53 protein-coding genes and 1 tRNA gene (1 of these 54 only partly in view) are annotated in these 56,136 nt (G+C 65.2%); 33 read left to right on the top strand and 21 right to left on the bottom strand.

What is annotated here, in order from left to right:
- The 3 genes from GSQ76_RS11385 to GSQ76_RS11375 all read left to right on the top strand — a co-directional run.
- On the top strand, positions 1-376 hold the 3' end of the coding sequence (locus tag GSQ76_RS11385; protein WP_158744026.1) for a branched-chain amino acid ABC transporter permease. The gene continues 551 nt to the left of window position 1, outside the view; 376 of the gene's 927 nt are visible here — the last part of the coding sequence; the start codon falls outside the window, past its left edge; its stop codon occupies positions 374-376.
- The gene (locus GSQ76_RS11380) at positions 373-1,881 is read left to right on the top strand and encodes an ATP-binding cassette domain-containing protein (protein WP_158744025.1); all 1,509 of its coding nucleotides are present in this window, start codon (positions 373-375) and stop codon (positions 1,879-1,881) included. Before GSQ76_RS11385 ends, GSQ76_RS11380 begins: the two co-directional genes overlap by 4 nt.
- A gap of 79 nt (positions 1,882-1,960) precedes the next feature.
- Positions 1,961-2,191, top strand: coding sequence for a hypothetical protein (locus GSQ76_RS11375; RefSeq protein WP_158744024.1), 231 nt, complete (start codon positions 1,961-1,963; stop codon positions 2,189-2,191).
- 39 nt (positions 2,192-2,230) lie between these two features.
- On the opposite strand, the gene GSQ76_RS11370 is transcribed toward GSQ76_RS11375, so the two are convergent.
- The 4 genes from GSQ76_RS11370 to GSQ76_RS11355 form a co-directional block, all read right to left on the bottom strand.
- The gene (locus GSQ76_RS11370) at positions 2,231-2,422 is read right to left on the bottom strand and encodes a heavy-metal-associated domain-containing protein (RefSeq protein WP_158744023.1); all 192 of its coding nucleotides are present in this window, start codon (positions 2,420-2,422) and stop codon (positions 2,231-2,233) included.
- Between the two features lie 2 nt (positions 2,423-2,424).
- Positions 2,425-3,696 (bottom strand): efflux RND transporter periplasmic adaptor subunit, encoded by a 1,272-nt coding sequence (locus GSQ76_RS11365; RefSeq protein ID WP_158744022.1) that lies wholly within the window; start codon positions 3,694-3,696, stop codon positions 2,425-2,427.
- Positions 3,693-6,878 (bottom strand): efflux RND transporter permease subunit, encoded by a 3,186-nt coding sequence (locus GSQ76_RS11360; protein WP_158744021.1) that lies wholly within the window; start codon positions 6,876-6,878, stop codon positions 3,693-3,695. The genes GSQ76_RS11365 and GSQ76_RS11360 overlap by 4 nt, the downstream gene beginning before the upstream one ends.
- An 83-nt stretch (positions 6,879-6,961) precedes the next feature.
- The gene (locus GSQ76_RS11355; RefSeq protein ID WP_158744020.1) at positions 6,962-8,203 is read right to left on the bottom strand and encodes an MFS transporter; all 1,242 of its coding nucleotides are present in this window, start codon (positions 8,201-8,203) and stop codon (positions 6,962-6,964) included.
- A gap of 71 nt (positions 8,204-8,274) precedes the next feature.
- On the opposite strand from GSQ76_RS11355, the gene GSQ76_RS11350 reads away from it, so the two are divergent.
- The 3 genes from GSQ76_RS11350 (at position 8,275) to GSQ76_RS11340 (ending at position 12,063) form a co-directional block, all read left to right on the top strand.
- On the top strand, positions 8,275-10,326 hold the full coding sequence (locus GSQ76_RS11350; protein ID WP_158744019.1) for an NAD(+) synthase: 2,052 nt from the start codon (positions 8,275-8,277) through the stop codon (positions 10,324-10,326).
- A 21-nt stretch (positions 10,327-10,347) separates the two neighbouring features.
- Positions 10,348-11,622, top strand: coding sequence for a CinA family nicotinamide mononucleotide deamidase-related protein (locus GSQ76_RS11345; RefSeq protein WP_158744018.1), 1,275 nt, complete (start codon positions 10,348-10,350; stop codon positions 11,620-11,622).
- A gap of 177 nt (positions 11,623-11,799) precedes the next feature.
- Positions 11,800-12,063 carry a DUF1496 domain-containing protein gene (locus tag GSQ76_RS11340; protein ID WP_158744017.1) on the top strand — a complete coding sequence of 88 codons (264 nt, stop codon included), beginning with the start codon at positions 11,800-11,802 and terminating at the stop codon, positions 12,061-12,063.
- A 59-nt stretch (positions 12,064-12,122) separates the two neighbouring features.
- Here the strand turns inward: GSQ76_RS11340 and GSQ76_RS11335 are convergent, their stop codons facing one another.
- On the bottom strand, positions 12,123-13,448 hold the full coding sequence (locus GSQ76_RS11335) for an MFS transporter (protein ID WP_158744052.1): 1,326 nt from the start codon (positions 13,446-13,448) through the stop codon (positions 12,123-12,125).
- A 139-nt stretch (positions 13,449-13,587) separates the two neighbouring features.
- Positions 13,588-14,829, bottom strand: a complete 1,242-nt coding sequence (locus GSQ76_RS11330) for an FAD-binding oxidoreductase (protein ID WP_158744016.1) — start codon at positions 14,827-14,829, stop codon at positions 13,588-13,590.
- A 94-nt stretch (positions 14,830-14,923) separates the two neighbouring features.
- Here GSQ76_RS11330 and GSQ76_RS11325 point away from each other — a divergent pair, with 94 nt between their 5' ends.
- Positions 14,924-15,406, top strand: coding sequence for a MaoC family dehydratase (locus tag GSQ76_RS11325; protein ID WP_254070361.1), 483 nt, complete (start codon positions 14,924-14,926; stop codon positions 15,404-15,406).
- Here GSQ76_RS11325 and putA read toward each other — a convergent pair.
- A complete protein-coding gene (gene putA, locus GSQ76_RS11320; protein ID WP_158744015.1) occupies positions 15,403-18,909 on the bottom strand; it encodes a trifunctional transcriptional regulator/proline dehydrogenase/L-glutamate gamma-semialdehyde dehydrogenase in 3,507 nt (1,168 codons plus the stop codon). The genes GSQ76_RS11325 and putA overlap by 4 nt on opposite strands.
- Before the next feature lie 242 nt (positions 18,910-19,151).
- On the opposite strand from putA, the gene GSQ76_RS11315 reads away from it, so the two are divergent.
- Together GSQ76_RS11315 and hpxZ are read left to right on the top strand one after the other, a co-directional pair.
- Positions 19,152-19,457 (top strand): hypothetical protein, encoded by a 306-nt coding sequence (locus GSQ76_RS11315; protein WP_158744014.1) that lies wholly within the window; start codon positions 19,152-19,154, stop codon positions 19,455-19,457.
- 28 nt (positions 19,458-19,485) lie between these two features.
- The gene (gene hpxZ, locus GSQ76_RS11310; RefSeq protein ID WP_254070360.1) at positions 19,486-19,878 is read left to right on the top strand and encodes an oxalurate catabolism protein HpxZ; all 393 of its coding nucleotides are present in this window, start codon (positions 19,486-19,488) and stop codon (positions 19,876-19,878) included.
- Positions 19,879-19,885: 7 nt separating this feature from the next.
- Here hpxZ and GSQ76_RS11305 read toward each other — a convergent pair whose 3' ends face one another.
- Complete coding sequence (locus GSQ76_RS11305) at positions 19,886-20,149, bottom strand: hypothetical protein (protein ID WP_158744013.1); 264 nt, start codon at positions 20,147-20,149, stop codon at positions 19,886-19,888.
- Positions 20,150-20,242: 93 nt separating this feature from the next.
- Here GSQ76_RS11305 and GSQ76_RS11300 point away from each other — a divergent pair, with 93 nt between their 5' ends.
- Positions 20,243-20,428, top strand: a complete 186-nt coding sequence (locus GSQ76_RS11300; RefSeq protein ID WP_158744012.1) for a hypothetical protein — start codon at positions 20,243-20,245, stop codon at positions 20,426-20,428.
- Between the two features lie 183 nt (positions 20,429-20,611).
- Here the strand turns inward: GSQ76_RS11300 and GSQ76_RS11295 are convergent, their stop codons facing one another.
- Positions 20,612-20,839: a hypothetical protein gene (locus tag GSQ76_RS11295; protein WP_158744011.1), complete on the bottom strand. Its 228-nt coding sequence runs from the start codon at positions 20,837-20,839 to the stop codon at positions 20,612-20,614.
- Positions 20,840-21,193: 354 nt separating this feature from the next.
- Here GSQ76_RS11295 and GSQ76_RS11290 point away from each other — a divergent pair, with 354 nt between their 5' ends.
- Positions 21,194-22,534: a leucine-rich repeat-containing protein kinase family protein gene (locus GSQ76_RS11290; RefSeq protein WP_254070364.1), complete on the top strand. Its 1,341-nt coding sequence runs from the start codon at positions 21,194-21,196 to the stop codon at positions 22,532-22,534.
- Between the two features lie 86 nt (positions 22,535-22,620).
- On the opposite strand, the gene GSQ76_RS11285 is transcribed toward GSQ76_RS11290, so the two are convergent.
- Positions 22,621-22,710, bottom strand: a tRNA-Ser gene (locus GSQ76_RS11285).
- Between the two features lie 59 nt (positions 22,711-22,769).
- On the bottom strand, positions 22,770-24,053 hold the full coding sequence (locus tag GSQ76_RS11280) for an Nramp family divalent metal transporter (protein ID WP_216851000.1): 1,284 nt from the start codon (positions 24,051-24,053) through the stop codon (positions 22,770-22,772).
- Positions 24,054-24,297: 244 nt separating this feature from the next.
- Between GSQ76_RS11280 and mntR the strand changes: the two genes are divergently transcribed.
- Together mntR and GSQ76_RS11270 are read left to right on the top strand one after the other, a co-directional pair.
- Positions 24,298-24,741 (top strand): manganese-binding transcriptional regulator MntR, encoded by a 444-nt coding sequence (mntR, locus tag GSQ76_RS11275; protein WP_216850999.1) that lies wholly within the window; start codon positions 24,298-24,300, stop codon positions 24,739-24,741.
- A gap of 112 nt (positions 24,742-24,853) precedes the next feature.
- Positions 24,854-25,453, top strand: a complete 600-nt coding sequence (locus GSQ76_RS11270; RefSeq protein WP_174247324.1) for a fasciclin domain-containing protein — start codon at positions 24,854-24,856, stop codon at positions 25,451-25,453.
- Between the two features lie 51 nt (positions 25,454-25,504).
- Here GSQ76_RS11270 and GSQ76_RS11265 read toward each other — a convergent pair whose 3' ends face one another.
- Together GSQ76_RS11265 and GSQ76_RS11260 are read right to left on the bottom strand one after the other, a co-directional pair.
- Positions 25,505-26,647, bottom strand: a complete 1,143-nt coding sequence (locus GSQ76_RS11265; RefSeq protein WP_158744009.1) for an aminotransferase class V-fold PLP-dependent enzyme — start codon at positions 26,645-26,647, stop codon at positions 25,505-25,507.
- Between the two features lie 8 nt (positions 26,648-26,655).
- A complete protein-coding gene (locus GSQ76_RS11260) occupies positions 26,656-28,029 on the bottom strand; it encodes a formimidoylglutamate deiminase (RefSeq protein ID WP_158744008.1) in 1,374 nt (457 codons plus the stop codon).
- Positions 28,030-28,094: 65 nt separating this feature from the next.
- On the opposite strand from GSQ76_RS11260, the gene hydA reads away from it, so the two are divergent.
- The 17 genes from hydA (at position 28,095) to ureG (ending at position 43,157) form a co-directional block, all read left to right on the top strand.
- The gene (gene hydA / locus GSQ76_RS11255) at positions 28,095-29,537 is read left to right on the top strand and encodes a dihydropyrimidinase (protein ID WP_158744007.1); all 1,443 of its coding nucleotides are present in this window, start codon (positions 28,095-28,097) and stop codon (positions 29,535-29,537) included.
- A gap of 74 nt (positions 29,538-29,611) precedes the next feature.
- Positions 29,612-30,532: an ABC transporter substrate-binding protein gene (locus GSQ76_RS11250; protein ID WP_158744006.1), complete on the top strand. Its 921-nt coding sequence runs from the start codon at positions 29,612-29,614 to the stop codon at positions 30,530-30,532.
- Positions 30,533-30,541: 9 nt separating this feature from the next.
- The gene (locus GSQ76_RS11245) at positions 30,542-31,306 is read left to right on the top strand and encodes an ABC transporter permease (RefSeq protein ID WP_158744005.1); all 765 of its coding nucleotides are present in this window, start codon (positions 30,542-30,544) and stop codon (positions 31,304-31,306) included.
- On the top strand, positions 31,303-32,067 hold the full coding sequence (locus GSQ76_RS11240; protein ID WP_158744004.1) for an ABC transporter ATP-binding protein: 765 nt from the start codon (positions 31,303-31,305) through the stop codon (positions 32,065-32,067). Before GSQ76_RS11245 ends, GSQ76_RS11240 begins: the two co-directional genes overlap by 4 nt.
- Before the next feature lie 235 nt (positions 32,068-32,302).
- Positions 32,303-33,613: an urea ABC transporter substrate-binding protein gene (urtA, locus tag GSQ76_RS11235; RefSeq protein WP_174247323.1), complete on the top strand. Its 1,311-nt coding sequence runs from the start codon at positions 32,303-32,305 to the stop codon at positions 33,611-33,613.
- A gap of 101 nt (positions 33,614-33,714) precedes the next feature.
- Entirely contained in the window at positions 33,715-35,244 is a 1,530-nt protein-coding gene (gene urtB, locus GSQ76_RS11230; protein WP_174247328.1) for an urea ABC transporter permease subunit UrtB, read from the top strand.
- Positions 35,241-36,362 (top strand): urea ABC transporter permease subunit UrtC, encoded by a 1,122-nt coding sequence (gene urtC / locus GSQ76_RS11225; protein ID WP_158744002.1) that lies wholly within the window; start codon positions 35,241-35,243, stop codon positions 36,360-36,362. Before urtB ends, urtC begins: the two co-directional genes overlap by 4 nt.
- Before the next feature lie 5 nt (positions 36,363-36,367).
- A complete protein-coding gene (gene urtD, locus GSQ76_RS11220; RefSeq protein WP_158744045.1) occupies positions 36,368-37,111 on the top strand; it encodes an urea ABC transporter ATP-binding protein UrtD in 744 nt (247 codons plus the stop codon).
- Between the two features lie 3 nt (positions 37,112-37,114).
- Complete coding sequence (gene urtE, locus GSQ76_RS11215; RefSeq protein WP_158744001.1) at positions 37,115-37,810, top strand: urea ABC transporter ATP-binding subunit UrtE; 696 nt, start codon at positions 37,115-37,117, stop codon at positions 37,808-37,810.
- 89 nt (positions 37,811-37,899) lie between these two features.
- On the top strand, positions 37,900-38,286 hold the full coding sequence (locus tag GSQ76_RS11210) for a hypothetical protein (protein WP_158744000.1): 387 nt from the start codon (positions 37,900-37,902) through the stop codon (positions 38,284-38,286).
- Between the two features lie 7 nt (positions 38,287-38,293).
- Complete coding sequence (locus GSQ76_RS11205) at positions 38,294-39,115, top strand: urease accessory protein UreD (protein ID WP_158743999.1); 822 nt, start codon at positions 38,294-38,296, stop codon at positions 39,113-39,115.
- Between the two features lie 4 nt (positions 39,116-39,119).
- The gene (locus GSQ76_RS11200) at positions 39,120-39,422 is read left to right on the top strand and encodes an urease subunit gamma (RefSeq protein ID WP_158743998.1); all 303 of its coding nucleotides are present in this window, start codon (positions 39,120-39,122) and stop codon (positions 39,420-39,422) included.
- Positions 39,419-39,724 carry an urease subunit beta gene (locus GSQ76_RS11195; RefSeq protein WP_158743997.1) on the top strand — a complete coding sequence of 102 codons (306 nt, stop codon included), beginning with the start codon at positions 39,419-39,421 and terminating at the stop codon, positions 39,722-39,724. The genes GSQ76_RS11200 and GSQ76_RS11195 overlap by 4 nt, the downstream gene beginning before the upstream one ends.
- Positions 39,721-41,427, top strand: a complete 1,707-nt coding sequence (gene ureC, locus GSQ76_RS11190; RefSeq protein WP_158743996.1) for an urease subunit alpha — start codon at positions 39,721-39,723, stop codon at positions 41,425-41,427. Before GSQ76_RS11195 ends, ureC begins: the two co-directional genes overlap by 4 nt.
- On the top strand, positions 41,424-41,888 hold the full coding sequence (locus GSQ76_RS11185) for an urease accessory protein UreE (RefSeq protein ID WP_254070358.1): 465 nt from the start codon (positions 41,424-41,426) through the stop codon (positions 41,886-41,888). Before ureC ends, GSQ76_RS11185 begins: the two co-directional genes overlap by 4 nt.
- A complete protein-coding gene (locus GSQ76_RS11180; RefSeq protein ID WP_158743995.1) occupies positions 41,878-42,537 on the top strand; it encodes an urease accessory protein UreF in 660 nt (219 codons plus the stop codon). Before GSQ76_RS11185 ends, GSQ76_RS11180 begins: the two co-directional genes overlap by 11 nt.
- The gene (gene ureG, locus GSQ76_RS11175) at positions 42,534-43,157 is read left to right on the top strand and encodes an urease accessory protein UreG (protein ID WP_158743994.1); all 624 of its coding nucleotides are present in this window, start codon (positions 42,534-42,536) and stop codon (positions 43,155-43,157) included. The genes GSQ76_RS11180 and ureG overlap by 4 nt, the downstream gene beginning before the upstream one ends.
- On the opposite strand, the gene GSQ76_RS11170 is transcribed toward ureG, so the two are convergent.
- From GSQ76_RS11170 to GSQ76_RS11150, 5 genes are read right to left on the bottom strand one after another with little or no spacing between them, the layout of a single operon-like run.
- Positions 43,143-44,048, bottom strand: coding sequence for a fatty acid desaturase (locus GSQ76_RS11170; protein ID WP_158743993.1), 906 nt, complete (start codon positions 44,046-44,048; stop codon positions 43,143-43,145). The two genes, ureG and GSQ76_RS11170, sit on opposite strands and share 15 nt — an antisense overlap.
- Positions 44,045-45,655, bottom strand: a complete 1,611-nt coding sequence (locus tag GSQ76_RS11165; protein ID WP_158743992.1) for an ABC transporter ATP-binding protein — start codon at positions 45,653-45,655, stop codon at positions 44,045-44,047. Before GSQ76_RS11165 ends, GSQ76_RS11170 begins: the two co-directional genes overlap by 4 nt.
- Positions 45,652-46,485: an ABC transporter permease gene (locus tag GSQ76_RS11160; RefSeq protein ID WP_158743991.1), complete on the bottom strand. Its 834-nt coding sequence runs from the start codon at positions 46,483-46,485 to the stop codon at positions 45,652-45,654. Before GSQ76_RS11160 ends, GSQ76_RS11165 begins: the two co-directional genes overlap by 4 nt.
- The gene (locus GSQ76_RS11155; RefSeq protein ID WP_254070357.1) at positions 46,482-47,465 is read right to left on the bottom strand and encodes an ABC transporter permease; all 984 of its coding nucleotides are present in this window, start codon (positions 47,463-47,465) and stop codon (positions 46,482-46,484) included. Before GSQ76_RS11155 ends, GSQ76_RS11160 begins: the two co-directional genes overlap by 4 nt.
- Positions 47,466-47,468: 3 nt before the next feature.
- Positions 47,469-49,067, bottom strand: a complete 1,599-nt coding sequence (locus tag GSQ76_RS11150) for an ABC transporter substrate-binding protein (RefSeq protein WP_158743990.1) — start codon at positions 49,065-49,067, stop codon at positions 47,469-47,471.
- Here GSQ76_RS11150 and GSQ76_RS11145 point away from each other — a divergent pair.
- Positions 49,066-49,932, top strand: coding sequence for a hypothetical protein (locus GSQ76_RS11145; RefSeq protein ID WP_158743989.1), 867 nt, complete (start codon positions 49,066-49,068; stop codon positions 49,930-49,932). The two genes, GSQ76_RS11150 and GSQ76_RS11145, sit on opposite strands and share 2 nt — an antisense overlap.
- A 119-nt stretch (positions 49,933-50,051) precedes the next feature.
- A complete protein-coding gene (locus GSQ76_RS11140; protein WP_158743988.1) occupies positions 50,052-50,522 on the top strand; it encodes an HU family DNA-binding protein in 471 nt (156 codons plus the stop codon).
- Between the two features lie 44 nt (positions 50,523-50,566).
- On the opposite strand, the gene GSQ76_RS11135 is transcribed toward GSQ76_RS11140, so the two are convergent.
- Positions 50,567-50,974, bottom strand: a complete 408-nt coding sequence (locus tag GSQ76_RS11135) for a hypothetical protein (protein WP_158743987.1) — start codon at positions 50,972-50,974, stop codon at positions 50,567-50,569.
- A gap of 147 nt (positions 50,975-51,121) precedes the next feature.
- Positions 51,122-51,784 carry a DUF1028 domain-containing protein gene (locus GSQ76_RS11130; protein WP_158743986.1) on the bottom strand — a complete coding sequence of 221 codons (663 nt, stop codon included), beginning with the start codon at positions 51,782-51,784 and terminating at the stop codon, positions 51,122-51,124.
- Positions 51,785-51,938: 154 nt separating this feature from the next.
- Here GSQ76_RS11130 and GSQ76_RS11125 point away from each other — a divergent pair, with 154 nt between their 5' ends.
- A complete protein-coding gene (locus GSQ76_RS11125; protein ID WP_158743985.1) occupies positions 51,939-53,972 on the top strand; it encodes a prolyl oligopeptidase family protein in 2,034 nt (677 codons plus the stop codon).
- Between the two features lie 38 nt (positions 53,973-54,010).
- Here GSQ76_RS11125 and GSQ76_RS11120 read toward each other — a convergent pair whose 3' ends face one another.
- Positions 54,011-55,828, bottom strand: a complete 1,818-nt coding sequence (locus GSQ76_RS11120) for a class I poly(R)-hydroxyalkanoic acid synthase (RefSeq protein ID WP_158743984.1) — start codon at positions 55,826-55,828, stop codon at positions 54,011-54,013.
- Between the last annotated feature and the right edge of the window lie 308 nt (positions 55,829-56,136).

Genomic DNA, 56,136 nt, shown 5'->3' with positions numbered 1-56,136 from the left:
CTGTGGGCAGGACCCGGTGGAGGCGCAGGCGCTGGGCTTCAACGTAGCCAAGCACAAGCTGGCGGCGTTCTGCGTGTCGGCGTTCTTCAGCGGGCTCGCCGGGGCATTGCTGGTCTTCTACTACGGCACCGCGTCACCGGGCACGGTGATCGACCTTGCCGTGGGTGTGCAGGTGATCATCGCCGCCGTGCTGGGCGGTCGCCGCACCATCCTGGGCGCCATACTGGGCGCCGTGTTCCTGGTCTGCGCCGGCGAGGTGCTGCGGCCACTCGGCCAGCTCAGCACCTTCGTCGTGTCGGCCTTCGCGCTGGTGGTGATCCTGTTCGTCCCCGCCGGGTTCCTCGGCACGCTGCTGCATCGTCGGAGTGAAGCATGAACGTGGATGTCCGTCCGCGTCCGGACCGCTCAACAGTATCCACCGGGCTGCTGCAGGTCTCGGGCCTGACCAAGCGCTTCGGCGGCCTGGTGGCGGTGAAGGACATGAGTTTCTCGATCAAACCCGGTGAGATCCTGGGGCTGATCGGGCCGAACGGGTCCGGCAAATCCACCGTGATGAAGCTGATCATGGGCATCGAACGGCCGAACGCCGGCCGCGTCGTCATCGACGGGGTGGACGTCGCCGGCTGGCCGTCCCACCGCATCGCGCGACAGGGCGTGGGGCTGGTGTTCCAGCACTCCCGCCCGCTGCACCGGCAAACAGTTGGTGAGAACATCAAGCTCGCCCTGCTGCCGGACGCCCTGCTGAAGCTGTTTGCCGACCCGGCGGTCGAGGGCAAGGCCCGCGCCATCGCCGAACGCGTCGGGTTGGGTGCCGTGTTCGATCGCCGCCCGGCAACGCTCCCCTTCGCCGACCTTCGCCGGTTAGAATTGGCCAAGGCCATCGCGCGCAACCCGAAAGTAGTGCTGGTAGATGAGCCCTTTGCCGGATTGACCGCCGGGGAGGTCGCCGCCTTCTCCAAATTGATCGCCGGTTTCCGCGAGGAAGGCCGTGCCGTGCTGCTGGTCGACCACAACGTCAAAAGCGTCGCCGCCTTGGTGGACCGCGTGCTGGCCATGTACCTGGGTGAATTCGTCGCCGAAGGCAGTGCCGAGCACGTGATGGCAAACCCGACCGTGCGCCAGGTCTATCTCGGCGCCGGCAGCATCGAGACCTCGGCCCGTCCGGAGCTGGATCAGAAACCCGGCCCGCCTCTGCTGGAGGTGAAGGATGTCGGCGTCCTGTATGGCAAGGCACAGGCGCTGCAGAGCGTGTCCATCCATGTGCGGGAGGGGGAGTTCGTCTCCGTCGTCGGGCTGAACGGCGCGGGGAAAACCACGCTGTTCAATGCGATTTCCGGCTTGGTGCCCTATAGCGGCAGCATCGTCTGGGGCGGCGATACACTCGCCGGGCGCACCGCCGGCAGCATCGCGCGCGGTGGCATCGTGCAGTGCCCGGAAAGCCGTGAGCTATTCGGCACGATGAGCGTGCGGGAGAATTTGGACCTCGGCGGCGCCCGCCTCTCCAACGGCGATCGGACGGCCAAGCTCGACTGGCTGTTCGAGCTATTCCCGATCCTGAAATCCCGCGCGACCCAGGCCGCCGGCAAGATGAGCGGTGGCGAGCAGCAAATGCTGGCCATTGCCCGCGCCCTGATGATGCAGCCAAAATTGCTGATCCTGGACGAACCTACGCTCGGCCTGGCGCCCGTCATCCTGGAACAACTCAGCCACGCGCTGGAGCGTTTGCGCAACACCACGCCGATCACCGTGCTGCTGGGGGAGCAGAACGTGACGTTCGCCCTGCCGCACGCCGACCGCGTCTACGTGCTGGAACACGCCCGCATCATCTGGGAGGGCGATCCGGCGCGCTTCGCTAGCGAGGCAGGCAAAGCCTATTTGTAGCAACTGCCCCGGCAAACTCCACCATATCGATTGCGTTCGTAACCGTAACCCCAGCGAATGGGGCCAATGGAGTGGGTTTATGAACAACAAGTATATCGGTATCGCCCTGGTCGCATGCGTCGGCCTCGGCGGCTGCGCAAGCACGGGGCCGGGAACCGCCAATGCCAACGGGCCAAACCAGGCGCCAAGCGGCGTCACTTCGTCGAATGGCGGCGGTCAGCGCCAGCTTGGCAGCATCCCAAGCGTCGGGATTGGCAACGGTATGACGACGACCGGCCCGGTCCCGAACAGCAAGGGCGCATCCTACTAGCAGCGTCCCCGGCGCTCCCTTCCGCCAGGTTGGGGGCGCCTAGCGGACCGAATACCCCTCTTCCTCGATCGCCGCGCGGACCGCGCTCGGGTTAGGTTCACCCTGGATCTGCACCTTCGCCGTGGCGAGGTCGACCGCGACCCCCAACACACCAGGCACGGCTGATACAGCGTCCGACACTGCGAGCACGCAATGGGTGCAGGTCATCCCGACAACGTCGATTTCCAGCATATTTAGCTCCGCGGCGCCGGCTTGGCGCTATTTGGCGTCTGCTGTTCGGCAGGGGGTTGCACTTTCACCCGGCCACCGTCTGCAACCGTCAGCGGTGGGCTGAGAACGACCGAATCGCCACCCGCCAGGCCCTTGTTCACTTCTACGCTGGTCCCGAAATCGCGGTAGATGGCGATATCGTGCATATGGACCACGCCCCCGTCGCCGACAACCATACTGCGCAGCCCATCGCCGTTGAATAGCACCGCTTCGGACGGAATGACCACGCCGGGTGATGTCCGCGGGATCGCGATTTCGACCGTCACATACAGTCCAGGGCGCAGCGTGCCATCGGCATTGGGAACGTCGACCTCGGCCTGCATGGTGCGGGACGATTGCGCCAGCGCAACCGCGCTGCGGGCCACCTTGCCAGTGAACACCCGGTTTGGGAGTTCCGGCACGTAGATCTTCGCATCCAATCCATCATGGATGCCGATCGCCCCGCTTTGCGGCACGTTGATCTGCACGCGAACCACGTTGTCATGCGCAATGGTCAGCAGCGTGTTGCCGGCGCCGTTGCTATCCGCACTCACCAGATCGCCAGCGTCGACGTTGCGGCTAGTCACCACACCGTCGAACGGGGCGGTGACGTTCTCGTAATCCTTCAGCTGCTGCAGCCGCTGCATGGTGGCGTATTGCGCCGCCAGATTTGCCTGCGCCACCTTCACCGCCGCCTGCGCCGCCTCCTGGCTTGCCTGCGAACCGGCCAGTCCCAGCCGGGTATTATCGGCGTTCTGGCGGGTCTCCCAGCCCAGATTGGCCAAGGTGGAGGTGCGGCCGTTCGTCACATTCGCCAGACGGGTGCTGGACTTCGCCTGGTCGACCTGCGCGTTGGACTGCGCCAGCGCCGCCTGCGTCTGAACCAGTTGGGCATTTGCCTGCGCCAATTGCTGGTCCAGATCGGGCGCGGAAATTCGGAACAAGAGATCGCCCTTCTTCACCCGGCTGCCGATGTCGACCCTACGCTCCGCGATGTAACCGGTGGCGCGGGCGTAGATCGTCGCCTGGTCGAACGCGCTGACGGTGCCGGGTAGGGTGAACGTCACCGGCCCATCTTCCAGCTTGGCCTTGGCAACCTGGACCGTCGGCACGAAATCATCGGTATTCTGCTGTGTTTGCGACGCCAGCGCAGCACGATCGTACTGCCCCCATGCGCCCCAGCCCAGCAGCGCGACCACGACTACCCCGGCGACCAGTAACGGCCGCCGGGGAATACGACGCGGCTCGTCGGTCATATGTAATCCTCCAACGGCTTGATCTCCTTGCTACGCAGCACGGAGTAGAGAAACGGCACGAACAGCAGGGTCGAGCAGGTGCCAACCGCGACCCCGCCCAGCACCGCACGCGCCAGGGCCGCGTTCTGTTCGCTGCCTTCGCCCAGGCCCAGCGCCATCGGGATCAGCCCCACGAACATCGCCCCCGCCGTCATCAGCACCGGGCGCAACCGGGTCGTCCCAGCCTCGATCGCCGCCTCCGCCGCGCTGCAGCCGGTTTGCTCCCGATGCTCCTTGGCGAACGTCACCAGCAGGATGGAGTTCGCCGACGCAACCCCCACGCTCATGATCGCCCCCATCAGCGACGGGATGGACAGCGTGGTCTGGGTGATGAACAGGCTGGCGCAAATGCCGCAGAACGCCATTGGCAATGCCAGCAACACGACCAGCGGATCGCCCCAAGTTTGATAGTTCAGCGCCATCAATAGGTAGACCGCGATCATCGCCACACCCAGGCCGAGCGCGATATCGGTGAACGCGTCGTCCTTCGACAGGATCTGGCCGCGCACTTCGATCTTGTTGCCCGGCCCCAGCCGCTTCTGCAGATCCTGCACGATGGGCTTGATATCCGACTCGATGCTGCCCAGCGGCCTATCCTGCACATTGGCCATCACGTCGAACGCCGGGGCCGTATTTTCATGGTTCGCCACCGTCTGCTGCGATTGGCGCGTCAACGTTGCCAGGTTGGACAGCAGATTTGGCGCGCTCGCCCCATTATTGGACACCAGCAGCGGCGTGTTTTCGACGTCCGACAGGGAGTCGGTGCGGTATTCCGGCGTCTGCACGGCGAACTGGTAGGGAATGCCGGTCTTCGGATCGGTCCAGAAATTCGGCGTCACCTGGTAGGATGACGCCAGCGAGGTGTTCAGGTTCTGCGCCACCTGTTCCTCCGTAAGGCCCAATTGCAGGGCGCGAATGCGATCGACGTCCACGAAGAACGCCGGTGCATCGACGATCTGCTGCAAATGCACGTCCACAGCGCCCTTCAGACCGCGCACCCGGCGTACGAGTTCCTGTGCGACTTGCAGGTTCTTGACGCTGTCCCGGCCGGTCACCTGGATGTCGATCGGCGCCGGCAGGCCGAAATTCAGCACCTGGGTGATGATATCGGCGGGCTGGAAGTAGAAGATCGCGTTCGGAAATTTGTCGCGGAGTGCCACGCGCAGTCTCCGCATGATCCCGGCCGGCGATGGATGGTCCGGCTTCAGCGAAATCAGGATCTGCCCATCATTCAGCGCCACGGTCGAGCCGTCGGTGAAGGCCAGGTTATAGTTGTTCGCCGGCAGTCCGATGTTGTCCAGGACCAGGTCGGTCGACGGCACTTCCTGGCGAATGGTGTCTTCCACCTGTTGGAATAGCCGCTCCGTTTCCTCGATCCGCAAGCCGGAGCGACCGCGCACATGCAGCGTCAACTGGCCAGCCTGGATTTGCGGGAAGTAATCCTCCCCCACGAATAGGAACAGCGTGCCGCCCACGACAAGCGTGGCCCCGGCGACGGTAAGCGTCATCCACCGGCGATGCACTGCCACCTGCAACAGGGCACTATAGCCCTCGCGAAAATGCTCGAACCCGCGCTCGAACCCGGCGTGGATGCGGCGGAACAGACCGGGCTTGCGATCCTGCCGCTCGTCCGTCTGCTCCTTCTCCGCCTTGCGGCTGTCGTATTCCTTGCGCACCAGCACGTCGATCATGATCGGGACCAGCGTGCGCGATAGCCCGTAGGAGGCGAGCATCGCGAACACCACCGCCAGCGCCTGCGGCGTAAACAGAAATTTTGCTGCCCCGTTCAGGAACAGCACCGACACGAACGCGCAGCAGATCGACAGGGTGGAGATCAACGCCGGCTTGGCGATGCCGCTGGCGCCCTCCACCACGGCCTCCTTGAACTCCGATCCTTCTTCCATCAGTCGGTAGGTATTCTCGATCGCCACCGTCGCGTCGTCGACCAGGATGCCGACCGCCAGCGCCAGCCCGCCCAGCGTCATGATGTTCAGCGTGTTGCCCAGAACCGCCAATACCGCCAGCGAGGTCAGGATCGACAACGGGATCGACACCATCACGATCAGCGTCGACCGCCACGAACCCAGGAACAGCAGGATCATCATGCCCGTCAGCCCGGCAGCGATCCCGCCTTCACGCAATACGTCGTTGATGGCGCCCGATACGAACACCGACTGGTCGAATAGCGGCGTGATCTTCATATCCTTTGGCGCCGCCGCACGAATGCCGGGCAGCAGCCCCTTCACCGCATTCACCACCGACAGGGTGGACGCATTGCCGTTTTTCAGGATCGTCAGCAGCACGCTGCGCCGCCCGTTCTCGCGCACGATATTCTGCTGTACCTGGTTGCCGTCCCGGACGTAGGCAACGTCCTGCACCAGCACCGGCGCGCCATTCACCACCTTGATCGGGATGCGGTTCAACGCCGCGATCGAGTCTGGGATGGCGTTCAACTGCATCGGGTATTGCGTGGCGCCGATCTTGGCCATGCCGCTCGGCTCGGTCAGGTTCTGGCTGCTGATCGCGTTCACAACGTCGGTCGGCGCCAGACCCAATCCCTGCAGGGCGTGCAGATCCAGATCCACCATGACCTGCCGCTGCTTGCCGCCGAACGGCGAGGGGATCGTCGTGCCCGGCGTCGACGTGATCGCCTGACGCACCCGGTATTGGCCGTAATCATATAGCGCCTGCTCGCTCTCCTTGTCCGAGGACAGCGCCAGTTGGATCACCGGCACGGCGGACGCGCTGTAGCGCACGACGATCGGCGGCTGGATCCCGGTCGGCATCACCGCACGGATCGAGTTGGTGGCGGACACGATCTGGGTGATCGCCAGATCGATCGACACATCGGATTGGAAGTAGATCTTTTCGATCGTGACGCCCTGCAGCGTCTGGCTCTCGATATTCTTGATACCATTCACGTTGTTGGACAGGGAGAATTCGGAGTAGGTGGTAACCCGTTGCTCCATCTCCTTCGTGTCCAGCCCGGTATAGGTCCAGATGACGGAGACGACGGGGATATCGACGTTGGGCAGGACGTCCTTCGGCATGGTCACGATCGCGCCGACACCGCAAAGCAGGATCAGCAGCGAGAGCACGTAGATCGTGACGCGGAATTTCAGCGCAAACTTCACAAGCCCCATGGCCGTATCCCGCAGTGCAGCACCGCAGACGTGGGGCCGCTGGGGAAGTTGCCCAGACCGCGTTCACGAAGGGTTGCGGCGGCTTAGGCGCGCCGGGCCAGCACCACGGCCTGGATGGTTGCCATCACCACCAATTGGCCGGCGGCGAACAGGAACGGCACCCAGTATCCACCCGACGCCGTGACGAGAATGGAGAAGATGGACGGCCCGGACACGTAGCCCAGGAACGTCACCAGCACGCTGCTGGTGGTCGCCTCGGTAATCCGCTCGGCGGCGGACAGGCGCGCGACCTCGGCCATGTAGATGCCGTTCCAACTGGCGCCGAAGCACCCCGTGGCGGCAGCCAGCCCCGCGGCAACCCAAAAGGGCGGCAGGTCCGGCAGGCTAGCGAAGCACACGACCAGGCCAGCGGCGATGAAGGCCTGCACGGTTAGGTTATGCGCGGGTCGCCCGGTGCGATCGGCCAGCCAGCCGAGGCCGATGCGGGCAAACACCCCGGCGAACTGCATGCAAGCATAGACCATCCCGGCCGTCGCCAGCGGCAAATGCCGCGATGTCACCAGATAGGTGACCGAAAACGAGAATAGCGACCCCTGCACGATGGCGAACGAGAAGGCGAGCGCGGTCACCGATAGCAGCACCGGGTTCGCCTTCAGCAGCAGGAACGGCGCGGCGACGTTGCGCGGGTTGAACAGCACGCGCAGCCCGATTGGCCGGTCCGGCTCGCGCTCCGTGTCCAGCCGTTCGCGCGCCGGGTTGATGATGGCGGCTGCCGCCAGCCCGATCGCCATCGCCACCAGCAGCGCGGTCGGCCAACCCCAGGCCGCTGCCGCCGGCGCCAGGATCAGCCCGGCAAACGCCCCGCCGGCTGGTGCCCCCGCCTGTTTGATGGAGAAGATCAGCGTGCGATGCTGCGGCGGCGCGGTGGCGGCCAGGATGCGATTGCCCGCGGGTGGGGAGGGGCCGTAGCCGACCCCCATCAGCGTCGCTGCCACCACCAGCACCGGCCACCAGCTGCTGGACGCGATCAGCAGGCCTGTCACGGCCATGATCGCCCCGGTTTGCAGCATCCGCACCGGGCCCAGCCGCGCCAGCACCGGGCCGCCGAACATCAGGAACAGCACGGTCCCGAGGGAGTTCAGCGACGACAGATTGCCCACCCGCTCCGGCGCCAACCCAGCCCCGGCGGTCAGTAGCGGGGCGATGATGGGCAGGCTCTGGTCCAAAAACGACGCGACCGTCTGCATGCCTAGCGTGGTGGCTAGCGCCAGCACCCAGAGCGGCATGGCGCGTGGCGTGGTGGATTTGGCGGGAAGGGTCGACATATCGGCACCGTAGCCGCAGGCTAGGTGCCGGGTGAACCCGGGAAACCGCGGCCACCGATGCAGGAGCCCACATGAGTTCGACCTCGGATTTCCGTTCGCTCTACCGGCACGGCTTCGCGCGGGTGGCGTCCTGCACCACGCGCGTCGCCCTGGGCGACCCGGCGGCCAACGCCGCGACGATCCTGCGCATGGCGCAACGATGCCACGACGATGGCGTGGCGCTGGCGGTGTTTCCGGAATTGGGCATCTCCGGCTACTCCATCGGCGACCTACTCCAGCAGGACATTCTGCTGGACGCGGTGGAGCAGGCAGTGGTGGAAATCGTCCGCGCCTCCACCACGCTGCTGCCGATGCTGCTGGTCGGCGCCCCGGTGCGGCACCAGGCGCGGTTGTATAACGTGGCGCTGGCCATTCATCGCGGTCGCCTGCTGGGCGTCGTGCCCAAGACCTACCTGCCGAACTACCGGGAATTCTACGAGCGGCGGCATTTCGTTTCCGGCGCGGGCGTCGCGGGTCAAACCATCCGCATCGGCGCAATCGACGCACCCTTCGGCACGGATCTGCTGTTCGCCGCCGAAGACCTGCCGGACCTGGTCGTGCATGCCGAGATCTGTGAGGATTTCTGGGTCCCCGTACCCCCCAGTTCCGCCGCCGCACTGGCCGGTGCGCTGGTGCTGGCGAATTTGTCGGCCAGTAACATCACCATCGGCAAAGCCGACACGCGCCGCATGCTGTGCCAATCGCAGTCCGCCCGCTGCCTGTCCGCGTATCTGTATGCCGCCGCCGGCGCCGGGGAATCCACCACCGACGTCGCCTGGGACGGCCAGGCTGGCGTGTTCGAGAACGGTGCCACCCTGGCGGAAACGGAGCGTTTCCCCGAAGACGACCAATGCGCCATCGCCGATATCGACCTGGACATGCTGCGCCAGGAACGCATGCGCATGGGCACGTTCGACGACACCAGCCGGCTGGACGCGCCGCGCAACTGGCGCCGGGTGATGTTCCGGCTGGACGCGCCCACGGGCGATATCGGCCTGCGCCGCCGGTTGGAGCGGTTTCCCTTCGTCCCCGCCGACGCGCAGCGGCTGCAGCAAGATTGCTACGAAGCGTATAACATCCAGGTCTCGGGCCTGACGCAGCGCATCCGTGCCGCGAACATCAAGCGCGTGGTGATCGGCGTGTCCGGCGGGTTGGACTCCACGCAGGCTTTGATCGTCGCCGCGCGTGCGTTCGACCTGCTAAAGCGCCCCCGGACCGACATTCTCGCCTACACGATGCCGGGTTTCGCTACCAGCGACGTCACCAAAAGCAACGCCTGGGCGCTGATGCGGACCTTGGGCGTGGCACACGCCGAACTGGATATCCGTCCGGCCGCCCGGCAGATGCTAAAGGATATGGACCATCCATATTCCCGCGGCGAACCGGTGCACGACGTGACGTTCGAGAACGTGCAGGCCGGCTTGCGCACCGACTACCTCTTCCGCCTGGCCAACCAGCATGACGGCATTGTCATCGGCACCGGCGATCTGTCGGAACTGGCGCTGGGTTGGTGCACCTATGGCGTTGGCGACCAGATGTCGCACTACAACGTCAATGCCGGCATGCCGAAAACCATGATCCAGCATCTGATCCGCTGGATCGTCAGTTCGGAGCAATTCGCGCCCGAGGTGTCCGAAACGCTGCTGGCCATTCTAGGCACCGAAATCTCACCCGAACTGGTCCCTGCCGAGGCGGGCAAGCCGATTCAGAGCACGGAGGCGCTGATCGGCCCGTACGCACTACAGGATTTCAACCTGTTCCACGTCCTGCGCTATGGCATGCGCCCGTCCAAGATTGCGTTCCTGTCGCTGCACGCCTGGGCCGACACCGCGTCCGGCCAATGGCCGCCAGGGTTTCCCGAGGCGCAACGCATGGCGTATGACCTGCCGGAAATCCGCAAATGGCTCCGCGTGTTCCTGCAGCGCTTCTACGGATTCAGCCAGTTCAAGCGTTCCGCCATGCCGAACGGCCCGAAGATCTCCGCCGGCGGTGCGCTATCCCCCCGCGGTGACTGGCGCGCGCCATCCGATGGTAACGCCCGCATCTGGCTGGACGAATTGGACCGTAACGTCCCCGAAGCCTGACGATTAGGAAAATCCCAAGACATGGCCACCATGCGCATCGAGATCATCTGCACCGGCGACGAAGTGCTGACCGGCAAGATCACCAACACGAACTTCAGCTATATGAGCCAGAAGCTGGAAGATTTCGGCCTCTCCGTCCGCTGGGAGACCACCGTCGGCGATGACCGGGAGGACCTGCTCGCCGCCTTCCGTCAAGCCTCCACCCGCGCCGACGCCGTCATCGTCAACGGCGGCCTTGGCCCAACGGTGGATGATCTGTCGCAGGAAATCGCTGCCCAGGCCGCGGGGGTCGAACTGGTGCTGAACGAGGCATGGCTCGTCACCATGGAAAGCTTCTTCACCCGCCGCAGCCGCATCATGCCGCCGAACAACCGCAAACAGGCGATGCTTCCCGCCACGGCGGAGGTGCTGGACAACCCGATCGGCACAGCCTGCGGTTTTGCGCTGGACATTGGCCAGGCGCGCTTCTTCTTCACGCCCGGCGTGCCACGCGAATTGCGCCGCATGGTCGAGGAACAGATCATCCCCCGCCTACTGGCCCGCAGTGGTGAGCCGACGGCTATCTACCTGAAGCGCTTCCACTCCTACGGCTTAGGCGAATCCCACGTCGATGCACTGTTGGCCGGGGTGGAAAACCTGGTGCCGGATGGCAGCGTCAAGCTGGGCTTCCGCGCCCATTACCCGCAACTGGAAACCAAGCTCACCGTGCGCGGCGCCGACCGGACGGAGATCGATCGCAAGTTGGCCCCCGTGCAGGCGGAGGTGCGCAAGCGCCTGGGCAATTTCATCCTGGGCGAGGACGACCAAACTCTGGAAGGCGTGCTGGTCGCCGACCTGCTGCAACGCACCGGCACACTCGCGGTGGTGGAGACCTTCACCGGCGGGCAGGTCGCGGCGCGCATCGCCCCGTTGCCCGGCGGCGAAACCGTCTTTCGCAGCGGCATCGTTGCCCGCGACCTGGCCCAGATCGGCGCCACGCTCGGCCTCCCCACTCTGGCCTCGCCCGTCAGCACCGACATGGCGGAGGCGGTGGCGCAATCCGCCCGCGCGCAATCCGGCGCCACGCACGCCCTGGCCGTGCTGATCGACCTGGACGAGGGCGCCGACCGCATGGATCTCGGTGGCACCATCTGCCTCGGCATCGCCGATGCGGCGGGTGTCGTGTCCCGCCAATCCCGCATTCTCGGCGGCCGGGAATGGGTGCGGCTGGGCGCCGTGGAACTGGCCCTGGATTGCCTACGCCGGCACTTGCAGGGCCTGCCCGTCACCGAGAAGACCGACTTCGAAAAGAGCTGACCCGGCCGGCCCTCATTGCTTTGCCTTCACAAGCATCGGCGGCTGCAATAATCTGGCACCGTGTCGACCGATCATCAGCACACAAGGTGGTCTGATCCGGGATCGCACCGGGCGCAGTTGGGCAAACTGGCGGCTGCGCCGGCCGCCTCGGCGCGACGCACACGGAGGACTGCGCACATGAAGTTCCTAGCCACCCTGTTGATGGTTGTGCTGCCGGATGTGGCGCTTGCCCAGCAGGTGCCCACCGTGCCTGCGCCGCCACTACCGACCCTCCCCGGGCCGCCGCCGACACAGGCTCATCCGTTCGAACCGACAGTGTATTGCCTGTATAACGGCATTCCGTATTCGCGTGGCTCCCGCCTGTACCAGGGCGGATTCGCGATGTCCTGCGACTCAGTTCCCGCAGCGACAAACAGCCTGGTGTGGCAATTGGTGCGGTAAGCAAAGCGGCAAGCGCAGCCTCGACACTGCGGCACCGGGTGCTGCCAGCTAGGTGAATCCTACGTCGCGGCGGGGGCGCGGGGTTTGCGCAACAGCCGCGACGCGCTCATTAACGCAGCAATGACGGCGGCCATCGCGGCAAGCCCCAGGCAGGTCCGGGTGGCGCCGCTGCCGATAAAGCCGAAGATCAATGCGACCGACATCGCGCCCACCGTCTGCCCCAGCAGCCGCGTCATCGAGATCATGCCGCTGGCCCCGCCTGCGCGGGTACGGGGTGCGGCCAGCAGCATGGCGCGGTTGTTCGGCGGCTGCAGAAACCCGAACCCGGCGCCCGCCAGAACGATGCGCCAGATGATGTCGAGATTGCTCGGGTCTGGCGGCAGCAGCGTCAGCAGCAGGAACCCGATCGCATTCACCAGCATTCCCATGCTGGATAGCACGCCCGCGGAATAGCGATCCGACAACCGGCCTACCAGCGGCGCCACCAGCACGATCGCCAATGGCCATGGCGTGATCAGCAACCCCGTCGCGACGGCGGTGCGGTGAAACCCCTCCTGCAGCATGAATGGCATGGAGATGATGAACAGGTTCGAGCCGATGAAGCTCAAAAACCCCACCAGTACTGCGACCCGGAACTCTGGCAGGGCCAGCAAATCGATCGGAAACAAGGGGTCCGTCGTACCCAATTGCCGGCGCACCAGCAGCGCCAGGCTGATAACCCCGACCAGGAAGATCACCACCGTCGCGATGGCGTCGCTACCATGCGCCACGCGGTCGCCGCCAACGATGAGGGCGCCAAAGGCCAGTGCGTTCAGCCCGGCGCTTTGCGCGTCGAACGGTTTGTTGGTGCGTGGGGTCACCGGCAGCGACGTGCTGGCGAACGCCAATGCCGCCCCACCCAGCGGCAGGTTGATCAGGAACAGCCAGGGCCAATTCGCGACCGACAGCACCGCCGATGCCACCGTTGGCCCCAGTGCGGTGCCGAGCGCGATAATCATGGCGTTCAGCGCGATGCCTTTGCCCAACATGCGCGACGGATAGATGAACCGCAGCAGCGCCGCATTCACGCTCATGATGCAGGAACCGCCCAGCCCCTGGAACGCCCGCGCCGCCGCCAGCACCGGCAGATTGGTCGCCAGCGCGCAGGCCAACGAGGCGACGACGAACACCACCAGACCGATGCGGCACATGCGCGCGTAGCCAATCCGCTCCCCCAGCGAGGCCAGCGGCAGCAACGCGATGACGTTGGCAAGCTGGTAGGCGTTGATGACCCAGATGGAGTTGGAGGTGGTGGTGTGGATATCCGCCGCGATGCTGGGCAGCGCCACGTTGGCCACCGCGTAATCCAGCACCGACAGCAGGATCGACAGCCCCACCGCGAACATCGCGCGGGTCCGGGCGGGGCCCTGAAGACCATCGTGAACGGGTGGCGGAGTGGAATTGGTCACTGGAAACTGTTCACTGGCATGGAAGTCTTCCGAGGCGGCGCGCAGACCCGGTGATATATTAGAACCCGTTGCGGCACTAGGCGAAGCGGGTGATCCCGTAGGGCGCCATGTCGATCGGCGCCGGGCGATCCTGCACCAGGTCTGCCACCAGGCGCCCGGTCGTCGCCGCCTGCGTCAGGCCCAGATGGCCGTGGCCGAACGCGTAGACCACCCGGCGATGGGCCGCCGAGGCGCCGATCACTGGCAGGCTGTCCGGCGTGGTCGGGCGGTGCCCCGCCCAGTCCGTGCCGCCCTCGTTCCGCAGGCCGGGCAGATACAGCGTCGCCAGCGTCACCAGTGCGGCAGAGCGTTTGTAGTTGGCGACCGCATTCAACCCGCCGAACTCCGCCGCGCCGCCGATCCGCAGGCCGCAGCTCAATGGGGAGGCGACGAAGCTGCGCTCGGCAAAGATCAACTGCCGCCCGAGCGTGATGCCGGGCTGCGGGATGGTGCGGTTGTAGCCGCGCTCGCTCTCCAGCAGCACCTTGTCGCCAAGCTGCCGGGCGAGCGTGGCGGACCACGCCCCGGTGGCCACCACCAGCGCCTCCGCCACGAATATGCGGCCATCGGCGCAGCGTACCGACGGCTGGTCGCCGCCCACGACCGTCTGCACCGCACCCGTGACGATGGTGGCGCCTTGTGCCAGCAGCCACCCACGCAGCCCGTCCACGATGCGCTTCGGGTCGGTGACGTTGGACCATTGCGGGGCAAACACGCCGATCTGCGCGATTGGTCCCAGCGCCGGCTCCATCTCCAGCATCTCGGCGCGGGTCAGGGTTTGGGTGGCGACGCCATATGCCCGCTTGGCGGCCCATTCCCCGGCAGCCTGACGGAACCCGGCCTCGCTCTCGTAGATGCTGAGCGCGCCGCGCTGATGGATTTCGCCGGCCAGCCCGGTGGCCGCCAGCATCGGGTGAAGATCCTCGTACACCCGGCCATTCAGCGCCGCCAACGCCTGGGTGATCCGCGCCAGTTCAGACCCGCTGGCAGAGCGGATGAACCGCATGCCCCACCCCACCAGGCGTGGCGCATGCGCCGGCCGGATGGCAAGCGGCCCCAGCGGATCCAGCAGCCAGCGCGGGATCTTCCAACCCACACCGGGTGCGGCGGCGGGCACCACGTCGGTGACGGCGATCCCCCCGGCATTGCCGAATGACGCCTTGTCGCCCGCCGGGTCGCGGTCGACGATGGTGACCTGGGCGCCCTCGCGCAGCAGGTGATAGGCGATTGCCAGGCCGATCACCCCGGCCCCCACGACCAATACGGACTTCGCGGCCAAGGCGACCCTCCTTCGATGGATCGCGTATGGCGGGGTGGATGCCCGGCGTCAAACCGGTCTGCTAGACTGGCGTCAAACACAGGGAACGCCGCACGTGACCGCACCCTTCGACCCGGCGGAGCACCGCCGTTACGACACGCGCTGGTTCGAGGATTTCGCCCTTGGCGAGCGCTTCGTCATCCCCAGCCGCACCATGACGGAGGCGCTGTTCCTCGCCTTCCAGGCCGCCAGTGGCGACAACCACCCGGTGCATTACGACGTGGAATACTGCCGCCGCCACGGCATGCCGCACATGCTGGCCCACGGCTTCCAGGTGCTGATCCAGACCGCCGCCGGCGCCGGCACCTTCCCCTTCATGGTGGAGGGCAGCCTGGTCGCCTTCCTGGAGCAATCGTCGCAGTTCCGTGCCCCCGTCTTCGTCGGCGATACGCTGTATCCCACGCTGACGCTGGATGAACGAACCCCCAACCGCACCACCGGCGTCGTCGGCCTCGCCAGCACGGTGCACAACCAGAAGGGCGTGCTGGTGCTGGAGGGTCGGCAGCGCTACCTCGTTCGGCAGCGTCCGGCGGACTAGCCGATCATCATCAGGTTGGCATTGCCGCCCGCGGCCGTCGTGTTGGTGCTGACGCTGCGTTCCTGCACCAGCCATTCCAGCGGATAAGCGCCGTCTGGCCCTGCTACATGGATCTGCGCGATCGGGCCGGGGCGGCCTGCGACATCCCGCGCCAGGGCCAGCAACGTCGCCGCGTCCCCCTGGAAGAGAACCGCCTGGAAGTTCGCTGCCTGCCACTCTGCTTGCTCGACGACCCCCGCAACCGGCGAGCTCAGCAGACCCGGCGATACGACGGCGCGGTTGCCGGTGGCGCGCACGGCGTCGATTTGGCGCAACAACGCCTCCTGCGTGTCGGCGAGGCAAAGCACCGTGCCGCGTGGCTGCGTCCGATACAAATTGGCCTCGCCAACCGGGCCCGGCAGCATGTTTGCCACCTCAGACGGCACCCACCCGCCGGGCCGACCTGCCAGTAGCCGCCGGAGGTAGAGCGGGCCGCCCGCCTTCGGCCCGGTGCCGGACAGACCATGGCCGCCAAAAGGCTGCACCCCCACGACGGCGCCGATCAGGTTGCGGTTGACGTAGATATTGCCCGCAGTGGCCCGCGCCACCACACGCGCAATGGTCTCATCGATGCGGGTGTGGATGCCGAAGGTGAGGCCGTAGCCAGTGGCGTTGATGGCGTCGATCATCCCATCCAACCCATCGCGCCGGAATCGCAGCACATGCAGCACCGGGCCGAACACTTCTCGTTGCAACGTCGCCAGGCTGTCGAGTTCGATGATGGTCGGCGCGACGAACGTGCCGTACTCGCAACCCAGCGGCAGCGGCGCCTGGTGCACCGGCCGCCCGGCCGCCCGCATCGTGGCGATATGCGCCAGAATGCCGTTCCGCGCCTCTGCATCGATCACCGGGCCGATATCGGTGGACAGGCGGTCCGGATTGCCAACCGACAACTCCGCCAGCGCCCCTTTCAGCATCGCCAGCGTGCGATCGGCGATGTCGTCCTGCAGGCACAACACGCGCAGCGCGCTGCATCGCTGCCCGGCGCTGTCGAACGCGGACACCAACACGTCCGCCACCACCTGTTCCGCCAGAGCGGAGCTGTCGACGATCAACCCGTTCTGCCCGCCGGTTTCGGCGACCAGCGGCACCGGCGCGCCATTCGGGTTCAGCCGCAGCGCTAGCTGTTGCTGGATGTGCCGCGCCACGTCGGTAGACCCGGTGAACAGCACGCCGCGCACGCGGGCATCCGCCACCAGCGCCGCGCCGAGTTCGCCCTGGCCCGGCAGCAACTGCAACACATCGTTCGGCACCCCCGCCCCGTGCAACAGCGCGACCGCCTGGGCCGCGACCAGCGGCGTCTGCTCCGCCGGTTTGGCCAGGACGGTGTTGCCCGCCGCCAACGCCGCCGCCACCTGGCCGGTGAAGATCGCCAGCGGGAAATTCCACGGGCTGATGCAGACCACCGGCCCCAGCGCGCGATGGGTTGCATTGTCGAACCCGTCGCGAACTTGCGCGGCATAGTAGCGCAGGAAATCCACCGCCTCCCGCACCTCGGAAATGCCATTGGACAGGGACTTGCCGGCCTCCCGCGCCAACAGGCCGAGCAAGGAGGGCATTGCCGCCTGCATCGCGTCGGCAGCCCGCATCAGGATGGCGGCGCGCCGGTCCGGTGGCATGGTCTGCCACGCAGCCGCCGCGGCGGCGGCTCGCCCGATCGCGACCCATGCTTGCTGCGGCGTCACCTCCGCGACATAGCCGACCAGGTCGCGATGGTCTGCTGGGTTGCGGATTTCCGTCGAGGCATTGGGCCCGGCGGTCCACGGATGGCTGGCGGACTCCGACAGCGGTGCCACCAGCCGGCGCAGTTGATCCTCGTCCGTCAGATCCATCCCGGCTGAATTTGGCCGCTCCGGCATGAACAGATCGCGCGGCAGGCGAATTCGCGGATGCGGCGCCCCGACTGGGTGTGACGACGCCGCCAACGCCACGGGGTCGGCAGACAGTTCAGCCACTGAAAAGGACTGGTCCTGGATGCGGTTGACGAAGGAGGAGTTGGCGCCGTTTTCCAACAGTCGCCGTACCAAGTACGCCAGCAGCGTTTCATGCGTGCCAACAGGCGCATAGATGCGCGCCGGACGGTTCAGCCGATTATGCCCGACAACCTCGTCGTATAGCGGCTCACCCATGCCGTGCAGGCATTGGAATTCATAGTCACCCGGCGTGAATGCCTCGCCCGCCATGCTGTGGATCGCCGCGACGGTGTAGGCATTATGGGTTGCGAATTGCGGGAACACCGCATCGGGCGCCGCGAGTAATTTCTTGGCACAGGCCAAGTAAGATACATCCGTATGCAACTTGCGCGTGAAGACCGGAAAATCCGCCAGTCCGTCCAACTGCGCGCGCTTGATCTCGCTATCCCAATACGCGCCCTTCACCAGCCGGATCATCAGCCGATGCCCGCTGCGGCGCGCCAGGTCGATCACCCAGTCCAAGACGAAAGGCGCGCGCTTCTGATACGCCTGCACGACGAAGCCGATGCCGTTCCAGCCGGACAATTCCGGGTCCAGACACAATGCCTCCAGCAGATCCAGCGATGGTTCCAGCCGGTCCGCTTCCTCCGCATCGATGTTGAGGCCGATGTCGTTGCGCCGCGCCAGTAGGGTGAGCGCCTGCAGACGGGGCAGCAATTCCGTCATCACGCGATCGCGTTGTAACCGAGTGTACCGCGGGTGCAAGGCCGACAGCTTCACCGAAATCCCCGGTCCGTCATACACGCCGCGCCCGGCGGCTTCCTTGCCGATGGCGTGGATCGCGGCTTCGTAGTCGTGGTAGTATCGCGCCGCGTCCGCTGCGGTCGTCGCCGCCTCGCCCAACATGTCGTAGGAATACTGGTAGCCCTTCGCCTCCAACCGGCGGCTGTTTACCAGCGCCTCGTCGATGGTTTGGCCGGTAACGAATTGCTCCCCCATCATCCGCATCGCCATGTCCACGCCACGGCGGATCACCGGTTCGCCGCCGCGTGCGATCAGCCGGTTCAGCGCTGCGGCCAGCCCGGTTTCGTCGACCGAACCGACCAGCCGCCCCGTCACCACCAGCCCCCATGTCGCGGCGTTGACGAACAGGGAAGGGGATCGGCCGACATGCGCACGCCAGTCGCCATCGGCGATCTTATCCCGGATCAGCGCATCGCGGGTTGCCATGTCTGGGATGCGCAGCAATGCCTCGGCCAGGCACATCAGCGCGATGCCTTCCTGGCTGGAAAGATCGTATTCGCGCACCAGGCCTTGCACGGCGCCCTTGGTTCCCTTGCCGCGCAAGGCCTCGATCAATCGACGCGCGGTCGCCTGGGATTGTTGCACGACATTCGCAGGTTGTGTTGCGGCCGCAACAAGTGCGGCGACACATTCAGGTTCCGGCGCGCGAGTATGCGCAGTGATCGCGGCCCGTAATGGTGTCGGCGACACAATTTCGCCGGCAGATTGATCAAATAGACCTCGTTTTGCGCTTGCGGCTAGGGTCATGTCACCAATCTACCTTGTCGTAGCGGTTAAAACGAACGGTTTGCGTCTGGGTGGCAATCGTGAATGATTTCCGGTATCGGCTTAAGCATTAAGACTGGGATCGCCGTCATGTTGGAAACCTGTCCTTTCGAGCCACGCGCCACAAACGCGAAATTAGCCCGATCCCGTCCTTGGTGCGAGCGCACCGATCTGATTTCCCAGACAGCCCGCCCCACCGGGTTGAGCGGGGCGATCTGACGGGCATGGTTCTCCCTTTTCGTGACTCGGAAGAGCGTGATGATCTTCGCTGGAAGATCGCCAATGTGAACAGTGTGGGTCGCCTGCTGGATGCAGTTCACCGCGACCCAGCCCTAGCGGAATATCGCGGGCCGGTTGTCGGCGTCGCCCCCCCGAAGCTTCCCTCGGTTGCCGAGATCGAGCAGGCGCGTAACGTGCTGGAGCGCGCGGCAGCATGTCTGGTGCACCATTACGGCCAGCGGCGACGTCCGGATGATCCAGACCTGCTGGGGCGTACGGCCGGCGATATGCGCCGTGACGACTTTTTCTAATGCCCCGGGGACGATGATGGACGCAGCCTTGAACTTACCCGAAATCGTCGCCGAAGTGTCCAAGCTGTTCGAACGGTACGAGCAGGCCCTCATCGACCGTGACGTCGACGTGTTGGACGCCACGTTTTGGAACAGCCCCTGCACGATCCGCTACGCCCTGCAGGAAAACGGCTACGGGTTCGACGCCATTCACGCACATCGCGTCGCCGTGCGCCCCGGCGGCAAGGGTACGAAGGAACGGCGTATTCGGCTGGAAATCCTGACGATTGGGCGGGACCTCGCTACCGTAAACCTGGAGTTCAAGGTGCGTGACCGTGACCAGGTCGGGCGGCAAAGCCAAACCTGGGTGCGGTTTGATGACGTAGGCTGGAAGGTGGTGTCGGCCCATGTCTCGGTCATGCCGCCTGGCGCTGGGGCTTGATCCCGCGCTACAGGCGGCGCGCCAACGTGTGCATTGCCCCGATCCATCGCGCCTTGAATACGGCGGCCTCGTTCTTGTCGCCGAAATGCAGGTCGAAACATGGGCCGCCGGGTTGTTCAGGCGCGCCCTTCTTCTTTGGCCTTGGCTGCCACGCATAGGTGCTGGCATTCTCGTCCAACCACCCTAAAACGTCGGCAAGGTTGGAGAGGTCCTCCCGCTCGGGCGCATGACGCTCCAGCGCGGTGTAAGGCGTTTGGGCGATCTTCGACATACCTGGCAGTATCGGTGATTTGGCCGCAATGCCAGACATTTCACGCCAGGGGAGGACGACATCAAGTTTGCAGCCATCGCGGCTCTGCTGGCCATGCTCGCAGTGTGCCCGGCGACGACCAACGCGAACATTGACGAACCCGGCAAGACATACGGCTTCGTCAATCTCGGCAAGCGCAACATTAGCCTTCCGGGCGCCCACATCCGCAGCAAAGCCGATCCGGCCTGCTGGGTGAACGACGCCACACCCGCCCGGTTTTGCGCGCGCTACGGCGCGTGAGGCTGCCGGTTACTTAGGGGAGTCCAAACTCCGGCCGCATTCTCGTCCCGGCCGTCGCGAGCACAACGTTTCCCTATGTAAGGTCCGGCCACGAGCAATCTGAACGCAGGTGAGAAGGCTTCCCCTAATACCTGCAGCCAGGCCGGTTGATCCTGCTGGCAGAACCCGCCTAGACGCGCTCGGTCACATGGTGGCCGCCGAACCTCTATCGTCATGGTCCATCTGCAGCGCCTCGTACACGCTGAGCCAATATTGCTCCGCCTCGGTATCGCCTACGGCGCGGGTATCAAGCGCGTTCTGCATCGCTGTTGCTTCTGCAGCAGCGCCGAGCGTGAAGATCAACCGCTGGGCCATTCGTGCCGGGAGATCTTTGGGGACCATGATAGCAACAACCACATCTTTTTTAGACATAGAACTGAAAATTATCTCATGCCTTTAACTCTCGCACATACGTTGCCATATTGTCACGGTCGGTGTTAATTCTCTGGCAATTAGTTGTAAATTGTTACGTTTGGCGGTATTCAATCTGCAGTAGCTTACCCGGAACGATTATGAGCAGTTATCGCATCCGTCCGACCGAATTAGACTTGGCATTGGAGAGTGATCCCCGGGCTAGGGCTGCGCATCAGGCTTTGTTGAACGCCGCGTGCGCCGACGAAGTGGGCACGGGCGTGGATGCGCAGGCCGAGCCGCCGGGTGATGGCCACGCGGTGAACGCAGAGGCTTAATTCCCGGCGAGCGACGCCAACAGGGCGTCGCAGCGTGATGCGAGTGCAGCACCTGCGCAGCGAACCCGCTAGACTGGGCGGCATGGAAAACGCTGTTTCGATCGACACCACGTTGGACGCGCTGCGGCAGGGCACGCTGGCCGGCGTGCGAACGCTGACCCTGAGGGCGGGGCTAACCGAATTTCCACCTGAGATATTCGGCTTGGCCGATACGTTGGAAATGCTGGATCTGAGCGGCAACGCATTGACCAGCCTACCCGCCGATTTGGGCCGTCTTCGCCGTCTTCGCGTGCTCTTCTGCTCCGGCAATCGCTTCGATCGCCTGCCACCGAGCCTCGGGGACTGTCTGGCGCTTACGCAGATCGGATTTCGTGGCGTGGGCCTGCGAGAGGTGCCAACCGAAGCGCTCCCGCCGGCGCTGCGTTGGCTGACCCTGACGGATAATTGGATCGAGCATCTGCCAGACGCCCTGGGCCGGCGGCCGGCGCTGCAAAAGCTGATGTTGGCCGGTAACCGGCTTCGAAATTTGCCGGAAAGCCTTGGCGGGGCGGCGAGCCTCGAATTGCTGCGGCTGTCGGCCAACGCGTTCGACGCACTACCGGGCTGGTTGCCCGATCTCCCGAATTTGGCTTGGCTGGCCTGGGCCGGCAATCCATTCGACCGCGCTGCCGCCCGCGCCCCCACGACCATCGCCTGGGATGCACTGGAGCTAGGCGCCATGCTGGGCGAGGGCGCGTCCGGCCAGGTGCACCAGGCATATTGGCCAGCGGCTGGGCATGATGTGGCGCTCAAGCTGTTCAAGGGCACGATGACCAGCGACGGCTTGCCGGAGCGTGAAATGGCGGCTCTGTTGGCCGCCGATGCGCATCCGAATCTGAGCAGTGCCCTGGGCCAGGTGACGGATCATCCGCAGCAACTGAGTGGCCTGGTGATGAAGAAGCTACCGCCGCATTGGCGCCCGCTGGCTGGCCCACCCAGCCTCGAATCCTGCACCCGCGACGTCTACGATGAGGCCACACCGCTCGATCCAGACGCCGCTCTGCGGATCATCCGTGGGGTCGGTTCGGCAACGGCGCATCTGCACGCCCGCGGCGTCTCGCACGGTGACCTGTATGCCCATAACATTCTATGGGACGGCACGGCCGGCGACAGCGTACTGACCGATTTCGGTGCCGCGTCATTCATGCCACCGGGCCAAGCCGCTTCCCTACAGCGCATTGAGATGCGCGCATGGGGATTGCTGCTCGGCGAGTTGCTCGATCGGTGTGAGGCGACTGGGGGGATGGCCCGTGGGCTGCGCGCCGTGCAGCACGCTTGCCTGCAACCCAACCCATCCGCCAGGCCGGCCATGGCCGACGCGCTCTCCAGCCTGCAATAACCATCGCTGTGGACAGCATGCATCGGGTTGTGCCGAAAACAACTTCAGTAATGCTGTAACCGCAGGCCTAGTACGGAATGCTCATCTGGCGGAGGGGGTGGGATTCGAACCCACGGTACGCTTACACGCACAACAGTTTTCGAGACTGCCCCGATCGGCCACTCCGGCACCCCTCCTGCGGGCGAACCTCTAGCGCCAGTGCTACAATTTTGCAAAGGCGGGAATGAACCACCCGCTACCCGGCGGCCAACCCAGGGATCGGCACCCCGAAAAACTGCAGCACCAGCAGCAGGTTCAGCGCCACCACCAGCACGGTTGACACCGCCGCGGCCGTGCGCACCGCCGGGCCGCTGGTGAAATGGCCCATGATGTCGGGGCGGCGGACCAGCAGCAGAAGCGCCACCATCGGCAAAGGCAGAAGCAGGCTCAACACCACCTGGCTCAGCACCAGGGCCTCCGTCGCGTTCACGCCCCAGGCGACCACGGCGAAAGCGGGCAGCATCGTCACCAGGCGACGCACCCAGATCGGGATTCGGAAGCCGACGAAGCCCTGCATGATCACCTGGCCGGCCATTGTGCCCACGGCCGAACTCGACATGCCGGAGGCGATCAGCGACAGCATGAACACGGCAGCCGCCCCCACGCCGAATAGCGGCACCAGGGTGTGGTACGCCGTCTCAATCTCCGCTACGTCGGCGTGCCCTTGGTGGAAGGCGGTGGCGGCCATCATCACCATCGCCACGTTCACCAACCCGGCGATCGTCAGCGCAACGACCACCTCGATATTGGAATAGCGCACCAGTAGGCGCCGTTCGCCGTCGTCCCTTGCTGGGGCGCGGTCCTGCGTGAGGCTGGAATGCAGGTAGATGGCGTGGGGCATGACAGTGGCGCCGATGATGCCGATCGACAGCATCAGCGCATCGCCGTCCTGCAGCCGGGGCACCACGCTACCGACCAGCGCGGCGTGCCAGTCCGGCGGCGCCAGGAACAGTTCCACCAGGTAGCTGAGGCTGATCACGCCGACCAATGCGCCGATAATTAGCTCGATCGGGCGAAAGCCGCCGCGTTGAAAGGCGAGAATGCCGAAGGTGATGACTGCGGTAATCGCCATGCCCCAGATCAGCGGCAGGCCGAACAGCAGCGCCAGGCCGATCGCACCGCCCAGGAATTCCGCCAGATCGGTCGCCATCGCGGCGACTTCGCTGCCGATCCACATGCCCATCACCACCGGACGCGGGAAATGCAGGCGGCACAGTTCCGCCAGGTTTCGGTTGGTGACGATGCCCAGCTTGGCCGACAGGCTTTGGAACAGCATCGCGACGATGTTTGCCAGCACCACCACCCATAGCAGCGAGTAGTTGTAGCGCGCCCCGGCCTGGATGTTCGTCGCGAAATTGCCCGGATCCATATACGCGACCGAGCAGATGAACGCCGGACCGGCCAGCGGTAACATCGCTAGCGGCCCGCGGCGGCGACCGGCCAAGGCGTCGCGAATGGCGACCGTTGCACGGTCGCTCATCGAGTGGGTTGCCCGCGCCTCGCTCAATCCTACCCCCGTCGTTCGGTATGGCTGTTGGTCATGGCTTAGAAGTGTAGCCATAGCTACGAGGTCTTGCCTTGGCTCACAAGTGGCAAGTTGACCAGGCTTTGCGACCAAGGCATCACAGCACGGTGCATCACGCGCTGCCTGCCTGTGGTTTGCCCCGGGCGTCCGGTCGGCTGAGGCGCGCGCCGGGACACCGGGTGCGGGCGAAGGTGGCGGTATGCCCGTGACGATGAAGCGTGACATGCCGCAGGAGCCGGCGCAGGCGCACCGGTTCGACCGCGCCCGCCAGGCCCGGTCGGCAATCCTGCTGGAGGATTATGCCGAGTTGATCGCCGACCTGCTGGCCTCGGGCGGGGAGGCCCGAACGGTGGATATTGCTCGGCGCATGGGTGTCGCGCATGCCACCGCCATCAAGACCATCGCCCGGCTGAAGCGTGAGGGCCTGGCCACCGCGTTGCCATATCGGGGCGTGTTCCTAACGGAGGCCGGGCAGGCCTTGGCCGATCGCGTGCGGGCCCGGCATCGCGTGGTGGTGCGGTTGTTGGTGGCGCTTGGCGTGTCGATGGAGGACGCCGAGGCCGATGCCGAGGGGATCGAGCATCACGTCTCCGACGGCACGCTTGCCGCGTTCGACCGGTTCCTGCGATCGAAAGACGCATAGGCTGCGAGAAGGTTAAAACTTTAGTGGGTGGCCGCGCATCTGCTTCGGTTGTCGGCCCGTAAGATCACCACAGGCTCCGCAAGGGCGCGGGATCTCCAAGGGAAACACCAAGATGCAACTGATTCGCTCGACGGCGCTGCTGCTGGCGGCGCTTGCCGTATCGACCGCGTTGACGCCGGTGATGGCGGCGACGGCAACCTCCTCGTCGAAGACGCCCATCATGGCGCCTGGCCCGGTGACCGTTGGTGGCGCACCAATGTATCCGACCAAGAACATCATCGAGAACGCCGTCAACTCGAAGGACCACACGACACTGGTCGCGGCGGTGAAGGCGGCCGGGCTGGTGGATACGCTGTCCGGCCCCGGCCCGTTCACCGTGTTCGCGCCAACCAATGCGGCGTTCGACAAGCTGCCGCCGGGCACGGTGGATACGCTGCTGAAGCCGGAAAACAAGGCGATGTTGGTGGCGGTGTTGACCTACCACGTCGTTCCGGGCCGGTTGACCGCGATGGACCTGATGAAGATGATCAAGGCCGGGCATGGCAAGGCGATGCTGAAGACCGTGCAGGGTGAGCCGCTGACCGTCAGCATGGAAGGCTCGAAGATCTACATCTCAGGCGCCAAGAGCGGCGTGGCGGAAGTCACCATTCCGAACGTGATGCAGTCCAACGGCGTGATCCACGTCGTCAGCTCGGTGCTCGTGCCGAACTAAGCTACAAGCGGCCCTGGCGGGGAGAACCTCGCCAGGGCCATTTGGATCTCCCTAAGCGAAACTAGCGATCGCGTCGGCGAAGCGGGCGACGTCCTCGTCGTCGTTATACGCATGCGCGCCGATACGGATGTTGCCGCCCCGTTCGGCCACGTGCACGCCGCGTGCTGCCAAGGCTGGCACGACTACCGATGCTTCCAGCCCTGGCGGGGTTCGCAGCCCCAGTATATGAGGCGCCCGCAACGGGCGGGGAATTGCGCGAAACCCGCGTATCTCCGCGTGCTCTGCCATCCCGTCGGTGGTGGCGCGCAGCCGTTCGCCAAGTGGCCCGGTGCCCCATTGATGCAGCAACTCCATCCCGGCCAATCCCATTGGCAGGCTGACGGGATTGTTGCGCTGGCCCATGTCGAACCGGCGGGCAGTGGGGATGGACGCGCCTAAGTGCCCAGCAAACGGGTCGCCACCGTCGATACGGTTCGTGCCGTATTGCTCCAGCGGCGTTCCATTTTGCCGCGCCGGTGCCACGTACATGAAGGCGAGCGTGTAAGGCCCGAGCAGCCACTTATACGTCGGGAACACCAAATAATCTGCCCCCAATCGCGTTACGTCCAACGACAGCACGCCGGCGGCCTGGGTCGCATCGATGATGATCGCGGCACCCTGCTGTCGCAGCGCCGGCGCCAATCGCTCGATGTCGATCAGCGTGCCGTCGGTCCAGACCAGCGGCGTCAACGCCGCGATACCCACCGGTGGTAGGCCGGGTTGCTCGATGCGTTGCAGCAGCGCCGCCGTCCAATCGCCATCGTCCGGCCGCGGCACCAGGTCGATCATGGCCCCCGTCAGTTCCGCCCGGCGCGCCCATTCCAAGGACTGGGAGGGGAACTCACCCTCGATCAGCAAAATTCGGGTGTCGGCGGTGATGTCCAAATTGGCCGCCGCAGTGGCGACGCCGTACGCGGCGGAGTGGATGATCGCCATGTCGTCTGGTGACGCACCAATGAACCCGGCGGCCGCGGTGCGCACCGCCTCCACCCGTTGGGCAATGGCGTCATGGTCCATCAGCCACGGCATGCTTTTTACCGCCACGCCTGCCTCGCCGGCCTCCCGCACGCTGCGGGGCAGGGGCGTGTAGGACCCGTTGTTAAAATAGGCGACGTCCCGCGGGATGTCGAACAGATGGCGCTGCGATGGGAGCATGGTAGATCCTAATTGCCGAGAAGTGTCCGTAAGGTCTGTCGGAATCGATTGGTAATGGCGGTGCGGTCGATATGGCGGCCATCCGCCACCACCTGCTGCCCGTGCATCCAGACGGAACGAACTGCTGGCCGGTTGGCGGCAAAGATCCAGCCATTCAACAGCGCGTCGCCATGCCGTTCCATCAACGCCGGATGGTCTGCATCCAGCGCAACAATGTCAGCCGGCGCACCCACTCGCAGGATGGGCTGCTCGCAGCCCATAGCCCGGGCGCCCCCGCTCAAAGCCGCGTCAAACAAAGCACGGCCCGTGGACACGCCCTCCACCCCCGCCAACACGTTACGGGCGCGCCCGGTCAACCGCTGCGCATATTCCATCTCCCGCAGTTCGTCCGCGGCGCCGATCAGCACGTTGCTGTCGGTCCCGACGCCAATGCGGCCCCCGGCTTGCTGCCACGACACGCCGGGGAACACGCCATCGCCCAAATTGGCCTCCGTCACCGGGCACAATCCTGCCACGGCCCCCGTAGTGGCCAGGCGCGTGACCTCGATCTCCGTCATGTGGGTGGCGTGGATCAAGCACCAGCGCCCGTCGACCGCCGTGTGGTCTAGCAGCCACTCCACCGGGCGTTGGCCGCTCCACGCCAGGCAGTCCTCCACCTCCCTCGTCTGCTCGGCGACGTGGATGTGCAGCGGCGTGCCCGGTGCGATGGCCGCAAGTTCGGCCAGTTCGCCCGGCGTGGCGGCGCGCAGCGAGTGCGGGGCGATCCCCACCACCGCACCCGGCAACGCCGCGACCGCGCTTTGGCTGCCCGCCAGCAGGCGGGCGAACCCGTCCAGATCGTTCAGGAACCGGCGCTGCCCCGGCGACGGATCGGCCCCGCCAAATCCGCCATGGGCGTAGAACACCGGCAGCAACGTCAGCCCGATGCAGGTTTGCGCAGCCGCGGCGGCGATGCGGACGGCCATTTCGGCCGGCTCGGCATAGGTGCTGCCGTCCGGTTGGTGGTGCAAGTAATGAAACTCGCCCACGTGAGTGAACCCGCCCTCCAACATCTCGGCATAGGCCTGCGCGGCCACCGCCTGCACGTCGTCGGGCGTCATGCGGCCCAGAAAGCGGTACATCACCTCCCGCCATGTCCAGAAGCTATCGGCCGCCGGCCCGCGCGTCTCCGTCAGCCCGGCCATGGCGCGTTGGAACGCGTGGCTGTGCAGATTGGGCAGGCCGGGCAGCCCAATCTGGTGGCGCGGCTCGCCAGCGCCCGGCGTCGCATCCGGTTCCACCGCAGTGATCCGTCCCGCGGCCAGATGCAGCCGCACCTGCCGCGCCCACCCGCCGGGCAACAGCGCTTCGTCGAACAGCAATGTGGTTGGCGACGCTATCATGGCTGGACAGTATCGCCCCGGGCTTCTTACGTGCAGGTCTATTCGTCTCGATGAGGAGCACTACCATGCCGGAGTTTGATCTGATCGTTCGCGGCGGCACCGTTGTGACCGCATCCGACCAATTCCTCGCCGATATCGGCATCCGGGCCGGCCGTATCGCCGCGATCGCCGACCGCCTGGAGGGCGGCCCAGAAATCGACGCGACCGGCCTGTTCGTCATGCCCGGCGGTGTCGACAGCCACTGCCATATCGAACAGTTGCAGGACGGCGGCGGCGCGGACGAGGAGACGTTCCTCACCGGCAGCACCGCGGCCTTGGCGGGCGGGACCACCAGCGTCGTCACCTTCTCCACCCAGTTCAAGGGCGGCGGCGTGCTGGCCCCATTGGCGGAATATCGCCGCCGGGCGGCGGCGGGGGCGATGGTGGATTACGCGTTCCACCAGATCATCACCGACGCGACCGAGGCGGTGATCCGCACCGAACTGCCCGAACTGGTGGCCAGCGGCGTGCGCAGCCTCAAGGTGTTCCTCACCTACGATCCGCTGCGCCTGGACGATCGCGAGTATCTGGAGGTGCTGTCCGCCGCCCGCCGGCTCGGCTGCCTGGTGACGGTGCACTGCGAGAATTACGACGCCATCGCATGGCGCTCGAAAGCGCTGCTGGCCGATGGCCGCACCGCGGCGAAATACCACGCCTGGTCCCGCCCCGAAGTGGTCGAGCGGGAGGCGACGCACCGCGCCATCGCCCTGGCCGAGTTGGTGGACACGCCGATCGAGGTATTCCACGTTTCCGGCAGCCAGGCGGCGGAGGAGATCGCCCGGGCGCAGCGCCGTGGCGTAAAGGTGTGGGGCGAGACCTGCCCGCAATATCTGGTGCTGACGGCCGAAGACATGGACCGGCCAGGGTTCGAGGGCGCCAAGTTCATGTGCAGCCCCGCCCCACGCGACGCCGCCGGCACTGCGGCGCTGTGGGAGGCAATCCGCCTGCGCACGCTGGAGGTCATCAGTTCCGACCATAGCGGCTGGTGCTACGACGGCGCGCGCGGCAAGCGGGCCGGGGGAGACGATGCGCCGTTCACCAAGATCCCGAACGGCGTCCCCGGCCTGGCCGCGCGCCTGCCGTTGTTGTGGAGCGAGGGCGTGGCCGGCGGCCACATCACGCCCAGCGACTTCGTTCGGCTGACGGCGACGCAGCCCGCCTGGCTGTTCGGCCTGCAGGCGAAGGGCCGGATCGCGCCGGGTGCCGACGCCGATCTGGTGCTGTGGGACCCGGCGAAGAAAGTCACCATCACCAACGCGCTGATGCAGCAGGCGATCGACTACACCCCGTACGAGGGCAAGGAGGTGACCGGCTGGCCCGTCGCCACCATCCTGCGCGGCCAGGTGGTGATGAAGGACGGCGTCGTGCAGGCGAAGCCCGGCAGCGGTCGCTACATTCCCGTGCCCGCCTATGACGCGATCCGCCCACGCGGCGTGCTGCCGGACGGGTTCGACGCGGCGGCGTTTTAGCCGCCCGCTGGTTGCGGCGTCGTGGCGCGCGTCTTGCTTCGCGCACGGCAACGTCGCCAGGGAGCCGCATCTTGATGAAACGCCGCCTTTTCACCGCCGGGTTGCTGTGTGCCCCGGCGATCGTTCCGCATGCCTCCCTTGGCCAGTCGATGCAGAAGGTGAAGCTCGGATCCGCCTTCACCACCACCACCAACGCGATGTTCCTGATGCCGGATCTGCTGAAGCCTCAGGGGATCGACGCCGAAATCGTCAGCTTCCCCAGCCTGGTGCAGCGCATGCAGGCGGTGGCGACCGGCAGCGTGGATGTGGGCAACGGCGGGCTGTCGGCCACGATGCAGGTCGCGACCAAAGGCTTGCCGATGACGGTGTTGGCCAATGGCTGCGACGGCGGCTGGATGATGATCGCCAAACCCGGCATCACCAGCTTCGCCCAACTGAAAGGCAAAAAGATCGCCGTGCAAAACGGCTCCATCGGATTGGTGAGCCTGAATTGGAAGCTGCGGCAGGAAGGGCTGACGGATAAGGTCGAACTGGTGTTCCTGGACAACCAGGACCAACCCACCCCGCTGGCCCGCGGCGACGTGGACGCGATTTGCTGTTTCGAGCCGTATTCCACCTTCGCCGAGATGAACAAGTTCGGCACACGGCTGTGGGTCCCGTACGATACGCCCATGGGCAAGACCAACCTCGGCTTTGTCGCCAGCACCAGTTATGTGAAGAAGAACCCGGAACTGGTGGGCAAGCTGGTGAAGGCGCACGTGGCGGCGACGGAGAAGATGCGCACCGACCCGTCCATCGCAGTGGAAACCACCATCAAGCAGTTCAACATGGATCGCGATATTGCGGTGGCCAGCACGAAGAACCTGTTCTTCAATGCCGATAGCGGCGCGGCCTTCCAAAGCGGTTTGAAATCACTGGCCCAGATGATGATCGACGACAAGTTGCTGGACAAGGAACCGGACTGGAACGAGTTCATCAACACCAGCTTCATTTAACCCGCCTTCATGCCGCGTTTGTCCCGGCTTGCCGGGCTGCTGCCGATCGTCGCGTTGGTGGCGGCCTGGCAATTGGCCGTGTCCCTGCAGCTTTATCCGCCCGTGTTGCTGCCCGCCCCGGCCAAGGTGGCCGACTCGTTCGTGCGCTGGGGGCCGACCATCCTGGCCAATGCTGGCGCAAGCGTGTTGCGGGTGGTCATCGGCGTAGGGCTGGCCTTCGCCGTGGCAGTGCCGGCCGGGCTGCTGATCGGGCGCTACCCGGCGCTGGACCGGCTGACCGACTGGTCGATCCAGGCCTTCCGATCCGTGCCGCCGATCTCGCTGATCCCCCTGGCGATGCTGTTTTTCGGCATCGGCGACACCCCGGCGATCGTGCTGATCTTTCTGTCGGCGCTATGGCCGCTGTTGCTGAACACGATATTCGGCGTGCGCGGGATCGAGCGGACGCTGCTGAAGGTGGCCCGCGCCGCCCGCGCGAGCGAGGCGCTGGTGCTGCGCGACATCATACTCCCCGCAGCGCTGCCGGCGATCTTCACCGGCCTGCGCCTGGCGATCGGCGGCGGCTGGCTGACGGTGGTAACGGCGGAGATGATCGCCGTGAAATCCGGCCTGGGCTACATGATTCTCAACGCGCAGATGACGTTCCGCACCGAACTGATCTTCGCCGGTATCATCGTCATCGGCGCGATCGGCCTGGTGGCGGACCAATCCGTCAGCCGCCTGCGCGCCCGGGTATGCCGCTGGCAGGAGGGGCTGTTGGCCGAACGGGAATGAGCGGCGGTTTTATCACCTGCGCCGGCGTTGGCAAAACCTACACCGGCAAAGGACGCCCGGTGGAGGCGCTACAGGGCATCAGCCTGGCCTGTGCGGAAGGCGAGTTCGTGTGCCTACTTGGCCTATCCGGCTGCGGCAAGAGCACGTTGCTGCAAATGATCGCCGGGCTGGAACAGCCGACCACCGGACGGATCACGGTGGCGGGTCAGGTGTTGGATGGCCCGTCCAGCGAAACCAGCATCGTGTTCCAGGACCACGGCCTGTTCCCCTGGATGACGGTGCGGGCGAATGTCGAGTTCAACATGAAGGCGCGTCGCGTCCCCCCGGCCGCCCGGCGCGCGCGGGCCGATGACATGTTGGCGCTGACGGGGCTGACCGCCTTTGTCGGCAGCTATCCGCATGAACTGTCGGGCGGCATGCGCCAGCGCGTCGGCATCGCCCGGGCGCTGACCACGCATCCCCGTGCCTTGTTGATGGACGAGCCATTCGGTGCGCTGGACGCGCAGACCCGCGGCCATTTGCAGGCCGAATTGCTGTCCATCTGGGCATCGCAACGAACCACGGTGCTGTTCGTCACCCACAGTATCGAGGAAGCGGTGTTCTTGGCCGACCGCATCCTGGTCTTCACACCACGGCCCGGACGATTGGCGGCGGAGGTCATGGTGGACATGCCGCGCCCACGCCTGCCCACCTCGCCGGAGTTCGCGGCCGTGGCGAAGGGCCTGCGGGCGATGTTGGGCTCGGAGGGCGGAAGCGAGTGAACGCCCTGCTGGTCAACCCAACACGACGGGCGCGGTCATCAGTTGCCGCGCATCTCGGCTTGAGTGCAGCTATTTTTCAGAGCGACATAGCCCGACCGTGTTGCACCTGAATTAAGCACAGCCTGACGAAACACGCGGCAGCCGGGTCCGGATGCAGACATCCAACTCACGTTTTCGCGATGGCACGATCATTGCTCATTCAACCCGACGCTCGGACACCAACGGGGAGATAAGAATGCAGCCCACAGTCACTAGACGGAATTTTGGGGCGATGGCGGTTGCCGCCGCCGCTGCCATGGGAATCGGCCGCGTCGCCAATGCGCAGACCGCCGCCAGCACGATCAAGATCGGCATCCTGCACTCACTGTCCGGCACGATGGCCATCAGCGAGACGACGTTGAAGGACGTCATGCTCATGCTGATCGACGCGCAGAACGCCAAGGGCGGCGTGCTCGGCAAGAAGCTGGAGGCAGTCGTCGTCGACCCGGCGTCCAACTGGCCGCTGTTTGCCGAGAAGGCCCGCCAACTGATCACCGTCGACAAGGTGAGCGCCGTGTTCGGCTGCTGGACCAGCGTGTCGCGCAAGTCGGTCCTGCCAGTGTTCGAGGAACTGGGCAACATCCTGTTCTACCCCGTCCAGTATGAGGGTGAGGAGAGCAGCAAGAACGTGTTCTACACCGGCGCCGCGCCGAATCAGCAGGCGATCCCGGCTGTCGACTACCTGATGTCGGAAAACAAGATCACCCGTTGGGTGCTGGCCGGCACGGACTACGTCTATCCGCGCACCACCAACAAGATCCTGGAAGCCTATCTGAAGTCCAAGGGCGTGAAGTCCGAAGACATCATGATCAACTACACGCCGTTCGGTCATTCCGATTGGCAGACCATCGTGGCCGACATCAAGAAGTTCGGATCCGCCGGCAAGAAGACCGCCGTGGTCTCCACCATCAACGGCGACGCCAACGTGCCGTTCTACAAGGAACTGTCGAACCAGGGCATCAAGGCGACCGACATCCCCGTCGTCGCCTTCTCCGTCGGTGAGGAAGAACTGGCCGGCATCGACACCAAGCCGCTTGTGGGCCACCTGGCCGCCTGGAACTACTTCGAAAGCGTGGATGTCCCGACGAACAAGGCGTTCATCGACCAGTGGCACGCCTACACGAAGAACCCGAAGCGCGTCACCAACGACCCGATGGAAGCCGCCTATATCGGCTTCAACATGTGGGTGAAGGGCGTCGAGAAGGCCGAGAGCTACGACCCGGCGAAGGTCATCCCCGCGATGATCGGCGTGTCCGTGCCGAACCTGACGGGCGGCCTGTCCACCATGATGCCGAACCATCACATCACCAAGCCGGTGCTGATCGGCGAAATCCAGGCGGACGGCCAGTTCAACGTCGTCAGCCAAACGCCGGGCACCATCGTCGCCGAAGCCTGGTCGCCGTACCTTGAAGGCTCGAAGGACCTGATCAGCGATTGGCTGCCGCCGATGTCCTGCGGCAATTACAACGTCAAGCTCGGCAAGTGCGGCGGCGCCGGGAAGACCTGAGCATGGGGGCAAGGCCGGGGGCGCAGCCCCTGGATCCTCGGAGGGGGCGGTTGCCCCCTTCTTCCCTGCTCAAGGGGGTGGGGGTCCTCGTCGCACTGTTCATGATGTGCGTGTCGGCTCGGGCAGAGCCGGATCTATCGCAATTCGCGTCCACGAGTTTTAGCCAGATCCAGCAGGGTGTGGGATCGCTGGCGGCGTCGGGTGATCCGCGTGCCGGGGATATTTTAGCGGCGTTGCAGGCTGGCCGGCTGCTGGTCGGCACCGACAAGCAAATCTACATCAAGACGGATACGGGCACAGTGTCCGCAGCCACCGGGCAGCCAACGGAGGCGCCGGGCGCCCGTCCGCTGCGGGTGAATAATAACGTGCGCGTGGCGGTGGATACCGCGCTCGGCATCGTGCGCCTACTGTCCACCGACCCGGCACAACGCGCCGCCGCGGCGGAGGCCGTGTTCCATTCACGCGACACCTCGGCAATTGCGGTGCTCGACAAGGCCATCGCGCAGGAAACGGTGCCGGGCATCAAGCGCACCATGCAGGAGGCGCGTGCTGCCTCCCTCCTGGGCACGGATGGCAGCAGCGACGCGGACCGGCTCGCCTCCATCGCCATCCTGTCGAACCGCGGGGACATGGAATCCCGCTCGTTCATGAGCAGCATTCCCAACCCGTCACCACCGGTGGCCGCTGCCGCAGGCAAAGCGATCGACAGCATCGACCTTTGGCAGAAGGTCTGGACTGTGGTGCAGGGCGCGTTCTACGGCGTCTCACTCGGTTCCGTGCTGCTGCTGGCCGCGGCTGGGCTGGCCATCACCTTCGGCGTGATGGGCGTCATCAACATGGCGCATGGTGAAATGGTGATGCTGGGCGCCTACACGACGTTCGTGGTGCAGGAGGCAATCCGCAACTACGCGCCGGGCCTGTTCGGCGCCAGCCTGTTCATCGCCGTGCCGATGGCGTTCCTGGTATCGGGCGTGGTGGGTGTCGCGATCGAGCGGTGTTTGATCCGCTTCCTTTATGGCCGTCCACTGGAAACGCTGCTGGCCACTTGGGGCTTGTCGCTGGTGCTGCAGCAGGCCGTGCGCTCGATCTTCGGCGCCGACAACCGCAACGTCGGCAGCCCGGCCTGGATGAGCGGGGCGGAGCAGGTGGGCGGCGTGCTGATCACCAACAACCGGCTGGCGATCATCATCTTCGCCGTGCTGGTGCTGGCCGCTTTGATGGCGGTGCTGCGCTACACCTCGCTGGGTCTGCGAATGCGGGCCGTCACGCAGAACCGCCGTATGGCCGCGGCCATGGGCATTCGCACGCCCTGGGTGGATGCGATGACGTTCGGCCTCGGCTCCGGCATTGCCGGCATGGCGGGTGTGGCGCTGAGCCAGATCGATAACGTCAGCCCGAATCTGGGGCAGGGCTACATCATCGACAGCTTCATGGTGGTGGTGTTCGGCGGCGTCGGCAATTTGTGGGGCACGGCGCTGGGGGCGCTGGTGCTGGGCGTGGTCAACAAATTTCTGGAACCGATTGCCGGCGCCGTGTTGGGCAAGATCGTCGTGTTGGTATTGCTGATCGCGTTCATTCAAAGGCGGCCACGTGGGATGTTCCCGCTTAAAGGCCGGGCGGTGGAGGCATGAAGGCCTCTGCGCTCACCGTCTTCCTCGTCATGGGGATATCGGTGCTGATGGTGGTGCTGAACCTCGGCACCGCGGCCAGTTCACCGGTGCATGTGTCGACGTTCATGGTGTCGCTGGCAGGCAAGTATCTGTCCTACGCGATCCTGGCGCTGTCGGTGGATCTGGTTTGGGGCTTCGTCGGGATACTCACGCTGGGCCACGCCGCGTTCTTCGCGCTGGGTGGCTACGCGATGGGGATGTACCTCATGCGCCAGATCGGCGCACGCGGCGTGTATGCCAACCCCATCCTGCCGGACTTCATGGTGTTCCTGAACTACAAGGAATTGCCGTGGTTCTGGTACGGCTTCAACTGGTTCGGCTTTGCCATGCTGATGGCGGTCGTGGTGCCGGCAATCCTGGCCGCGGTATTCGGCTATCTGGCATTTCGTAGCCGTGTCACCGGCGTGTACCTGTCCATCATCACCCAGGCGCTAACCTACGCGCTACTGCTGGCGTTCTTCCGCAACGACATGGGCTTCGGCGGCAATAATGGGCTGACCGATTTCAAGGAATTGCTGGGCTTCTCGCTCTCCGCGGAAACCACGCGCTGCGGGTTGCTGGTGGTCACAGCGATCGCCCTCTCGCTCCTTTACCTGCTGGCCCGGGCCGTGACGCGATCGCGCTTCGGCAAGGTGATGATCGCGGTGCGCGATGCCGAAAGCCGCACCCGCTTCATCGGCTACCGACCGGAGCAGTATAAACTGGTCGTGTGGGTGCTGTCGGCCGTGATGGCCGCGATTGGCGGGGCGCTATACGTGCCGCAGGTCGGCATCATCAATCCCGGTGAATTCGCGCCCGCCAACTCGATCGAGGCGGTGATCTGGGTCGCCGTCGGTGGCCGCGGTACGCTGGCCGGGCCGATCCTGGGTGCTGTGCTGGTCAATTTCGGCAAGACGATCCTCACCGGCGCGCTGCCCGAGGTTTGGCTGTTTGCCCTGGGTGCGCTGTTCATCGTCGTGACGCTATTCTTGCCGCGTGGCCTGCTGGGACTGATGCCGGTGCGGGAGAAGGGCGACCCACCGCTGCCCGCCGACCCACCGACCCCGGCCGAGTCCGCCGCCAAGGAAGCCGTCTCGTGAGTTCGATGAGCAACGGGACATTGCTGTACCTCGACAACGTCTCCGTCACGTTCGACGGGTTTCGCGCGCTGAACGCCCTATCGCTGGTGCTGACCCCTGGCGAGATGCGCGCGGTGATCGGGCCGAACGGCGCCGGCAAAACGACGATGATGGACGTCATCACCGGCAAGACCCGGCCAAACACCGGCGACGTGCTGTTCGGCGGCTCGACAGACCTGACCCGGCTGGACGAGCCGGCCATTGCCGGGCTGGGGATCGGCCGTAAATTCCAGAAGCCGACCGTGTTCGAGCCGCACACCGTCTGGGACAATCTGCTGCTGGCGCTGGCGGGCGATCGGGGCCCGCGCTTTACCTTGTTTGCCAAGGAAACCGCGGAGGAGCGGCGTAAGATCGAATCCATCCTGGAGACCACTCGCCTGACCGACCAACGCAACCGTCGCTCCGGCGACCTGAGCCACGGGCAGAAGCAGTGGCTGGAAATCGGAATGTTGCTGGCGCAGGAGCCGCAATTGCTGCTGGTGGACGAACCGGTCGCCGGCATGACCGACTCTGAAACCGAGCAGACCGCCGTGCTGCTGCGGGAGATCAACAAGACCCGCAGCGTCGTGGTGGTGGAGCACGATATGGGCTTCGTCCGCGCGCTGGGGGTGAAGGTGACGGTGCTGCACGAAGGCAGCGTGCTCAGCGAGGGCAGCATCGACCATGTGAGCGAAGACCCGCGCGTCGTGGAGGTCTATCTTGGGCGTTGAGCCATGCTGAGCGTCGAAGGCGTCAACCTGCATTACGGCGCCGCCATCGCGCTGCGCAACGTCTCGCTACAAGCGGTGCCCGGCGCCGTTACGTGCGTCATGGGCCGCAACGGTGTGGGCAAGACCAGCCTGTTGCGGGCCATCACCGGCGCCCATCCCGTCAGCGCGGGCAAGGTGATGTGGGAGGGCCAGGACATCACGCGCATGCCTACCTTCGAACGCGCGCGCCGCGGCATCGCCTGGGTGCCGCAGGGCAGGGACGTGTTCCCACTGCTGACGGTGCGGGAAAACCTGGAAACCGGCTTCGCCGTGCTACCCCGGCGCGAACGCCGGGTGCCGGACGAGATGTTCGAACTGTTCCCCATCCTGAAGACCATGCTGCGGCGCCGCGGTGGCGATCTGTCGGGCGGCCAGCAACAGCAACTCGCCATCGCACGCGCTTTGGTCATGAAGCCCCGCCTGTTGATCATGGACGAGCCGACCGAGGGCATTCAGCCCAGCATCATCAAGGATATCGGGCGCGTCATCACCCTGCTGCGCACGCGGGGCGAGATGGCCATCATTCTGGTGGAGCAATATTACGACTTTGCCCGCGAACTGGCGCAGAGCATGTCGATCATGGATCGCGGCGACATCGTGCTGAGCGGCCCGGCAGGCACTCTGGACGAAGATGACGTGCGCCGCCGTCTCTCCGTCTAAGACGGAACCCACGATAGAGACGTTCCTGCCCTGAAACTGCCCCGTTCGGCTGTTACATTCCGTCATCTATTGGACAGGGAGTGGCGGCAATGACAATTCGCGCGGTTTCGCTGGCCGGTATCGTAATGGTGGCGCTGATGAGCGTCGTGGCGACCGGCTGTGATGCCCAGGGATATGGCTATGATCGCGGGCCGGGCTACGGTTACGGGTATGGCGGTCGTCCGCCGCCGCGCCAGTATGAGGAACGTCGTGAGGCCGATGACCGGCGGGGTGACTCTCAACTGCGGCAGCGGCAGGAACGCTATAACCAGTCGATCAGCAATCTGCAGCAGCAGCACAACCAGGGCGTCGTCGCGCTGCAGCAGCAATTCAACAAGGGGCAGATCAATCGCCAGCAACTGGATTCGGGCGTGAACCAGCTTGGTCGTCAATACGGCAACAGTGTCGCCCAGCAGCAGCGCGAATTGACGCGATGATGCCCGCGTGACCGCGGCTGCGGCAACGCTGCAGCGGTCGCTTGGCGCCTTGCGGATCGCGGTGAAGGACCGGGATGGCGACACCGTGCTGGACCGGTTTCGCCAGGAGGGCTGCCTGAAGGCGCGCTGGCCCCGGCCGGAACGCGGCGGCTGGACGAGTGCCGTCACGCTCAACAGTGCGGGCGGGGTGGCGCAAGGGGATCGGTTGGACACCGCCATTCGCGCCGGGCCGGGCACTCGTCTGACGGTGGCCAGCCAGGCGGCGGAGCGGTTCTATCGCTCCCCGGGTGGCGACCCGGCGCATGTGCGCACGGCGTTGACGGTGGAGGCGGGGGCGGCGCTGGAATGGCTGCCGCAGGAAACCATCCTGTTCGACGGCTGCGCGCTGGACCGCAGGCTGGCCGTCGACCTTGCGCCGGATGCCTGGTTCCTGGGCGTCGAAACCCTGGTGTTCGGCCGTGCATTGATGGGCGAAACCCTGCGTCACGCGATGCTGAGCGATACCATCCAGGTCCGCCAGGGCGGCGCGCTGCTGTTGCATGATGCCATCAGACTGCATGGCCCCGTGCAAGACTTGCTCGATCGCCCGGCGATCGCGGCTGGCGGCCACGTTGCGGCGACGCTGATCTACGCGTCGCCAGACGCGGCGGACCGGCTGGATGCCTTGCGCGCCGCGCTGGAACCCTGGCAGGCCGGTGCCTCCGTCATGCAGAGTTTGCTGATTGCCCGCATCATTGCGAACGATGGGGCCTGTGCACGGGCCGCGATCGTGGCAGGATTGGCCACGTTGCGCGGCGACCGCCCGCTGCCCCGAGTTTGGAGCTGCTGACCCGATGAACCTGACCCCGCGCGAGAAGGACAAGCTGCTGATCGCCATGGCGGCCGAGGTAGCGCGCAAACGCCTGGCCCGTGGCGTAAAGCTGAACCATCCGGAGGCCGTGGCCCTGATCAGCGATTTCGTGGTGGAGGGCGCCCGCGACGGCCGCACCGTCGCCGACCTGATGGAGCACGGCGCCCACGTGCTGACGCGGGACCAGGTGATGGAGGGCATTGCCGAGATGATTGCCGACGTTCAGGTGGAAGCAACGTTCCCCGACGGCACCAAGCTCGTCACCGTGCACGAGCCGATCCGATGATCCCGGGCGAGATCATCACGCTGGATGGCGATATCGAGCTGAATGCCGGCCAGCCCCGCACCACCGTCACCGTCGCCAACACCGGTGATCGCCCGATCCAGGTGGGCAGCCATTACCATTTCGCCGAAACTAACAAGGCGCTGGATTTCGACCGGGCCAAGGCGCGCGGCCAGCGGCTGGACATCGCCGCCGGCACCGCCGTCCGCTTCGAGCCAGGGCAGGCGCGAGAGGTGACGCTCGTGCCATTCCGTGGCGCTCGTGAGGTTTACGGCTTCCGCGGCGACATCATGGGTGCGCTATGACCCGCATCACCCGGCGTGCCTACGCCGACATGTACGGCCCCACGACCGGCGACCGAGTGCGCCTGGCCGATACGGAGTTGTTCATCGAGGTCGAGCGTGACCTGACCCTGTATGGGGAGGAAGTGAAGTTCGGCGGCGGCAAGGTCATCCGTGACGGCATGGGCCAGTCTCAGCGCAGCCAGGCGGAGGGCGCGGTCGACACCGTTATCACCAACGCGCTGATCCTGGACCATTGGGGCATCGTGAAGGCCGACGTCGCCATCACCAACGGCCGCATCGCCGCCATCGGCAAGGCCGGCAATCCGGACGTGCAGCCCGGCATCACCATCATCATTGGCCCAGGTACGGAGGTAATCGCCTGCGAAGGCAAGATCCTGACCGCCGGCGGGGTGGACGCGCATATCCATTTCATCTGTCCGCAGCAGGTGGAGGAGGCAGTGGCCTCCGGCATCACCACCATGTGCGGCGGCGGCACTGGGCCGGCCAGCGGCACGTCGGCCACCACATGCACGCCGGGCCCATGGTACCTCGCGCGTATGTTGCAGGCGGCAGAGGGGCTGCCGGTGAACCTGGCTTTCTCGGCGAAGGGCAATGCCTCCCGCCCGGCGGCGCTGGAGGAAATGCTGCGGGCCGGCGCGTCCTCGATGAAACTGCACGAGGATTGGGGCACCACCCCGGCGGCGATCGATTGCTGCCTGTCGGTTGCGGACCGGTTCGACGTTCCCGTGATGATCCACACCGACACGCTGAACGAGAGTGGCTTCGTGGAGGACACGATCGCTGCGTTCAAGGGCCGCACCATCCACGCCTTCCATACCGAGGGCGCCGGCGGCGGCCATGCGCCGGATATCCTGCGCGTCGCCGGGCTGCCGAACGTGCTGCCATCGTCCACCAACCCGACGCGCCCCTACACGTCCAACACCCTGGACGAGCATTTGGACATGCTGATGGTCTGCCACCATCTGGACCCGAACATTCCGGAGGACGTGGCCTTCGCCGAAAGCCGCATCCGGCGCGAAACAATTGCGGCCGAGGACATCCTGCACGACATGGGTGCGATCAGCATGATCAGCTCGGACAGTCAGGCGATGGGCCGGGTTGGCGAGGTGATCATCCGCACCTGGCAAACCGCGCATAAAATGAAGCTGCAGCGCGGCGCGTTGCCCGGCGATGGCGCGGCCGATAATGCGCGGGCGAAGCGCTACGTCGCCAAATACACCATCAACCCCGCCATCGCGCAGGGGCTGAGCCACGAAGTCGGCAGCATCGAAGCTGGGAAACTGGCCGATCTGGTGTTGTGGTCCCCGGCGTTCTTCGGCGTGAAGCCGGACCTGGTGATCAAGGGTGGAATGATCGTCTGCGCCCCGATGGGGGACCCGAACGCCTCCATCCCGACCCCGCAGCCAGTGCATTACCGTCCGATGTTCGGCACGCTCGGCGGCGCGTTGGCGGCAACCTGCATCACCTTCCTGTCGGGCGCGGCGATGGAGGCAGATCTGGCCCACACGCTGGGGCTGCGTCGGATGCTGTCCACAGTGAAGGACACGCGCGGCGGGATCGGCAAACACTCCATGATCCACAACGACGCGATGCCGAATATCGAGGTCGATCCGGAAACCTACGAGGTGCGCGCCGATGGCGTGTTGCTGACCTGCGCCCCGGCGACCGAGTTGCCGATGGCGCAGCGGTACTTCCTGTTTTGACCCTGCACGCCACCGCCGTCCTTCCCGCCGGAACCTGGGCCGGTCGCGAGATCGCCGACCGCGTTCTGATCGATTTCGACCGCCGCCACCGCCGCCGCATATTGCTATCCACCGCCGCCGGGGCGGAGTTGCTGCTGGATCTTCCGCAGGCCGTGCGCCTGCGCGACGGCGACGGGCTGGAATTGGCGGATGGCCGGGTCGTCCAGGTCATTGCCCAGGCAGAACCGCTGCTGGAAATCCACGCGCATGGCCCAGCCGAATTGGTGCGCATCGCCTGGCATCTCGGGAACCGGCATTTGCCGGTGCAATTATTGGGTGATCGCATTCGTATCCGGGCCGACCACGTGATCGCCGACATGATTCACGGCCTGGGCGGCCACGCCCACGCGATCGACGCCCCGTTCGACCCCGAAGGTGGCGCCTATTCGGGCGGCGGTCACCATCACCACCATGACGACTAGCACCACTCTACCGCTGCTGCTCACTTGGTTGTCGCCCGCCTTCCCGACCGGCGCCTACGCCTACAGCCACGGCCTGGAATGGGCGATCGAGGCGCGGGATGTAACGGACGAGGCCACCGCCGCCGCTTGGTTGGCCGATGTGCTGGCGCATGGCGCCGGACGCACGGACGCCATTCTGCTGCGCCATGCTCATCGAGCGACGACGGCTGACACACTGGCCGAAATCGCCGAACTAGCCGCTGCTGCGCAGCCATGTGCCGAGCGTCGACTGGAGACATTGGCGCAAGGCACCGCCTTCGCCCTGGCGGGAAAGGTATGGGGTGCGCCGTTGCTGGCCGCCCAGGCCGGGCAGGTTGCCTATCCGGTCGCGGTAGGGTCGCTGGCCGCGGCACACGGCGTGGCGGAGGATGACGCCACCACCGGGCTGCTGCACGCCTTCGCCGCCAATTTGGTATCCGCGGCAGTGCGATTGGTGCCGTTGGGACAAACCGCCGGGCTGCGCATTCTCGCTGGGCTGGCGCCGCTGATCACCGCCATCGCCCACGACACGGCCACCGCCGGCCTGGATGATATCGGCGGGGCGTGCTTCCGCTCCGACATCGCCGCCATGCGGCACGAGACGCAATATACGAGGCTATTTCGCACATGAGCAGTACACACGGGCCATTACGGGTTGGCGTCGGCGGGCCGGTCGGCACGGGGAAGACGGCGCTGATGGACAAGCTCTGCCGCGCTTTGTCACCGCACTACAACATCGCCGCCATCACCAACGACATCTATACGAAGGAGGACGCCCAGTTCCTCACCCGAGCCGGGTCACTTCCGCCGGAGCGGATTTTGGGCATCGAAACCGGCGGCTGCCCACACACCGCAATCCGTGAGGATGCCAGCATCAACCTGGCTGGCGTCGCCGATTTGTGCGCGCGGTTTCCGAAGCTGGACGTGATCCTGATCGAAAGCGGCGGCGACAATTTGGCCGCCACGTTCAGCCCGGAACTGGCCGACATCACCATCTACGTCATCGACGTATCCGCCGGCGACAAGATCCCCCGCAAGGGCGGACCCGGCATCACCCGCAGCGACCTGCTGGTGATCAACAAGATCGACCTGGCCCCGCATGTCGGCGCCAGCCTGGAGGTGATGGACCGCGACAGTCGCAAGATGCGCGGCGATCGCCCGTTCGTGTTCACCAACATCCGCGCCGGCGACGGTGTGGATGCCATCACCGCGTTCGTCGAGAAATCCGGCGGCCTGTCACGCGCGGCCTAGGATACCCTTCAAGTAGGCCGCGTGCCAGCGCGCATACCCGTCCTGGATCACCCCCAGCCGGCTGCGCACTGCGACGTGGGCATCCGGCAGGCGGTGGAACGGGATGGAGGGGTAGAGGTGATGCTCCGCGTGATAGCTCATGTTCCACATCAGCAGATGGATCATGCGGTTGGTGAGCGTGGTGCGGGTGTTGACTAGCCCGTTCGGGGTTTCGTCGCAGCCGGTATGCTCCGTTAGCAAGTAAAGCCGCAGGAACACCTGGCCCATCGCCTGTGGGATGAGCCAGAACACGAACGGCACCCACCAACCGAATAGCCACGCCGACCCAACGGCGAGCACGGCGACCAGCGCACTCATCCAGCGTACGCTGGCGATCACGCGGGGGGCAGAGGTGGTGGGAATATACGGATAGGCGGACAGATCACCGCGCCAGCAATCCCGCAGCACAACGGCCCGGGCGCGCCAGTAATTCACCGCCAACACCCGCATCAGGTAGCCATCCAGGCTGGCGGGCGGCCGCGGGCTCAGTTCCGGATCGCGCTCCGGGTCCTGGGTGAAGCGGTGATGCGCCAGGTGGAACACGGTGTAGAAATGCCAGTTCAGCGTGGACGGGCAGGCCGCCAGCCAGCCGACCACCGCATTTGCCCGGCGGCTGCGAAATGCCGTCAGATGCATCGTCTCGTGGATCGGCGCGAACAGCGTCGACTGCGACAACCCCAGCAGGATGATCGCCGGCACCACCGTCCACGGACCGGAGAACGCGACCAGCGTGCCCGCGATGCCTATGAACGCCAGGTGCAGCCCGATCTGGATCGCGCCCTGCACATCGGATCGAACGGATAGCGCGCGAACCTCGGCACCGGATAAGACGCGTGGGGTCGACGTGTTCATGTCGTGGCTCCCGTGGGTTGGTCGGGCGGAGTCCAGCCGCGGCCGGGCACGCTGTCCAGCAACGCCCGCGTGTACTCGTGCGCCGGGTTGGCGAAGACTGTGGCGGTCGAGCCCTGTTCGACAATCTGCCCACGCCGCATCACCGCCACACGATCGCAAATCTGCGCCGCAACCCGCAGGTCATGTGTAATGAACAGCATCGTCAGGCCCAGCCGGACCCGCAGATCCTCCAGCAGGGCCAGGATTTGCGCCTGCACCGACACGTCCAGAGCGGAGACGGGTTCGTCCGCAATCAGCAATTCCGGCTGCATCGCCAGCGCGCGCGCAATGCCGATGCGTTGGCGTTGGCCGCCGCTGAACTCGTGCGGGAAGCGGTCCGCCGCCCCAGGGTCCAACTGCACCAGCGCCAGCAGATCCTTGGCCCGGGCCTTCGCCTCTGCCGCCGGGGTGCCGTGGGCGAGCGGCCCCTCGATCAGGATATCGCCCACCTTGCGCCTTGGGTTCAGCGAGGCGAACGGGTCCTGGAACACCATCTGGATGCGTTTGCGGTAGGGCTTCCAATCGGCGCGGGACAGCGGGCGCAGGTCGGTGTCGCCGAAGCGGATCGCACCTTCATCCGCCACGACCAGTCGCACGACGCAGCGCGCCAGCGTGCTTTTGCCCGACCCGCTTTCGCCCACCAACCCCAGCGTTTCGCCGCGGCGGATTTGCAGTGACGCCGCTTGCACAGCGGCCACCGTGCGCCCGGCGCGAAACACACCGCGGGAATGGTAGGTTTTACCCACGCTCACCAGTTCCAGTACCGGCTTGCCCACCGCATCGGGCCGCGCCTGCGGCGGCCGGTGCGGAATAGCGGCGATCAGCGCCTGTGTGTAGGGATGTTGCGGCTGGTTCAACACGTCCGCTGCTGCACCCTGCTCTACGATCCGGCCGCGCTGCATCACCGCGACGCGGTCGGCGATTTCCGCCACCACGCCAAAATCATGCGTGATGAACAGCACGCCAGTGCCCCGGCGTGACTGGATTTCCCGGATCAATGCCAGGATCTGCTTCTGCGTCGTCACGTCCAGGGCAGTCGTCGGCTCGTCCGCGATCAGGATCGCGGGCTCCAACGCCAATGCCGCCGCGATCATCACCCGTTGCCGCTGCCCGCCGGACAAAGCGTGCGGATAGGATCGGGCGATGCGCGCCGGGTCGGGAAGGCCCACTGCCTCCAGCAACTCCTGCACCCGGCGGCCGACGGGGCGGTTATGCACCTGCATCACCTCCGCCACCTGGTCATGCACGCGCATCAGGGGGTTCAGCGCGGTCATTGGTTCCTGGAACACGGTGCCGATGCGGGCGCCGCGCAGCGCGCGCATGTCGGCCTGGGAAGCGCCGCGCAAATCCCGCCCTTCGAACACGATTTTGCCGGCGGTTACGCCCAGCCCGCGCGGTAGCAGCCCTGTCAATGCGGCGGCGGAGACGGATTTTCCCGACCCGCTTTCCCCTACGATGCACAGAATTTCGCCCGCGTTCAGGCTGAACGATACGTCTTCCACCGCGTTCGGCCGGTCCGCACCCGGCGGCAGCGAAACTGTCAGCCCATCGATGCTGAGCAATGTCATCGCCGCCGCGCCAGGCGTGGGTTCAGCGCGTCGTTCAGGCCTTCACCGACCAGGTTCAGCGCCAGCACCGTCAGGAAGATCGCCAGGCCGGGGAAGACGCTCATCCACCAGGCCAGGCGGATGACGCTGCGCCCGGCGCCGATCATGAAGCCCCAGGACATTAGGTTCGGATCGCCCAGCCCCAGGAAGGACAGGGCGGATTCCAGCAGGATCGCGCTGGCGACCATCAGGCTGGCCAGCACGATGATGGGCGACAGCGCGTTCGGCAAAATCTCCCGGAAGATGATGGCGGTGCGCGATCGGCCCAGCACTTCCGCCGCCTGCACGAACTCGCGCGTGCGCAGCGTCAGGAACTCAGCGCGCACCACGCGGGTGACGGGCGGCCAGGATACCAGCGCGATGGCGGCGACGATGGAGGATAGGCTGGGGGTGAAGATTGCCACCAGCACCACCGCCAGAATGAAGGACGGGACGGTCTGGAAGAACTCCGTCACGCGCATGATGATGTCATCCACCAGGCCACTGGCATACCCGGCGACGGCACCCAACACGACGCCCAGCAGCAACGCCGCCGCCGTAGAGACCGCGCCGATCAGGAGGGAGACGCTGGCGCCGTAGGCGATATCCGCCGCCACATCACGCCCCAGCGAGTCCGAGCCGAGCAGAAACCCCTCGTCACCCGGCGGCGCGAACGGCGCGCCCTGCATGTCCCAAGGCGAGAACGGGAACAGCACCGGCGCCAGCGCAGCGACGAGCGCCACCAGCACCAGGACCGCCAGCCCCACCACGGCGCCACGATTGCGTGCGAAGGCGCGGGCGAACGACCTCATTGCGCCTGCATCCGCGGGTCGATGACCAGGTACAGCAGGTCGGTCAGTAGGTTGAACACCAGCACCAGGATGGAGGTCGTGAGGAACACGCCCAACAACACCTGGTAATCTCGTGCCAACAGCGCATCGAAGGCGAGGCGGCCGATGCCGGGCCAGGCGAACACGGTTTCCACCAGCACGGAACCACCAATCAATTGCCCGGCCTGGATGCCGGCTAGCGTCACAACGGGCAGCAATGCGTTGCGCAGGATGTGGCGGCGCAGGATCCGCCCCTCCGGCACTCCCTTGGCCCGGGCAGTCTTGATGTAGTCCTCGCCCGCGACATCCAGCATCGCGCTGCGGGTGAGCCGTGCGTACACCGCCAGATAGAACAGCCCCAGCGTCAGCGCCGGCAACACCAGATATTGCGCCGTGTCGGCCATTGCGGCCCACCCGTGCAGATCCGCGCCCACCGTGTTCATGCCAAACGACGGCAGCCAGCCGAGCCACACGCTGAACACCAGCACCAGCATCAGCCCCACCCAGAAGATCGGCGTAGCGTAGAAGGCCAGCGCCATGACGGTAATCACGCTATCCGCCCAGGTGCCCACACGCTGCGCCGCCGCCGCCCCCAATGCGATACCGACCATCAGGGCAAAGGCAAAGGCCACGCAGGTCAGCAGCAACGTTGCCGGCAGACGTTCCATAATCAGGCTTAGGACCGTCCTCTGCTGCCGGTGGGAGATACCGAGGTCGCCCTCTGCTACCGAGGAGACGTAGATCCATAATTGGGTGCTCAACGGCTTATCCAGGCCGAATTCGTGGCGCAATTGCTCGACAAACTTGGCATCCGCCGCGCCGGACTGCCCGGCGATGACGCTTGCCGGGTCGCCGGGGGCGGCGTGGATCAACAGGAAGTTGACGCAGATGATCGCGAATACCACCACGATCATCTTCGCCAACCGCGCCAGCAGGAAGCGCAGGAACCTTAACGGCGACACGGGTCAGCTGATCGTCACGTCGTCAAACGGTGCGTGGATGCCGGTGCCCAGCGTGATCACGTTCTTCACCTTCGTGTCGTGGATGGTGGGGAATGCCATTTCCAGCAGCCAGATTTGCGGGATCTGCTCCACCAGCAATTTTTGCACGGCGAAGAACGCCTTCTGCCGGTCCGCCGGGTCGGCGCCGTTACGTCCATCGGTGAACAGCTTGTCGACCTCCGGGTTCACGTAGCCGCCGGTGTTGGTGAACACGACCTTCTGGATGTTGGTGGACACGTAGGTTCGCTCAACCCCCAAGGTCGGGTCGCCATATTGATACAGGAAGTTGACGGAGGTGTCGTAATCCCAGTCCGACAGGCGCCGGGCCCAGCCGCCAGTGTCGGTGCTTTCCAGCGTCACCTCGATCCCGATCTGCTTCATCGAGGCACGGAAATACTCCGCCAGTCGCGCCCAAATTTCGCCATAGGGCAGGGTCAGGTGCCGGATCTTGAAGCGCACGCCGTTCGCATCCGGCTTCACTCCGGCTTCATCCAGCAGGGCGATCGCCTTCTTGATGTCATGCGGCAGCGGCTTCAGCGACGGGTCGTAATACTTGGTCGTGGAGGCAACCGGGCCAGTGGCGAGCTTGCCGACATTGAACCACAGGCGCTTGAGGATGAAGTCGCGATCCAGCGCCATGCTCATCGCCTGGCGGACGCGAGCATCGTCGAGCGGCTTCACCCGGTGGTTCAACTCGATCCACATCAGCGGGGAGAAATATTCCCAGCCGGCGGTTTCAACCGTCAGATTGGGCTGGGTCTGGAAGCGTGGCACGTCGAATGGCTCGATATCGTTGGCTGCGGACATCATCACTTGCCCGGTTTGCAGCGCCAGGGCGCGGCTTTGGCTATCCGGGACAATGCGGTAGGTGATGCCGTCCAGATAGGGCTGGCCCGGCTTCCAGTATTGGTCGAACCGCTTCAGCGCGATGAAGTTGCCGCGCTGCCATTCGCTGAACTGGAATGCGCCGGTTCCGATCGGCTTCTGGTTCGCCGGGTTGTTGCGGTAGTCCGTGCCGTCGTAAATGTGCTTCGGCATGATGGCCACGGTGGTCACGTCGAACATCAGCAGGAACGGATCGAACGGCGCATCCAGGGTTAACACGACGGTATGCGGGTCGGGTGCGGTGGCGGATTTGATCTTGCTGAACACGCCGCGGGCGCGGGGCGCCAGTTCGAAATGGAACTTCATGATCGAGAAGATCACGTCGTCGGCTGTCATCGGCGTGCCGTCGTGGAACTTTACATTATCCTGCAGATGGAAGGTGTAGGTCTTCCGGTCGTCCGACAACTCCCAGCTTTTCGCCAGCAGCGGCTTCGGCTCAAGCTTTTCGGAGAATTCCAGCAGGCTTTGATAAATTTTAGACACGACGATCAGCGTCGGCCCCTGGTTGTTGACGCCGGGGATGAGCACCGGCGGTTCTGGCGTCAGCAGGCTGGTCAGCGTGCCGCCCCGCTTTGGCACGGCGGTTTGGGCCCGGACTGGGCTGGGAATGACGAATTGCGATGCGAGCCCGGCGAGGGCCGCCGTCGTCATCAGCGTGCGCCGTGTGGGATAGGTCATGACGAAAATGCTCCTGCTGGCACGGGGGACGCTAGCCAAGCGCTGGGGGGCGGACAAGCAAGCGCCGCGCGCCTTGGTCGTGGAAGATCGTCCAGCGGGGCCGAACCTGCCGCCGGAACGGGCAAACCCCGTTTTGCATGCCTGGTTCTTCGGCGCGTTTCGCCAGCGTGGTTGCTTGCGCCGCTGGGCAAAACTAGACTCGATCATGGACTGTGTCGCTCCCGAGTCGGTTGTCCCGGCTCGTCTACCCTGGGATTTTCACCCGTCCCTGACAGAGGAGCGGTTGCGGCTGTGCGCTCGGCTTCTGGCGAATGCCCGTCGCGATGCACTGGCTTTGGCTGCCTACGATATGGGTGACGATAGCTGGTCCGTCGGCTGCCGCGCCTATGCGTTTGGTAAGCAGCGGCTGAGGCGCGTGGCGGATGCAGGCGGTCACGCATGGCTGACCGTGCTGGATGATAGCCATCATTTCGTCTTCTTGATCGACCAGGTTCCGGTCCGATTCTATCGCGGCCTGGCCGATGACCCGACGGTGCGAACGCTGCGCCGGCAGGAAGCGGAGGCGCGTCAGTTGGGTCTGGCGTTGGGCGACGACGCGGCAGAGGGACTGGCGTTCCGGCTTGCCGTGGAGACGAATGGGCAGGGTGGGGTAGAGCGTGTCGTGTTTCTGGCATTGCGGGGAGAGGGGGGAAATGCCGAGTGTGCATGGCCGATTCCTCTTGAAACACCTGCGATTCCAGGGGTTGCTGCGGTGCAATTGCGCTTGCTTGCCGATGATGGATTTGGCGAGTCGGAGCGTGCCACGCTGGACCTTGGCAGGGCTTTACCCCGCAAACGCGCAGGCAAAACCCGCCGTATCGCATAAAATACAGCAAAATGGCATGTTTGCGCATGCATCCCGACGCCATGCTCGGTAGTTATCGGCTTGTGTGTCTGGCATACGCGTTATGCTTTCACGACTGAGCAACGAGGAGTTTTCCCCATATGGCTAAGACCGCTGTAACCAAGACTGCCGCCAAGGCCAAGGCAGCCCCGCCGCCACCGAAGGCACCGCCCGCCAAGGTCGCCACCAAAGCCGCTGCTACGAAGGCAGTCGCCAAGCCTGCCGCCGTCGCCACCAAGGCGAAGGCCGCTCCGGCGAAGGGCAAGGCTGCTGCTCCGGCGAAGCCCGTTCCCGTCGTCACGATCACGATGAAGCAGATGGGTGCCGCGTTTGCGGAGCGTCACGAGATGACGAAGCGCGACGCCGACGCCATGCTGGCCGATGTATTCGGCACCGTCGTCGATCACCTGAAGGCTGGTGAGCGCGTGCGCATCAGCGGGCTGGGCATCATTGAGGTGAAGAACCGGCCGGCGCGTATGGGCCGTAACCCTGCCACGGGTGAATCGATCCAGATCAAGGCGAGCAAGAAGGTCGCGTTTCGGGCCGCCAAAGAACTAAAAGAAGCTATCTGACCCAAATGGTGCCGAGCGCCTGAACGCTCGGCACCATTTTGACTTTAAACGGTGGTCGGGGCTTCCACCGGCTTGCGGAGGCGGCGCTTTACGGCGGCCGTCACCGGCTCTGCCCCATTAGCCTTCGCGGCGGCAGTCTTCTTCGGCTTCGGCGCGGCCTTTTTGACGGTCTTCGGCGCCGGCGTCGCCTTCACAGCCTTTACAGCTTTGGCAACCTTCGGCGTCTTTGAGACCTTGGCCGGCGCTGCAGGCTTGGCGGCCTTGGCCTTCGCAGCCGCAGCCTTCATCTTATCCTTCCGGACCTTCATCTCGTCGCGGATCATCGCCATCGCAGCCTTGGCAACGGCGGCACGCGAGGCGTCTGGAATTGACTCAAGCGCGGTGAAGAAGGCCTGCGACACCGGCTTGGTGCCCCGCGGCGCGCGGGTGGACGTGGTCTCTGCTTTCAGCATAGTGCGCGACTCCAATTGCGATCGTTGGTGATCGTACCGCACATATAGTCGATACGGTGCAACGAAAAACCTAATTCGCACGACAGATCATCGCATAACGGTGCGTCCATACCATTATTTTGCACTTTCCGTCGTGCAAAACTGAAATCAGGGCGACAACGGTGGAATATCGCCGGGTGAAATCGCCCGAACGACGTAATCATCCGCGTCCGGCGCATATTCGTTCCACAGCGCACGCAGGGCCGCGATTGGATCGGCCGAACTATCAACGCGAAGATCGGCGTAAGCAAAGCTATGGCTGTGCACGATCAATAATGCGGATGACCGCAATTGCAAAAGCTCCCCGCCGGCTGCGTCACCTGCCTCCAATGCTGTCAGCAGACGCTCTGGTAAGTTTTGTGATGCCGCTTCGGTGAAGGCTGCAACCATCGCGGAGGGTACGCAGGGATCACGCAGGATATTCCCGGCGGCAACGCAATCGGTTCCGGATACGCCGTCGTGTTTGGACTTGATGTTATGACCGGAAAAATGCGCGCTGCTGCCCATGGCATGCAACACCGCCAATTGGCGCCAGCCGGCATCCGGCGTACTGGCGACAAGTGCCGCAATTGTTTCCGCCGGCGTGCAACCATCTGCCAGTAATGCCAGGCCGCGCGGCCCCAGGCGGGGATCGGTGCGGTTCTGCGTCAGCACGACACCCAGTCCGTGGCGTGCGTACACGCAGCGCGCGCCGACGGCCGGGCTGGACGTGGTGATGACGGCGCCAAGCATGCCAGTGCGGGCGCAGCGCCCTGCGAGCGAGAAGGTCATGGCGTTAGGCTCTCCCATATTGCTGCCACAGTGTTGTGCATGGCTGGTGATGACGTCGAGACATAAAGCCGCTGGCCCGGCCACTCGCGCGCTTGATGCGCTGCCCCGGCGATGCTGATAGGCTGGCCCCGACCCACTGCGCAATGGTGCCCTCATGACGCATGCAGCCCCAACACTCGATACGCCTGACGACGATCCGTGGCTGTGGCTGGAGGATGTGGAGGGCGACCGCGCAACTGTGTGGGCCGATGCGCAAACGGCCGCTACGATCGGCGCGTTCGGCGGTGCGGCCTATGCGGCCGATCGCGATACGCTGCGTGCGTTGCTGGATCGCCCGGATAATTTGCCGGTGCCGGGCCGTCGCGGCGGTTTGCTATACAACTATTGGCGCGACGCGCAGCACCCGCGCGGCGTGTGGCGCCGCACCGACATGGCGTCGTATTGCACCGATGCACCCAATTGGGATGTGCTGCTGGACCTTGATGCATTCGCGACGCACGAAGGTGAGGATTGGGTGTGGCAAGGCGCGGCCACCCTGCCGCCTGCACATGATCGCGCCATCATGCGGTTGTCGCGTGGCGGCAGCGATGCGGTGGTGCTGCGCGAGTTCGACATGACGAACCGCAGCTTCGTGCCAGATGGTTTCAATATGCCGGAGTCAAAGGGTGGCGCCGCGTGGATTGATCGCGACACCGTATTACTGGCGTCGGCCGCGCAGGGCGTGACGAATTCTGGTTACGCCAGCACGGTTCGCCTCTGGTCGCGCGGGCAGGCGCCGGGGCCGGCGCTATTCCAAACCGATGCCGCAAACATGGCGGCCTGGGGCCAATATGACAGTGTTAATGATTGGCTGCTGTTTGGTGAGGCGACGGATTTCTTCAACGGCGCCGTGTTCATCGGAGATCGCAACGGCCCCAACCGCAAAATCGATCTGCCATCCGACTCCCACTTCTTATGGGATCGTGGCTGGATGGCGATCAAGCTGCGCTCGCCCTGGACGGTGGGCGAAACGACCTACGCGGGCGACACGCTGCTGGTGATTGGGCTCGACGCTTTCCTAGCCGGTGATCGCGCGTTCAAGGTTTTGTTCGAGCCTGCGCCGCGTCGCGCTTTGCAGAATTTTGGCTGGGTCGGTGGCGTGCTGCTGATCGGCATCCTGGACGAACTGCGACCAGTCATCCTCGTCGTGCAACCTGGCACCTGGGAAAGTCACGCGCTGGACGGCATGCCCGCCGTCGGCACCGCCGGCGCCTGGGGGTTGGATATCGAGGATATCGAGTCCGATGGCACATTACTGGCCACCGTGCAGGATCCGCTGACACCGCCCACGCTGATGATGATACCGCCGGGGCCGGGTGCGCCGATCGTGTTGAAGCGCACGCCCCCAGCCTTCGACGCCAGCGGCCTAGTCGTGACCCGGCACGAAGCGATCTGCAGCGACGGCGAACGCATTCCTTATGTACAGTCGGGACCGCCGGGCGAAACCGGCGATGCACCCGTGCACATGACGGGCTATGGTGGCTTCGGCGTTACGTCCAACCCGACTTACGCGCTCCGCACTGGCAAGTTGTGGTTGGAGCGCGGGGGCACCACGGTCATCGCCAATATCCGCGGCGGTGGCGAATTCGGCACGCGTTGGCATGATGCCGGGCGACGTGAAGGTAAGAAACTTTCGCACGACGATTTCGCCGCCGTCGCCGCCGATCTTGTGCGCCGCGGCATTACCCGGCCAGGCCGCATCGCGGCGGAGGGTGGATCGAATGGCGGTTTACTGATCGCCAACATGCTCACGCGATTTCCCGAACGCTTCGGCGCGCTCTTCTGCACCATCCCGCTGATCGACATGCGCCGCTATTCGCAGCTTCTGGCGGGGGCGAGTTGGATTGCCGAATACGGCGACCCGGCCATACCGGACGACTGGGCCTTCCTTGGCCCGATCTCCGCCTATCACGCCGCCGCACCGGGGCAGCCTTATCCACCGATCCTGCTGGCCACGGCGCGGCGGGACGACCGGGTGCACCCCGGCCACGCACGCAAGATGGCGGCCAAGCTGCAGGCGATGGGATACAACGCGCATTTCTACGAACCCGCTGCCGGCGGCCATGGCTACGGCAAGGATAATGCGGAGGTCGCTGCGTTCTCCGCATTGGGGATCGCGTTCTTGCGCAAGGCGATCGGCTGGGAATAGGCCGTAGCCGCGCCCCGGGTATGCCGGGGCGCGGTGGTTTAGGCGCGAACGGTGACGTAGCTGCCGGGTGCATCCTCGATCGCGGGCAGTGCGCCGCTGCCGGGCGTACGCGGGGCAATCATCTCGCCAGCTTTCGATACGACCCAGCGTTGCCAGTCCGGCCACCACGACCCGGCCATCTCCTGCGCGCCGGCGAACCATTCCTCCGGTGTCCCCGGCAGATCTTCGTTCAGCCAGTGGCTATACTTGCCGCCCTCTGGCGGGTTCACGACGCCGGCAATATGCCCGCTGGCTGCCAGCACGAATCGCTTTGGCCCGCCTAGCAACTGGGTGCCGCGATAGGTGCTACGCCAGGGGGCGATGTGGTCTTCCCGCGTGGAGATGAAATAGGCGGGGATATCGATGATGCCGAGGTCGATGCGCTGCCCGGCCAATTCCAGCTCGCCCTTCGCCAGGCGGTTGGCGTGATACATGTTGCGCAGATAGTAGCTGTGCATCTTCGCCGGCATGCGCGTCGCGTCGCTGTTCCAGTATAAGAGGTCGAACTGGAACGGCTCGTTGCCCAGCAGGTAATTGTTCACCACGAACGACCAGATCAGGTCGTTCGCGCGCAGCATGTTGAACGTGGTCGACATGTCGGCGCCCTGCAGCACGCCCTGCCGCTCCATCTTCGCCTCTAACTGGGCGAGTTGTTCTTCATCGATGAACACGCTCAGCTCACCAGCCTCGGCGAAATCCGTCATCGTGACGAAGAAGGTGGCGCTCTGGATGCGGTCGTCGCCATGCGCCTTCATATAGGCGAGCGTGCATGCCAGCAGCGTACCGCCAAGGCAGTAGCCGATGGCGTTGACCTGCCGTTCTCCGGTTGCCTGCTCGATCGCGGCCAGCGCGGCGAACACGCCCTCGATCATGTAGTCCTCGAAGCCCTTCTCGGCCATTGCCTCATCCGGGTTCACCCAACTGACCATGAACACGGTATGGCCTTGGCTCACTGCCCAGCGAACGAAGCTGTTCTTCGGGCGCAGATCCAGGATGTAGAATTTGTTGATCCACGGCGGAAGGATCAGCAGCGGCCGCTTCAACACCTGGTCGGTGGTGGGCGAGTATTGGATCAGCTGCATCAGCGCGTTCTGGAATACGACCTTGCCGGGGGAGACGCCGATGTTCTCGCCTAGCTTGAACGCGTCCATATCGGTCATCTTGATGGCGAGTTTGCCCTTGCCGCGCTCCAGATCGCCCAGCAGGTTGTTCAGCCCGCGCAGCAGATTCTCGCCGCCGGTCTCGGCCGTCTTGCGCAGCACTTCCGGGTTGGTCAGCAGGAAGTTGGACGGGCTCATCGCGTCGATGAACTGGCGGGAGTAGAAGTCGACCTTCTGGGCGCTCTTGCGGTCCAGCCCCTCGGCCTGGCCCACCACGTCCTGTACGAACCGGGCGGATAGCAGGTACGACTGCTTGATGAAGTCGAAGACCTCATTTTCCTTCCAGGCGTCGTCCTTGAACCGCTTGTCCTTGGGGTCCGCCTGGATGACTGGGGGGGTCACCGGCGTATCTTGGCCCCCCATCATGCGGCGCGCAGTGTTCTGCCACAGCGTCATATAGTCCTGCCAGAACCCGATCTGCGCCTGCATCAGCTTGGCCGGGTTCGCCATCAGCTTGGCGGTCATCTCCATGAACGCGGTGCCGATGTTCAGCGGGTCGGCCCGTGGGGTGTCCTCGCCCTGGCGCTTCAGCCAGTCGCCAACGATGCGCTGCGACCGCTCGGCGATGTCAGCCATGGATCGCCCAAGCTGTACCGGGTCGGCCACACGGGACGGCGGTCGGGCATTATCAGGTGTTCGATTGCCATCGTTCGGCATGGCGTCCTTCCCGTCGGGTTCGCGCCCCGCTAGACAGTGCGAAGGCTGGGGCTGATCACCGACTTATGTTTGAGGTTTCTTCATCAAGAATTAGGCGTGCGAAGCTGTTGCGGCAAGCGGCAGGTCGTGCGGTCTTGGCTGCGTGGGTCGCAGGGCTGGCGGGTTGCGGGAATAGTGCGCCCCTGAACGGCGCGGTGGACCTGTATCATGACCTTCAGGGTGGGGCGATTGCCGCCCAACGCCCCCCGCCCCCCGGGGCAGATGCGCCATACCCCAACCTCGGCACCATCCCGAAACGCCCGACGCCG

Source organism: Acidisphaera sp. L21, from assembly GCF_009765685.1.
GTDB lineage: Bacteria > Pseudomonadota > Alphaproteobacteria > Acetobacterales > Acetobacteraceae > LMUY01.
Note: the sequence above shows the minus strand (reverse complement) of the source record. Positions and strands in the feature narration are given on the sequence as shown.

What these genes read in the sequence shown, in the direction of transcription:
- GSQ76_RS11270 (WP_174247324.1), top strand. Translation starts at nt 24,854, where the DNA reads ATGCAACTGATTCGCTCGACGGCGCTGCTGCTGGCGGCGCTTGCCGTA.
- GSQ76_RS11125 (WP_158743985.1), top strand. Translation starts at nt 51,939, where the DNA reads ATGACGCATGCAGCCCCAACACTCGATACGCCTGACGACGATCCGTGG.
- GSQ76_RS11150 (WP_158743990.1), bottom strand. Translation starts at nt 49,067, where the DNA reads ATGACCTATCCCACACGGCGCACGCTGATGACGACGGCGGCCCTCGCC.
- GSQ76_RS11180 (WP_158743995.1), top strand. Translation starts at nt 41,878, where the DNA reads ATGACGACTAGCACCACTCTACCGCTGCTGCTCACTTGGTTGTCGCCC.
- GSQ76_RS11200 (WP_158743998.1), top strand. Translation starts at nt 39,120, where the DNA reads ATGAACCTGACCCCGCGCGAGAAGGACAAGCTGCTGATCGCCATGGCG.
- GSQ76_RS11280 (WP_216851000.1), bottom strand. Translation starts at nt 24,053, where the DNA reads ATGAGCGACCGTGCAACGGTCGCCATTCGCGACGCCTTGGCCGGTCGC.
- mntR (WP_216850999.1), top strand. Translation starts at nt 24,298, where the DNA reads ATGCCCGTGACGATGAAGCGTGACATGCCGCAGGAGCCGGCGCAGGCG.
- GSQ76_RS11340 (WP_158744017.1), top strand. Translation starts at nt 11,800, where the DNA reads ATGAAGTTCCTAGCCACCCTGTTGATGGTTGTGCTGCCGGATGTGGCG.
- GSQ76_RS11260 (WP_158744008.1), bottom strand. Translation starts at nt 28,029, where the DNA reads ATGATAGCGTCGCCAACCACATTGCTGTTCGACGAAGCGCTGTTGCCC.
- GSQ76_RS11195 (WP_158743997.1), top strand. Translation starts at nt 39,419, where the DNA reads ATGATCCCGGGCGAGATCATCACGCTGGATGGCGATATCGAGCTGAAT.
- GSQ76_RS11365 (WP_158744022.1), bottom strand. Translation starts at nt 3,696, where the DNA reads ATGACCGACGAGCCGCGTCGTATTCCCCGGCGGCCGTTACTGGTCGCC.
- GSQ76_RS11250 (WP_158744006.1), top strand. Translation starts at nt 29,612, where the DNA reads ATGAAACGCCGCCTTTTCACCGCCGGGTTGCTGTGTGCCCCGGCGATC.
- ureG (WP_158743994.1), top strand. Translation starts at nt 42,534, where the DNA reads ATGAGCAGTACACACGGGCCATTACGGGTTGGCGTCGGCGGGCCGGTC.
- GSQ76_RS11345 (WP_158744018.1), top strand. Translation starts at nt 10,348, where the DNA reads ATGGCCACCATGCGCATCGAGATCATCTGCACCGGCGACGAAGTGCTG.
- GSQ76_RS11140 (WP_158743988.1), top strand. Translation starts at nt 50,052, where the DNA reads ATGGCTAAGACCGCTGTAACCAAGACTGCCGCCAAGGCCAAGGCAGCC.
- GSQ76_RS11335 (WP_158744052.1), bottom strand. Translation starts at nt 13,448, where the DNA reads ATGTTCGCGGTGGGGCTGTCGATCCTGCTGTCGGTGCTGGATTACGCG.
- GSQ76_RS11305 (WP_158744013.1), bottom strand. Translation starts at nt 20,149, where the DNA reads ATGTCGAAGATCGCCCAAACGCCTTACACCGCGCTGGAGCGTCATGCG.
- urtA (WP_174247323.1), top strand. Translation starts at nt 32,303, where the DNA reads ATGCAGCCCACAGTCACTAGACGGAATTTTGGGGCGATGGCGGTTGCC.
- GSQ76_RS11145 (WP_158743989.1), top strand. Translation starts at nt 49,066, where the DNA reads ATGACGAAAATGCTCCTGCTGGCACGGGGGACGCTAGCCAAGCGCTGG.
- GSQ76_RS11375 (WP_158744024.1), top strand. Translation starts at nt 1,961, where the DNA reads ATGAACAACAAGTATATCGGTATCGCCCTGGTCGCATGCGTCGGCCTC.
- GSQ76_RS11370 (WP_158744023.1), bottom strand. Translation starts at nt 2,422, where the DNA reads ATGCTGGAAATCGACGTTGTCGGGATGACCTGCACCCATTGCGTGCTC.
- GSQ76_RS11135 (WP_158743987.1), bottom strand. Translation starts at nt 50,974, where the DNA reads ATGCTGAAAGCAGAGACCACGTCCACCCGCGCGCCGCGGGGCACCAAG.
- GSQ76_RS11130 (WP_158743986.1), bottom strand. Translation starts at nt 51,784, where the DNA reads ATGACCTTCTCGCTCGCAGGGCGCTGCGCCCGCACTGGCATGCTTGGC.
- GSQ76_RS11165 (WP_158743992.1), bottom strand. Translation starts at nt 45,655, where the DNA reads ATGACATTGCTCAGCATCGATGGGCTGACAGTTTCGCTGCCGCCGGGT.
- GSQ76_RS11160 (WP_158743991.1), bottom strand. Translation starts at nt 46,485, where the DNA reads ATGAGGTCGTTCGCCCGCGCCTTCGCACGCAATCGTGGCGCCGTGGTG.
- GSQ76_RS11355 (WP_158744020.1), bottom strand. Translation starts at nt 8,203, where the DNA reads ATGTCGACCCTTCCCGCCAAATCCACCACGCCACGCGCCATGCCGCTC.
- GSQ76_RS11295 (WP_158744011.1), bottom strand. Translation starts at nt 20,839, where the DNA reads ATGTCTAAAAAAGATGTGGTTGTTGCTATCATGGTCCCCAAAGATCTC.
- GSQ76_RS11245 (WP_158744005.1), top strand. Translation starts at nt 30,542, where the DNA reads ATGCCGCGTTTGTCCCGGCTTGCCGGGCTGCTGCCGATCGTCGCGTTG.
- hydA (WP_158744007.1), top strand. Translation starts at nt 28,095, where the DNA reads ATGCCGGAGTTTGATCTGATCGTTCGCGGCGGCACCGTTGTGACCGCA.
- GSQ76_RS11350 (WP_158744019.1), top strand. Translation starts at nt 8,275, where the DNA reads ATGAGTTCGACCTCGGATTTCCGTTCGCTCTACCGGCACGGCTTCGCG.
- GSQ76_RS11210 (WP_158744000.1), top strand. Translation starts at nt 37,900, where the DNA reads ATGACAATTCGCGCGGTTTCGCTGGCCGGTATCGTAATGGTGGCGCTG.
- GSQ76_RS11240 (WP_158744004.1), top strand. Translation starts at nt 31,303, where the DNA reads ATGAGCGGCGGTTTTATCACCTGCGCCGGCGTTGGCAAAACCTACACC.
- urtD (WP_158744045.1), top strand. Translation starts at nt 36,368, where the DNA reads ATGAGCAACGGGACATTGCTGTACCTCGACAACGTCTCCGTCACGTTC.
- GSQ76_RS11170 (WP_158743993.1), bottom strand. Translation starts at nt 44,048, where the DNA reads ATGAACACGTCGACCCCACGCGTCTTATCCGGTGCCGAGGTTCGCGCG.
- GSQ76_RS11300 (WP_158744012.1), top strand. Translation starts at nt 20,243, where the DNA reads ATGCTCGCAGTGTGCCCGGCGACGACCAACGCGAACATTGACGAACCC.
- urtB (WP_174247328.1), top strand. Translation starts at nt 33,715, where the DNA reads ATGATGTGCGTGTCGGCTCGGGCAGAGCCGGATCTATCGCAATTCGCG.
- putA (WP_158744015.1), bottom strand. Translation starts at nt 18,909, where the DNA reads ATGACCCTAGCCGCAAGCGCAAAACGAGGTCTATTTGATCAATCTGCC.
- GSQ76_RS11380 (WP_158744025.1), top strand. Translation starts at nt 373, where the DNA reads ATGAACGTGGATGTCCGTCCGCGTCCGGACCGCTCAACAGTATCCACC.
- GSQ76_RS11315 (WP_158744014.1), top strand. Translation starts at nt 19,152, where the DNA reads ATGGTTCTCCCTTTTCGTGACTCGGAAGAGCGTGATGATCTTCGCTGG.
- GSQ76_RS11265 (WP_158744009.1), bottom strand. Translation starts at nt 26,647, where the DNA reads ATGCTCCCATCGCAGCGCCATCTGTTCGACATCCCGCGGGACGTCGCC.
- urtE (WP_158744001.1), top strand. Translation starts at nt 37,115, where the DNA reads ATGCTGAGCGTCGAAGGCGTCAACCTGCATTACGGCGCCGCCATCGCG.
- GSQ76_RS11290 (WP_254070364.1), top strand. Translation starts at nt 21,194, where the DNA reads ATGCGAGTGCAGCACCTGCGCAGCGAACCCGCTAGACTGGGCGGCATG.
- GSQ76_RS11360 (WP_158744021.1), bottom strand. Translation starts at nt 6,878, where the DNA reads ATGGGGCTTGTGAAGTTTGCGCTGAAATTCCGCGTCACGATCTACGTG.
- GSQ76_RS11120 (WP_158743984.1), bottom strand. Translation starts at nt 55,828, where the DNA reads ATGCCGAACGATGGCAATCGAACACCTGATAATGCCCGACCGCCGTCC.
- ureC (WP_158743996.1), top strand. Translation starts at nt 39,721, where the DNA reads ATGACCCGCATCACCCGGCGTGCCTACGCCGACATGTACGGCCCCACG.
- urtC (WP_158744002.1), top strand. Translation starts at nt 35,241, where the DNA reads ATGAAGGCCTCTGCGCTCACCGTCTTCCTCGTCATGGGGATATCGGTG.